This window comes from Bradyrhizobium sp. 4 (assembly GCF_023100905.1).
Lineage (GTDB): Bacteria > Pseudomonadota > Alphaproteobacteria > Rhizobiales > Xanthobacteraceae > Bradyrhizobium.
Window position 1 is genome coordinate 3,423,540 of record NZ_CP064686.1, and the last position, 55,246, is coordinate 3,478,785.

56 protein-coding genes and 1 pseudogene (2 of these 57 only partly in view) are annotated in these 55,246 nt (G+C 64.8%); 30 read left to right on the forward strand and 27 right to left on the reverse strand.

Annotation, left to right across the window (positions count from 1 at the left end; all coding sequences use genetic code 11):
- The 3 genes from IVB45_RS15700 to IVB45_RS15710 form a co-directional block, all read left to right on the forward strand.
- Positions 1-178: the 3' end of a branched-chain amino acid ABC transporter permease gene (locus IVB45_RS15700; RefSeq protein ID WP_007592084.1), read on the forward strand. 791 nt of this gene lie to the left of the window's left edge; only the last 178 of its 969 coding nucleotides appear in the window; the start codon falls outside the window, past its left edge; it ends in the stop codon at positions 176-178.
- A gap of 163 nt (positions 179-341) precedes the next feature.
- A complete protein-coding gene (locus IVB45_RS15705; protein WP_027517485.1) occupies positions 342-986 on the forward strand; it encodes a DUF47 domain-containing protein in 645 nt (214 codons plus the stop codon).
- Positions 987-1,002: 16 nt separating this feature from the next.
- Positions 1,003-2,010 carry an inorganic phosphate transporter gene (locus IVB45_RS15710; protein WP_027569633.1) on the forward strand — a complete coding sequence of 336 codons (1,008 nt, stop codon included), beginning with the start codon at positions 1,003-1,005 and terminating at the stop codon, positions 2,008-2,010.
- Here the strand turns inward: IVB45_RS15710 and sugE are convergent.
- The gene (sugE, locus tag IVB45_RS15715; protein WP_027569634.1) at positions 2,003-2,317 is read right to left on the reverse strand and encodes a quaternary ammonium compound efflux SMR transporter SugE; all 315 of its coding nucleotides are present in this window, start codon (positions 2,315-2,317) and stop codon (positions 2,003-2,005) included. The two genes, IVB45_RS15710 and sugE, sit on opposite strands and share 8 nt — an antisense overlap.
- Positions 2,318-2,480: 163 nt before the next feature.
- Here sugE and IVB45_RS15720 point away from each other — a divergent pair, with 163 nt between their 5' ends.
- The 8 genes from IVB45_RS15720 to IVB45_RS15755 all read left to right on the forward strand — a co-directional run bounded on the left by IVB45_RS15720 (position 2,481) and on the right by IVB45_RS15755 (position 11,315).
- Positions 2,481-4,100 carry a peptide chain release factor 3 gene (locus IVB45_RS15720; RefSeq protein WP_247360559.1) on the forward strand — a complete coding sequence of 540 codons (1,620 nt, stop codon included), beginning with the start codon at positions 2,481-2,483 and terminating at the stop codon, positions 4,098-4,100.
- A gap of 235 nt (positions 4,101-4,335) precedes the next feature.
- Positions 4,336-4,914 (forward strand): hypothetical protein, encoded by a 579-nt coding sequence (locus tag IVB45_RS15725; protein ID WP_247360698.1) that lies wholly within the window; start codon positions 4,336-4,338, stop codon positions 4,912-4,914.
- Positions 4,915-4,985: 71 nt separating this feature from the next.
- Positions 4,986-5,570, forward strand: a complete 585-nt coding sequence (locus IVB45_RS15730; protein ID WP_247360560.1) for an NnrU family protein — start codon at positions 4,986-4,988, stop codon at positions 5,568-5,570.
- 70 nt (positions 5,571-5,640) lie between these two features.
- A complete protein-coding gene (locus IVB45_RS15735) occupies positions 5,641-7,233 on the forward strand; it encodes a class I adenylate-forming enzyme family protein (RefSeq protein WP_247360561.1) in 1,593 nt (530 codons plus the stop codon).
- A 169-nt stretch (positions 7,234-7,402) separates the two neighbouring features.
- Entirely contained in the window at positions 7,403-8,056 is a 654-nt protein-coding gene (locus IVB45_RS15740) for a tetratricopeptide repeat protein (protein WP_247360562.1), read from the forward strand.
- 26 nt (positions 8,057-8,082) lie between these two features.
- Positions 8,083-8,631: a hypothetical protein gene (locus IVB45_RS15745; RefSeq protein WP_247360563.1), complete on the forward strand. Its 549-nt coding sequence runs from the start codon at positions 8,083-8,085 to the stop codon at positions 8,629-8,631.
- A gap of 48 nt (positions 8,632-8,679) precedes the next feature.
- Positions 8,680-10,062, forward strand: coding sequence for a ribosome biogenesis GTPase Der (der, locus tag IVB45_RS15750; protein WP_027569641.1), 1,383 nt, complete (start codon positions 8,680-8,682; stop codon positions 10,060-10,062).
- Positions 10,059-11,315: a TCR/Tet family MFS transporter gene (locus tag IVB45_RS15755; RefSeq protein ID WP_247360564.1), complete on the forward strand. Its 1,257-nt coding sequence runs from the start codon at positions 10,059-10,061 to the stop codon at positions 11,313-11,315. Before der ends, IVB45_RS15755 begins: the two co-directional genes overlap by 4 nt.
- A gap of 96 nt (positions 11,316-11,411) precedes the next feature.
- Here IVB45_RS15755 and IVB45_RS15760 read toward each other — a convergent pair whose 3' ends face one another.
- From IVB45_RS15760 to radA, 6 genes are all read right to left on the reverse strand, one after another.
- The gene (locus tag IVB45_RS15760) at positions 11,412-12,638 is read right to left on the reverse strand and encodes an ABC transporter substrate-binding protein (protein ID WP_027569643.1); all 1,227 of its coding nucleotides are present in this window, start codon (positions 12,636-12,638) and stop codon (positions 11,412-11,414) included.
- Between the two features lie 169 nt (positions 12,639-12,807).
- On the reverse strand, positions 12,808-13,956 hold the full coding sequence (locus tag IVB45_RS15765; RefSeq protein WP_247360565.1) for a hypothetical protein: 1,149 nt from the start codon (positions 13,954-13,956) through the stop codon (positions 12,808-12,810).
- Between the two features lie 78 nt (positions 13,957-14,034).
- Complete coding sequence (locus tag IVB45_RS15770) at positions 14,035-14,775, reverse strand: SDR family NAD(P)-dependent oxidoreductase (protein WP_247360566.1); 741 nt, start codon at positions 14,773-14,775, stop codon at positions 14,035-14,037.
- 165 nt (positions 14,776-14,940) lie between these two features.
- On the reverse strand, positions 14,941-16,446 hold the full coding sequence (purF, locus tag IVB45_RS15775) for an amidophosphoribosyltransferase (protein WP_007609288.1): 1,506 nt from the start codon (positions 16,444-16,446) through the stop codon (positions 14,941-14,943).
- Between the two features lie 27 nt (positions 16,447-16,473).
- On the reverse strand, positions 16,474-17,103 hold the full coding sequence (locus IVB45_RS15780) for a CvpA family protein (RefSeq protein ID WP_027569646.1): 630 nt from the start codon (positions 17,101-17,103) through the stop codon (positions 16,474-16,476).
- A 166-nt stretch (positions 17,104-17,269) separates the two neighbouring features.
- Complete coding sequence (gene radA, locus IVB45_RS15785; protein WP_247360567.1) at positions 17,270-18,715, reverse strand: DNA repair protein RadA; 1,446 nt, start codon at positions 18,713-18,715, stop codon at positions 17,270-17,272.
- A 217-nt stretch (positions 18,716-18,932) separates the two neighbouring features.
- On the opposite strand from radA, the gene IVB45_RS15790 reads away from it, so the two are divergent.
- Both IVB45_RS15790 and IVB45_RS15795 read left to right on the forward strand, forming a co-directional pair.
- Positions 18,933-20,090 carry an ABC transporter substrate-binding protein gene (locus IVB45_RS15790; RefSeq protein ID WP_247360568.1) on the forward strand — a complete coding sequence of 386 codons (1,158 nt, stop codon included), beginning with the start codon at positions 18,933-18,935 and terminating at the stop codon, positions 20,088-20,090.
- The gene (locus IVB45_RS15795) at positions 20,090-22,159 is read left to right on the forward strand and encodes an EAL domain-containing protein (protein ID WP_247360570.1); all 2,070 of its coding nucleotides are present in this window, start codon (positions 20,090-20,092) and stop codon (positions 22,157-22,159) included. Before IVB45_RS15790 ends, IVB45_RS15795 begins: the two co-directional genes overlap by 1 nt.
- An 11-nt stretch (positions 22,160-22,170) precedes the next feature.
- On the opposite strand, the gene IVB45_RS15800 is transcribed toward IVB45_RS15795, so the two are convergent.
- On the reverse strand, positions 22,171-22,896 hold the full coding sequence (locus IVB45_RS15800) for a sulfite exporter TauE/SafE family protein (RefSeq protein ID WP_007609293.1): 726 nt from the start codon (positions 22,894-22,896) through the stop codon (positions 22,171-22,173).
- A 189-nt stretch (positions 22,897-23,085) separates the two neighbouring features.
- Here IVB45_RS15800 and IVB45_RS15805 point away from each other — a divergent pair, with 189 nt between their 5' ends.
- From IVB45_RS15805 to IVB45_RS15820, 4 genes are all read left to right on the forward strand, one after another.
- Positions 23,086-23,952, forward strand: a complete 867-nt coding sequence (locus IVB45_RS15805; protein ID WP_247360573.1) for a L,D-transpeptidase — start codon at positions 23,086-23,088, stop codon at positions 23,950-23,952.
- 163 nt (positions 23,953-24,115) lie between these two features.
- A complete protein-coding gene (locus tag IVB45_RS15810; protein ID WP_247360575.1) occupies positions 24,116-24,811 on the forward strand; it encodes an alpha/beta hydrolase in 696 nt (231 codons plus the stop codon).
- A 307-nt stretch (positions 24,812-25,118) separates the two neighbouring features.
- On the forward strand, positions 25,119-25,487 hold the full coding sequence (locus IVB45_RS15815; protein WP_247360577.1) for a GFA family protein: 369 nt from the start codon (positions 25,119-25,121) through the stop codon (positions 25,485-25,487).
- A 97-nt stretch (positions 25,488-25,584) separates the two neighbouring features.
- Positions 25,585-26,400: a hypothetical protein gene (locus IVB45_RS15820; RefSeq protein WP_247360579.1), complete on the forward strand. Its 816-nt coding sequence runs from the start codon at positions 25,585-25,587 to the stop codon at positions 26,398-26,400.
- A gap of 1 nt (position 26,401) precedes the next feature.
- Here the strand turns inward: IVB45_RS15820 and IVB45_RS15825 are convergent, their stop codons facing one another.
- Positions 26,402-27,172, reverse strand: coding sequence for an exodeoxyribonuclease III (locus IVB45_RS15825; RefSeq protein WP_247360580.1), 771 nt, complete (start codon positions 27,170-27,172; stop codon positions 26,402-26,404).
- Positions 27,173-27,212: 40 nt separating this feature from the next.
- On the opposite strand from IVB45_RS15825, the gene IVB45_RS15830 reads away from it, so the two are divergent.
- Complete coding sequence (locus IVB45_RS15830) at positions 27,213-27,431, forward strand: hypothetical protein (RefSeq protein ID WP_027517508.1); 219 nt, start codon at positions 27,213-27,215, stop codon at positions 27,429-27,431.
- 12 nt (positions 27,432-27,443) lie between these two features.
- Here IVB45_RS15830 and alr read toward each other — a convergent pair whose 3' ends face one another.
- From alr to IVB45_RS15845, 3 genes are all read right to left on the reverse strand, one after another.
- Complete coding sequence (alr, locus tag IVB45_RS15835; protein ID WP_247360581.1) at positions 27,444-28,724, reverse strand: alanine racemase; 1,281 nt, start codon at positions 28,722-28,724, stop codon at positions 27,444-27,446.
- Between the two features lie 51 nt (positions 28,725-28,775).
- Complete coding sequence (locus tag IVB45_RS15840; protein ID WP_247360582.1) at positions 28,776-30,284, reverse strand: replicative DNA helicase; 1,509 nt, start codon at positions 30,282-30,284, stop codon at positions 28,776-28,778.
- 757 nt (positions 30,285-31,041) lie between these two features.
- Positions 31,042-32,292, reverse strand: coding sequence for a cyclopropane-fatty-acyl-phospholipid synthase family protein (locus IVB45_RS15845; RefSeq protein ID WP_247360583.1), 1,251 nt, complete (start codon positions 32,290-32,292; stop codon positions 31,042-31,044).
- Between the two features lie 280 nt (positions 32,293-32,572).
- Here IVB45_RS15845 and IVB45_RS15850 point away from each other — a divergent pair, with 280 nt between their 5' ends.
- A complete protein-coding gene (locus IVB45_RS15850; RefSeq protein ID WP_247360585.1) occupies positions 32,573-33,589 on the forward strand; it encodes a hypothetical protein in 1,017 nt (338 codons plus the stop codon).
- A gap of 42 nt (positions 33,590-33,631) precedes the next feature.
- Positions 33,632-33,913 (forward strand): annotated as a pseudogene (locus tag IVB45_RS15855) (PaaI family thioesterase); the annotation flags it as partial.
- Positions 33,914-33,951: 38 nt separating this feature from the next.
- Here IVB45_RS15855 and rplI read toward each other — a convergent pair.
- From rplI to rpsF, 4 genes are all read right to left on the reverse strand, one after another.
- Positions 33,952-34,557, reverse strand: a complete 606-nt coding sequence (gene rplI / locus IVB45_RS15860; protein ID WP_027569660.1) for a 50S ribosomal protein L9 — start codon at positions 34,555-34,557, stop codon at positions 33,952-33,954.
- A gap of 63 nt (positions 34,558-34,620) precedes the next feature.
- Positions 34,621-35,598: a DUF2232 domain-containing protein gene (locus tag IVB45_RS15865; RefSeq protein ID WP_247360586.1), complete on the reverse strand. Its 978-nt coding sequence runs from the start codon at positions 35,596-35,598 to the stop codon at positions 34,621-34,623.
- 129 nt (positions 35,599-35,727) lie between these two features.
- Positions 35,728-35,967, reverse strand: coding sequence for a 30S ribosomal protein S18 (gene rpsR, locus IVB45_RS15870; RefSeq protein WP_007592020.1), 240 nt, complete (start codon positions 35,965-35,967; stop codon positions 35,728-35,730).
- A 5-nt stretch (positions 35,968-35,972) separates the two neighbouring features.
- Entirely contained in the window at positions 35,973-36,494 is a 522-nt protein-coding gene (gene rpsF, locus IVB45_RS15875; RefSeq protein ID WP_027569662.1) for a 30S ribosomal protein S6, read from the reverse strand.
- Between the two features lie 357 nt (positions 36,495-36,851).
- Between rpsF and IVB45_RS15880 the strand changes: the two genes are divergently transcribed.
- The 9 genes from IVB45_RS15880 (at position 36,852) to gmk (ending at position 45,548) form a co-directional block, all read left to right on the forward strand.
- On the forward strand, positions 36,852-37,556 hold the full coding sequence (locus IVB45_RS15880) for a TetR/AcrR family transcriptional regulator C-terminal domain-containing protein (RefSeq protein ID WP_247360587.1): 705 nt from the start codon (positions 36,852-36,854) through the stop codon (positions 37,554-37,556).
- Positions 37,557-37,559: 3 nt separating this feature from the next.
- Positions 37,560-38,585 (forward strand): fatty acid desaturase family protein, encoded by a 1,026-nt coding sequence (locus tag IVB45_RS15885; protein WP_247360588.1) that lies wholly within the window; start codon positions 37,560-37,562, stop codon positions 38,583-38,585.
- 173 nt (positions 38,586-38,758) lie between these two features.
- Complete coding sequence (gene fabD / locus IVB45_RS15890) at positions 38,759-39,718, forward strand: ACP S-malonyltransferase (RefSeq protein ID WP_247360589.1); 960 nt, start codon at positions 38,759-38,761, stop codon at positions 39,716-39,718.
- A gap of 102 nt (positions 39,719-39,820) precedes the next feature.
- The gene (gene fabG / locus IVB45_RS15895) at positions 39,821-40,558 is read left to right on the forward strand and encodes a 3-oxoacyl-[acyl-carrier-protein] reductase (RefSeq protein ID WP_007592006.1); all 738 of its coding nucleotides are present in this window, start codon (positions 39,821-39,823) and stop codon (positions 40,556-40,558) included.
- Between the two features lie 307 nt (positions 40,559-40,865).
- A complete protein-coding gene (locus IVB45_RS15900) occupies positions 40,866-41,105 on the forward strand; it encodes an acyl carrier protein (RefSeq protein WP_006020277.1) in 240 nt (79 codons plus the stop codon).
- A 108-nt stretch (positions 41,106-41,213) separates the two neighbouring features.
- On the forward strand, positions 41,214-42,479 hold the full coding sequence (gene fabF, locus IVB45_RS15905) for a beta-ketoacyl-ACP synthase II (protein WP_247360590.1): 1,266 nt from the start codon (positions 41,214-41,216) through the stop codon (positions 42,477-42,479).
- Between the two features lie 125 nt (positions 42,480-42,604).
- Positions 42,605-43,879 carry an endolytic transglycosylase MltG gene (gene mltG, locus IVB45_RS15910; RefSeq protein WP_027517521.1) on the forward strand — a complete coding sequence of 425 codons (1,275 nt, stop codon included), beginning with the start codon at positions 42,605-42,607 and terminating at the stop codon, positions 43,877-43,879.
- A gap of 118 nt (positions 43,880-43,997) precedes the next feature.
- On the forward strand, positions 43,998-44,885 hold the full coding sequence (locus tag IVB45_RS15915) for a YicC/YloC family endoribonuclease (RefSeq protein ID WP_027569668.1): 888 nt from the start codon (positions 43,998-44,000) through the stop codon (positions 44,883-44,885).
- 3 nt (positions 44,886-44,888) lie between these two features.
- Complete coding sequence (gmk, locus tag IVB45_RS15920) at positions 44,889-45,548, forward strand: guanylate kinase (protein ID WP_247360591.1); 660 nt, start codon at positions 44,889-44,891, stop codon at positions 45,546-45,548.
- On the opposite strand, the gene IVB45_RS15925 is transcribed toward gmk, so the two are convergent.
- The 5 genes from IVB45_RS15925 to IVB45_RS15945 form a co-directional block, all read right to left on the reverse strand.
- Positions 45,481-46,686, reverse strand: a complete 1,206-nt coding sequence (locus IVB45_RS15925) for a hypothetical protein (protein ID WP_247360700.1) — start codon at positions 46,684-46,686, stop codon at positions 45,481-45,483. The genes gmk and IVB45_RS15925 overlap by 68 nt on opposite strands.
- A gap of 150 nt (positions 46,687-46,836) precedes the next feature.
- Complete coding sequence (locus tag IVB45_RS15930) at positions 46,837-47,337, reverse strand: hypothetical protein (protein WP_247360593.1); 501 nt, start codon at positions 47,335-47,337, stop codon at positions 46,837-46,839.
- A 27-nt stretch (positions 47,338-47,364) separates the two neighbouring features.
- The gene (locus IVB45_RS15935) at positions 47,365-48,711 is read right to left on the reverse strand and encodes a caspase family protein (RefSeq protein ID WP_247360595.1); all 1,347 of its coding nucleotides are present in this window, start codon (positions 48,709-48,711) and stop codon (positions 47,365-47,367) included.
- 668 nt (positions 48,712-49,379) lie between these two features.
- Positions 49,380-50,081: a Crp/Fnr family transcriptional regulator gene (locus IVB45_RS15940; protein ID WP_247360701.1), complete on the reverse strand. Its 702-nt coding sequence runs from the start codon at positions 50,079-50,081 to the stop codon at positions 49,380-49,382.
- Between the two features lie 17 nt (positions 50,082-50,098).
- The gene (locus IVB45_RS15945; protein ID WP_027569674.1) at positions 50,099-50,338 is read right to left on the reverse strand and encodes a hypothetical protein; all 240 of its coding nucleotides are present in this window, start codon (positions 50,336-50,338) and stop codon (positions 50,099-50,101) included.
- Between the two features lie 172 nt (positions 50,339-50,510).
- On the opposite strand from IVB45_RS15945, the gene IVB45_RS15950 reads away from it, so the two are divergent.
- Positions 50,511-51,248, forward strand: coding sequence for a Crp/Fnr family transcriptional regulator (locus tag IVB45_RS15950; RefSeq protein WP_027569675.1), 738 nt, complete (start codon positions 50,511-50,513; stop codon positions 51,246-51,248).
- Here the strand turns inward: IVB45_RS15950 and IVB45_RS15955 are convergent.
- The 6 genes from IVB45_RS15955 to pdxA form a co-directional block, all read right to left on the reverse strand.
- The gene (locus IVB45_RS15955) at positions 51,227-51,979 is read right to left on the reverse strand and encodes a Crp/Fnr family transcriptional regulator (RefSeq protein WP_247360597.1); all 753 of its coding nucleotides are present in this window, start codon (positions 51,977-51,979) and stop codon (positions 51,227-51,229) included. The genes IVB45_RS15950 and IVB45_RS15955 overlap by 22 nt on opposite strands.
- A 353-nt stretch (positions 51,980-52,332) precedes the next feature.
- On the reverse strand, positions 52,333-52,569 hold the full coding sequence (locus IVB45_RS15960) for a hypothetical protein (RefSeq protein ID WP_007609339.1): 237 nt from the start codon (positions 52,567-52,569) through the stop codon (positions 52,333-52,335).
- A gap of 73 nt (positions 52,570-52,642) precedes the next feature.
- Positions 52,643-52,804: a Flp family type IVb pilin gene (locus IVB45_RS15965; RefSeq protein WP_007609340.1), complete on the reverse strand. Its 162-nt coding sequence runs from the start codon at positions 52,802-52,804 to the stop codon at positions 52,643-52,645.
- A 167-nt stretch (positions 52,805-52,971) separates the two neighbouring features.
- Positions 52,972-54,030, reverse strand: coding sequence for an alcohol dehydrogenase (locus tag IVB45_RS15970; protein WP_247360599.1), 1,059 nt, complete (start codon positions 54,028-54,030; stop codon positions 52,972-52,974).
- Positions 54,031-54,046: 16 nt separating this feature from the next.
- Entirely contained in the window at positions 54,047-54,907 is an 861-nt protein-coding gene (gene rsmA, locus IVB45_RS15975; RefSeq protein WP_247360601.1) for a 16S rRNA (adenine(1518)-N(6)/adenine(1519)-N(6))-dimethyltransferase RsmA, read from the reverse strand.
- A protein-coding gene (gene pdxA, locus IVB45_RS15980; RefSeq protein WP_247286399.1) for a 4-hydroxythreonine-4-phosphate dehydrogenase PdxA crosses the window boundary here: on the reverse strand, positions 54,904-55,246 show its end. It continues 677 nt past the right edge of the window; only the last 343 of its 1,020 coding nucleotides appear in the window; its start codon lies off the right edge, out of view; its stop codon occupies positions 54,904-54,906. Before pdxA ends, rsmA begins: the two co-directional genes overlap by 4 nt.

Genomic DNA, 55,246 nt, shown 5'->3' on the forward strand with positions numbered 1-55,246 from the left:
CGGAACCGTGTTCGGTCCCGTGGTCGGTGCCTTCGTGATCATCGCCATGCAGCAATATCTGGCGGGGTTCGGCCAGTGGGTGACCGTGATCCAGGGCTCGATCTTCGTGATCTGCGTGCTCACCTTCCGCCGCGGCGTCATCGGCGAAATCGCGCATTACTTCCGGCGGTCGCTGTAAGTCATTGATATAATAGAAGATAGGCTGACGCGCGAAAGCGGTGGATGATCCGGCTCCACGGGCGTGAGGTGGCACGCGCGTGGATCGAAAATGGTCTATGACAGTTTCATGACGGCCCGCTCGGGCCAGGCCATTATCCAACCGAACCGGTAGTCTCTCTCCCATGATGCGATTGTTTCGCGCTTTCCTGCCCAAGGAAGAACGGTTCTTCGACCTGTTCGACCGCCACGCCCAGACCGTGATCCAGGGCTCGATCGCGCTCCAGAGCATGCTCAACGGGGGTGAGGAGACGCCGGTCTATTGCCAGCGCGTCAACCAGTTCGAGAACGATGCCGACAACATCACCCGTGAGGTGCTGACGGCGGTGCGCCGGACCTTCATCACCCCGTTCGACCGTGGCGACATCAAGAACCTGATCACCTCGATGGACGACGCCATCGACCAGATGCAGCAGACCGCCAAGGCCGTGATGCTGTTCGAGGTCCGCAGCTTCGAGCCGCCCATGCGGGAGATCGGCGGGCTTCTGATCGAATGCGCCAATCTGGTCGGCCGTGCGCTGCCGTTGATGCAGAAGATCGGCCAGAACGTGGCCATGCTGACCGCGATCACGGAAGAGCTGGGCAAGCTGGAAGGCCGCGTCGACGATCTCCATGATATCGGGCTGAAGGAACTGTTCCTCAAGCATCGCAACGGCAACGCGATGGATTTCATCGTCGGCGCGGAGATCTACGACCATCTCGAGAAGGTCGCCGACCGCTTCGACGACGTCGCGAACGAGATCAACAGCATCGTCATCGAGCAAGTTTAGGGCAGGGGACCGCGCCGTGGATGTTGCGTTGGGTCTTCCCGTCCTGGTCGGACTGATCGCCGTCGCGCTGCTGTTCGACTTCCTGAACGGCCTGCACGACGCCGCCAATTCGATCGCGACCATCGTCTCGACCCGCGTGCTGCGGCCGCAATACGCGGTGTTCTGGGCCGCCTTCTTCAATTTCGTCGCCTTCATGGTGTTCGGGCTGCACGTCGCCCAGACCATCGGCACCGGCATCATCGATCCCGCGATCGTGGATGCCCAGGTGATCTTCGCTGCGCTGGTCGGCGCCATCGTCTGGAACCTGGTGACATGGGCGCTCGGCATCCCATCGTCCTCGTCGCACGCATTGATCGGAGGCTTGTTTGGTGCCGGCGTGGCCAAAGCGGGCCTTTCGGCGGTGGTCTGGAGCGGATTGTCCAAGACGGTGATCGCCATCGTGCTGTCTCCGCTCGTCGGCTTTCTGCTCGCGATGGTGCTGGTTGCGATCGTCTCCTGGGCCTCGGTGCGCTCCACGCCCTTTGCCGTGGATCGCGCCTTCCGCATCCTGCAATTCGCCTCCGCCTCGCTCTATTCGCTCGGCCACGGCGGCAACGACGCGCAGAAGACCATGGGCATCATCGCCGTGCTGCTCTATTCGCAGGGCCAGCTCGGCGGCGAATTCTTCGTCCCCTTCTGGGTGGTGCTTTCGTGCCAGGCCGCAATGGCGATGGGGACGCTGATGGGCGGCTGGCGCATCGTTCGGACCATGGGCCTGCGCATCACCAAGCTAACCCCGATGCAGGGCTTTTGCGCCGAGACCGGCGGTGCCGCGACCCTGTTCATGGCGACCTTCCTCGGCGTTCCCGTCTCGACCACCCACACCATCACCGGCGCCATCGTCGGTGTCGGCGCCGCCCGGCGCCTCTCGGCGGTGCGCTGGAACGTCGCCAGTTCGATCGTCTATGCCTGGGTGATCACGATGCCGGCCTCGGCCATCGTCGCCGCGCTCTCCTGGTGGGCGGTCAAGATCTTCGTCAGGTAACCAGCTTCAGCCCGACAATCCCGGCGACGATCAGCCCGATGCTGGCGAGGCGGAACGCGGTGGCCGGCTCGCCGAACAGGATGATCCCGAGTGTCGCGGTACCGACCGCGCCGATACCGGTCCAGACGGCATAAGCGGTTCCAATCGGCAGCGATTTGAGGGCGAGCCCGAGCAGGATGATGCTGCCGGCCATGGCGCCGAGCGTGAGAACCGACGGAACGAGCTTGGTGAACCCCTCGGTATATTTGAGGCCGATCGCCCAGGAGATCTCCAGCAGACCGGCGACGAACAGGATGCTCCAGGCCATGACGACCCTCCATTCAAGGCAGGGTCGTCCCCGCGACTGGTGTGCTGATGGAAAGGGAAGGTCGTCCCTCCCAACTCAAGCCCGATATGGGGCTGGCCGGAAGGCTCCGCAATCACCAGATGAGGCTTGATCAGGCTCATTTTCCCTGCCAAACGCTGCCGCAATGTCCGACATCGCCACCACAGCCGAATCGACGGCCCGTTCCTCGCTTGCCGCTGAAGTGTCGCGGCGGCGGACTTTTGCCATCATCTCGCATCCGGACGCCGGCAAGACCACGCTGACCGAAAAGCTGCTGCTGTTCGGCGGCGCCATCAATCTGGCCGGCCAGGTCAAGGCCAAGGGCGAGCGGCGCAACACGCGTTCGGACTGGATGAAGATCGAGCGCGAGCGCGGCATCTCGGTCGTGACATCGGTTATGACCTTCGAGTTCGAAGGTCTGGTGTTCAACCTGCTGGACACTCCGGGCCACGAGGACTTTTCGGAAGACACCTATCGCACGCTCACGGCGGTCGATTCCGCCGTCATGGTGATCGACGCCGCCAAGGGCATCGAGGCGCGCACCCGAAAGCTGTTCGAGGTCTGTCGTCTTCGCGACATCCCGATCATCACCTTCATCAACAAGATGGACCGCGAGAGTCGCGACGTCTTCGAGCTCCTGGACGAGATCGAGAAGACGCTGGCGCTCGATACCACGCCGATGACCTGGCCTGTCGGCCGCGGCCGTGAGTTCCTCGGCACCTATGACGTCGTCAATGGCGGCGTGCGTCTGCTCGAAGGCGGCGGCGCCAAGACCGGCGCGGCGCAGCAGATCGAGATCGCCGAGCTCGCCAAGCTCAACGCCAATCTCGACGTGTCGGCGGTCAAGGACGAGCTCGAGCTCGTCACCGCGGCTTCAAAACCGTTCGAGCTCGAAGCGTTTCGCGAGGGCCATCTGACGCCGGTTTATTTCGGCAGCGCGCTCCGCAATTTCGGCGTCGGCGACCTGCTGCAAGGGCTCGGCAAGTTCGCGCCCGAGCCGCGCGCGCAGGAGAGCGACCAGCGCAAGGTCGAAGCCACCGACCCGCGCATGAGCGCCTTCGTGTTCAAGATCCAGGCCAATATGGATCCCAACCACCGCGACCGCATCGCCTTCGCGCGGCTGTGCTCCGGCAAGCTGAGCCGCGGCATGAAGGCGAAGCTCGTGCGCACCGGCAAGAGCATGCCGCTGTCGAGCCCACAATTTTTCTTCGCGCAGGACCGTTCGGTTGCGGACGAGGCCTATGCCGGCGACGTCGTCGGCATTCCCAATCACGGCACGCTGCGCATCGGCGATACGCTGACCGACGGTGAGGATTTCAACTTCGTCGGCGTGCCGAGCTTCGCGCCGGAAATCGTTCGCCGCGTGCGCCTTACGGATGCGATGAAAGCGAAGAAGCTGAAGGAAGCGCTTCAGCAGATGTCGGAAGAGGGCGTGGTGCAGGTGTTCCGTCCCCGCGACGGCGCGCCTGCGTTGGTTGGCGTCGTCGGCGCACTGCAGCTCGACGTGCTCAAGGCCCGGCTGGATGCGGAATATTCGCTGCCGGTCGAATTCGAGGTCAGCGAGTTCCAGCTTGCACGCTGGGTCTCCTCGGAGGACCGCAAGAAGCTCGATACCTTCATCGCTGCCAATACCTCGAGCATCGCCGACGATGTCGACGGTGATCCCGTCTATCTGGCGCGGAACGAGTTCTATCTCGGCTACACAAGGGAACGGGCCGAGGGCATCGAGTTCACCAACGTCAAGGACGTCAAGAAGAAGGGGTAGGGCGCAGCTCCGTCGCTCTGCAGCCACTCCCCCCTTCCGCTGTCATGCCCCGCGAAAGCGGGCCATCCAGTACGCCGCAGCCTCTCGGCTCAATCACAAACGCCTCGGAGTACTGGGTCGCCCGTTCAAGCCGGGCGACGACACCGTCCTTGGACGCGCGCATGTGAACAGCCGCAGGCTTGACGTTGCCGGCGGCAATGCCACGTTCACCCATGTGGCCTTGCGAGTTCACTTCATGTGGCGCGGCATCCTTGTTTTCCTCCTGCTGGCGATCTCGACGATCGCCGCCGATGCGCGGCCCCGGCAAATCAACCCAATTCCGTTTTCGCACGAGCCGTGCAGCGTGCTCGATGGCAGGCCCTGCACGCCGTCCTATTGCAGCCCGCTCGAGCCTGGTCCCTGTATTCCCGAGATCGACTATCCCTACGGCCAGAACCTCCAGCTCACGATCCAAAGCGTGCCGTCAGAGGCCGATCGCGCCAAATACCAAAAGCCGGATCACGATCTCGATACGATCGGCGATCTCTTCGCCGAGCTGCGCAGCTGCTGGTCGCCGCCAACGGACAATGCGCGCGCGGGCATGCAGATCGCCGTGCGTTTCAGCTTCAACAAATCGGGCGGCCTGATCGGCCCGCCGCGCCTGACCTTTGCGACGGCGGGCGTGCCCGCCGAGACGAGAATCACCTATCTCAATGCGATCAATTCATCGTTGAACGCCTGCCTGCCGCTGAAATTCACCGGCGGTCTTGGCGGTGCCATCGCCGGGCGGCCGATCGCGATCCGGTATGTCGACAATCGCGAGATCCACAAGTAGCGCATTAGTTGCGACCCGCCGCCAATCGATGATACGCCATGGGCTGGGGCGTTGGTTGAGGGGAGAATCTCGTGGGTCTGCTGGTTATGATCCTTGGGCTTGCGCTGTTTTTCGCGGCGCATGTGTTCACGACGAAACGCGAGGCGCGCGCGCAGGCCATCGCGAGACTGGGTGAGGGGACCTACAAGATCCTCTATTCGCTTGCCTCGCTCGCGGGGCTCGCACTGATCATCTGGGGCTTCGCGCATTATCGCGCGACCGGCTGGATCGACGTCTGGTATCCGCCGAAGGCGCTGCAGCACATCACGCTCGCGCTGATGTTGCCCGCGGTCATCCTGGTGGTCGCATCCTACTTGCGCGGCCGCATCTATGCGACGCTGAAGCATCCGATGCTGGCCGGCATCAAGCTGTGGGCGGCGGCGCATCTTTTGGCCAATGGCGATCTCGGCTCCATCATCCTGTTCGGCTCCTTCCTGGGCTGGGCGGTGTATGATCGCATCACGCTGAAGCGTCGGACCGATGGTGGCGGTCCGCCGATTCCGGTCGGCGGCGTCACCAACGATCTGATCGCGGTCGTGGTTGGAATCGTCGCTTATCTGGCGCTGGCGTTTGCGTTCCATCCTGTCGTCATCGGCGTTCCCGTGATGGGCGGCTAGCCGATCAGCACAAGACAGGACCGCATGCCATGCGCGGAAGATAACGAGAGCAACAAGCCAAGGCATTTCGATGGACTGGTCGCATTCTCAGATCCCGCCAATGCGGTTCGAGGCGCGCTTCGGCGATCGGATCGTGCCGGCATTTTGCGATCGGCCGTCGAGCCTGTGGGCGATGATCGCGGACGCCTGCGCCCGCAATCCCGACGGCGAAGCGCTGATCTCAGGCCATGTCCGGCTGAACTGGCGGCAGGCCGTCGAGCAGGCTGCGCGGATTGCGGCGGGATTTCGCAAGCTCGGATTGCAGCGCGGCGATCGTGTCGCGATCCTGCTCGGCAACCGCGTCGAATTCCCGCTGCTGCTGTTTGCTGCCGCGCATGAAGGGCTCGTCACGGTGCTGCTCAGCACGCGCCAGCAGAAGCCGGAAATCGCCTATGTGCTCGCCGACTGTGGTGCCAAAATCCTGATCCACGAGGCGGCGCTCGCGGCGCGTCTGCCGGACGCGCGGGATGTGCCCGAACTGGTCCATCGCATCGCCGTCGACGACGATCCGGCTTTGTCGCGTTTCGCGGTGCTGGCAGACAACGCGCCGGCCGCGGCGCCGGTCGAGACCAGCGAGGAGGACACCGCGATGATCCTCTACACCTCCGGCACGACAGGCAAGCCGAAGGGCGCGATGCTGGCCCATTGCAACATCGTCCATTCCTCGATGATCTTCGTGTCCTGCCTGCAATTGACGGCTGCCGAACGTTCGATTGCGGCAGTGCCGCTCGGCCACGTCACCGGCGTCGTCGCCAACATCACGACGATGATCTGCTGCGGTGGCGCGCTGATCATCATGCCGGAGTTCAAGGCCGGCGAATATCTCAAGCTCGCCGCGCGCGAGCGCGTCACCTACACGGTGATGGTGCCGGCGATGTACAATCTCTGCCTGCTCCAGCCTGATTTCGCCAGTTACGATCTGTCGAGCTGGCGCATCGGCGGCTTTGGCGGCGCACCGATGCCGGTTGCCACCATCGAAAAGCTCAAGGCGATCATTCCCGGCCTCGAGCTGGCGAATTGCTATGGCGCGACCGAGACCACGTCGCCGTCCACGATCATGCCGGGCAGGTTGACCGCAAGCCATATCGACAGCGTCGGCCTGCCGTGTCCGGGTGCGCGCATCCTGGCGATGGACGCGGACGGGCGTGAGCTGCCGCCCGGGGAGATCGGCGAGCTCTGGATCCAGAGTGCCTCCGTGATCAAGGGCTACTGGAACAATCCAAAAGCCACGGCCGAAAGCTTCACCAGCGGGTTCTGGCATTCCGGCGATCTCGGCTCGGTTGACGCGGAGGGATTTGTCCGGGTGTTCGACCGGCAGAAGGACATGATCAACCGCGGCGGCCTCAAGATCTATTCGGCCGAGGTCGAATCCGTGCTGGCCGGCCATCCCGCCGTGGTCGAGAGCGCGATCGTCGCCAAGGCCTGCCCGGTGCTGGGCGAACGCGTTCACGCCGTGGTGGTCACGCGCGCACCAGTGGACAGCGAAGCCTTGCGCGCCTGGTGCGCGGAACGGCTGTCCGACTACAATGTCCCGGAGACCATGGTGATCACCGCGGAGCCGCTGCCGCGCAATGCCAATGGCAAGGTGCTGAAGCGGCAGCTGCGGGAGCTGTTGGGAACCTAACCCCGGGAGATGATCTCTCCGGGCTGTCTCGGGTGGTTAACGCCTTGATCGGGCTCGCTTTGCCTTGCCACCGCCATATCGTTAGGGTACCCCGCCGCCACGTGGGGGACGGGATTCCTGACGCGAACGCATTGGCGCGCGCACCCGGACGGGCATGGGATTAGCATAAGTGTCTGAATTATTTGACGAAGTCGACGAGGAAGTACGTCGCGAACAGCTCAAGAAGCTGTGGGACAAGTATTCGATTTTGTTCATCGCCCTGATGGTGCTGATCGTCGCCGCCGTGGGCGGCTGGCGCGCTTACCAGTATGTGGAGGCCAAGAAAGCCGCCGAGGCCGGTGCTGCCTTCGAGAAGGCTGCAGAGCTGTCCGAGCAGGACAAGCATGCGGAGGCCGAGGCGGCCTTCACCGAGCTCGCAGCGAAGGCTCCATCGGGCTATCGCACCCTGGCGCGGCTGCGTGCTGCGGCCGAGGCGGCGGCCCGCGATCCCAAGGCGGGCGCCAAGCTCTATGACGACATCGCCGCCGACCGCAGCGTAGGCGGCGAGTGGCAGGATCTGGCGAAGATCCGCGCGGCCGGTCTCCTGCTCGACAGCGCCGGCTATGCGGACATGCAGCAGCGGCTGGAAGCCTCCACCGCGCCCAAATCGACCTTCCGTCATACCGCCCGCGAGATGCTGGCGCTGTCGGCCTGGCGCAACAACGACATGACTGCGGCCCGCAAATGGCTGGACGCGATTGCCGAGGACGGCGAAACGCCGCCCGGCCTGCGCTCACGCGCCGAGGCGCTGCAGGCCCTGCTGCCGCCCGTAGCGAAGAGCTGAGCCGAGAGCTGAGACGAGATCCCGATATGCGCCGCACGCCACGCTTGATCGCAGCCGCCGTCCTGATCGCCTTCACGGGCGTGCTGGGCGGTTGCTCCAGCTTCGATCCGAGCGACATGCTCGACTTCCTCGATACCAAGAAGAAGCTGCCGGGCGACCGCAAGCCGGTGTTCCCGGAAGGCGTGCCCGGCCTCGAGCAGGGTGTGCCCAAGGATATGTACAAGGGCGCGCAGCAACAGCCCGATCCGAACGGCCCCGCCGTCGCGGCTCTGCCCACCGAGCCTGCGCCCGAGCCGAAGCCGGCGAAGGGTGCCAAGGCGAAAAAGACCAGGCAGCCGGCCAGTGCGGCCGTCGCGCCGGCTGGGGCGCCCGCCGGCGAAGTCGATGGCGAGGCCCAGCCCGAGGCCGCGCCGCCCGCGGCCACTCCGCCGCCCAGGCAGAAGATCGTGCGCAAGCGCACCACCGCGCCGCCGCCCGATCAGCCCGTCCAGCAGGCGCAACCGACCCAGACCACCCAGCAGCAAACGCAGGGCGCCTTCCCGGCACCGATGCCGAGCGGCAGCTTCTCGCGCTAATTTTTCATTTCATTGACAGGCGCGGCTCCGGCAGCGCACGAATGACCCATGTCCTTTAAGATTGCCATTATCGGCCGGCCGAATGTCGGCAAGTCGACGCTGTTCAACCGCTTGGTCGGGCAGAAGCTCGCGCTTGTCGATGATCTGCCGGGCGTCACCCGCGATCGCCGCGAGGGCGAGGCCAGGCTCGGCGATCTCGACTTCACGATCATCGACACCGCCGGCCTCGATGAAGGCGCCAAGGGCTCGCTGACCGCCCGCATGCAGGAGCAGACGGAGGCCGCGATCGCACAGGCCGACGCGCTGTTCTTCGTGATCGATGCCCGCATGGGCCTCACGCCCAACGATCGCGCCTTCGCCGATTTCGCCCGCAAGGCCAACAAGCCGGTGCTGCTCGTCGCCAACAAGAGCGAAGGCAAGCATGGCGATGCCGGCGCGATGGAGGCTTTCGCGCTCGGCCTCGGCGATCCCATCCAGATCTCGGCCGAGCACGGCGAGGGCATGGGTGAGCTCTACGACGCTCTGCGACCGCTGATGCCGGAGCCGGTGGAGGAGGATGAGTTCGAAGACGACGAACCGCTGACGGAGGAAGAGGCCGCCACGCGCCCGATCCGGGTCGCGATCGTCGGCCGGCCCAACGCCGGCAAGTCGACGATGATCAATCATCTGCTCGGCGAGGAGCGTCTGCTGACGAGCCCGGAGGCCGGCACCACGCGCGATTCCATCGCGGTCGAGATCAACTGGAAGGGCCGCGAGTTTCGCGTGTTCGACACCGCAGGTCTGCGCCGGCGCTCCCGGATCGAGGAGAAGCTCGAAAAGCTCTCGGTCGCCGACGCACTGCGCGCGGTGCGCTTTGCCGAAGTCGTCGTGATGATGATGGACGCGCAGAACCGTTTCGAGGAGCAGGATCTTCGCATCGCCGACCTGATCGAGCGCGAGGGTCGCGCCGTCGTGCTCGCCGTCAACAAATGGGACCTGATGGAGAGCAAGGGCGGCGGCGCGATCTCGAACCTGCGCCGCGATGCCGATCACTTGCTGCCGCAGATCAAGGGCGTGCCGATCGTCGCCGTCTCCGGCTTGATGGGCGAGGGCATCGATCGATTGATGCAGGCGATCCAGGATGCCTATGCGCTTTGGAACAGGCGTGTGTCGACCGCGGCGCTGAACCGCTGGTTCGAGGAGGCGGTCCAGGCCAATCCGCCGCCGGCCGTGTCCGGACGACGACTCAAGCTGAACTACATCACGCAGACCAAGGCCCGCCCGCCGAGCTTCGTGCTGTTCTGCTCGCGTGCGGATGCGGTGCCGCAGTCCTATCTGCGCTACCTCACCAATTCGCTGCGTGAGGCCTTCGAGCTGCCGGGCACTCCGGTGCGCATCACCTTGCGCGAGAAGGCCAATCCGTTCGCCCACAAGCGCAAGCGGCCGTCGTGAGCAACGACGCCGGCGAGGCGATGGCGCAGGGCGCAGCGCCAGTCCGGCGCGGTGCGGTCGCCTTCATCTTCGTCACGATCCTGCTCGACATGCTCGCGCTCGGCGTGATCATGCCGATCCTGCCGAAACTGATCGAGAGCTTCGTCGATAACGACACGGCGCATGCGGCCCGCATCTTCGGGCTGTTCGGCACCGCCTGGGCGCTGATGCAGTTCGTGTTCTCGCCGGTGCTTGGCGCGCTGTCGGATCGCTTCGGGCGGCGGCCGGTGGTGCTGCTGTCGAATTTCGGGCTCGCGGCCGATTATGTGCTGATGGCGCTGGCGCCGTCGCTGGTCTGGTTGTTCGTCGGCCGCGTCATCTCGGGCATCACCTCGGCCAGCATCTCGACCGCCTTTGCCTATATTGCAGACATCACGCCGCCGGAGCGGCGCGCTGCGGTGTTCGGCAGGATTGGCGCTGCGTTCGGCGCCGGATTCGTGCTGGGCCCGGCGTTGGGCGGCCTGCTCGGCGATATCGATCCGCGCCTGCCGTTCTGGGCCTCGGCCGCCCTGAGCTTTGCCAATGCGCTCTATGGGCTCTTCGTCCTGCCGGAATCGCTGGCGCCGGACAAGCGCGCACCGTTCCGCTGGAGGAGCGCCAATCCGCTCGGCGCGCTCCGCCTGCTGCGTTCCAACGCGGTGCTCGCTGCGTTGTCAGTCGTCAACTTCATCGCGCAGGTCGCGCATGTCGTGCTGCCCTCGACCTTCGTGCTCTACGCGACCTATCGCTACGGCTGGGATTCGAAGACCGTGGGATTGACGCTGGCGATGGTCGGCGTCTGCGCCATGGTGGTGCAGGGGCTCGCGATCGGCCCGATCGTGCGTGTGCTCGGCGAGCGCAATGCGTTGTTGATGGGCCTGTGCTGTGGCGCGATCGGCTTCGTGATCTTCGGCGCGGCGCCGACCGGGCCGCTGTTCTGGATCGGCATTCCCGTGATGTCGCTGTGGGGCATTTCGGGCGCTGCCATGCAATCGCTGATGACGCGGCTGGTCGCGCCTGATCAGCAGGGCCAGTTGCAGGGCGCGACCGCGAGCGTGCAGAGCGTGTCGCAGCTCGTCGGCCCGTTCCTGTTCACGCTGACGTTTTCATACTTCATCGGCGCCAGCGCGCCGTGGCAGCTGCCCGGCGCGCCGTTCCTGCTCGCGGCGGTGCTGATGGTGGCGTGCGTGGCGATTGCTGTGCGGGCGCTGGGCGCGGCGAAGACGGTTGCGTAGGGTGGGCAAAGCGAAGCGTGCCCACCGCCTTCTTCGGTTGTGGAGAGATGGTGGGCACGGCGCTTTCGCGCCTTGCCCCCTCCGACACCAATGCCTTTACTTCTTCACCAGCGGGCACTCGCTGTCCTTGAGCGGCTTGGCCGCGTCTTCCGCCGCGATCGTGGCGATCTGCTTGTAGTAGTCCCACGGTCCCTTCGATTCTTCGGGCTTCTTCACCTCGAACAGATAGGCCGGGATGAGACGACGCCCGTCCTCGCGCAGGGGACCCTTGCCGAACAGCGGATCGTCGGTCGGAAGCTCCTTCATCTTGGCAACGACCTTCGCGCCGTCATGCGGATTGCTGCCGAGCGCGTCCATCGCCTTGAGATAATGCAGCACCATCGCGTAATTGCCGGCCTGCGTCATCGAGGGCATCGCATTCTTGTTGGCCAGCGCCGAGAAGCGCTTCGACCAGGCGCGGGTCTGGTCGTTCATGTCCCAGTAGAAAGATTCCGTGAAGGTCAGGCCTTGGGCGGTCTTCAGACCCAGCGAATGCACGTCGTTGATGAACAGCAGCAGCGCCGCAAGCTTCTGCCCGCCCTGCACAATGCCGAACTCGGCGGCCTGCTTGATCGAGTTCGTGGTGTCGCCGCCGGCATTGGCAAGGCCAACGACCTTGGCCTTGGACGATTGAGCCTGCAGCAGGAAGGACGAGAAGTCCGCGGTATTGATCGGATGCTTGACGCTGCCGAGCACCTTGCCGCCGTTCGCGGTCACGACAGCGGTGGTGTCGCGTTCGAGCGCATGGCCGAAGGCATAATCTGCGGTCAGGAAGAACCAGCTGTCGCCGCCGGCCTTGGTCAGCGCCTTGCCGGTGCCGTTGGCCAACATGTAGGTGTCGTAGGTATACGAGACCGTGTTCGGCGTGCAGGCCTTGCCGGTCAGGTCGGCCGAGGCCGCGCCGGAATTGAGCAGCACCGCATTCTTTTCCTTGACCAGGTTGCTGACCGCCAGGGCGACACCGGAATTCGGCGTGTCCGCAATCGCATCGATCTTGTCGTTGTCGATCCACTGCCGAGCAATGTTGACGCCGACGTCCGGCTTGTTCTGATGGTCGCCGCTGATGACGTCGATCTTCCAGCCCTTCTTGAGCAGGCCGGAATCCTCGACCGCCATCTTGATCGCGACCACGGAGTTCGGGCCGCCGATATCGGCATAGAGGCTGGACATGTCGTTGAGCACGCCGATCTTGACGGTCTTGTCCTGGGCGAAGGCGGATGTGGCAAAACCGAAGGCGGCACAGGCCAGAAGGGCCGCAGAGCGGCGCGCGAACGTCGTCGTCATAAAAGATTTCCTCCATTGTCAAACATGCGGACGGCTCTCTTGAACGGAGCCTTGTTCCGGCTGATGGCTCTACCGTGTCCCACGGCCGGCGGCAATGCGCCTAAAGCCGGATGACGCTGCGTCGCAGCGTCATCCCTCCGTTAACTTTTGGGCAAAATGCGTCGAGACGCTATTTCAGCGCGTCCGATGTCAGCTTGAATTTCTGGACGCGCTTTCCGGTGTCGACCTCGGCGGTATAGACGTTACCCTTGGCGTCGATCGCCATGGCATGCACCCAGTGGAATTGTCCGGCATTGCGGCCGTTGTGGCCGAAGCTGCCGACCACGCTGCCGTCCTCGCGCCTGATCACCCTGATCTCGTTGTTTTCGCCGTCGGCGCTGAGCAGCCAGGTCTGCTTCGGATCGGGCCAGATCGCGATGTCCCACACCGCGCCGTTGCCGAGCGTGTTCTTCTCGAAGAAGAACTCCTTCACGAAGGTGCCGTCCTTCTTGAACACCTGGATGCGGTTGTTGATGCGGTCGCAGACGTAGACGAGACCGTCATTGGCGAGTTTCACGCAATGGACGGGATTGCCGAACTGCTGGGACACCGGCGCCTTGGGATCGTACGCCGCCTGCTTGGTGTCGTCGGGCTTGTTGCCGTAGGCGCCCCAGTGCCGCTTGTAGGCGAGGGTGGTTGCGTCGAACACGATGACGCGGCGATTGCCGTAGCCGTCGGCGACGTAGATCTCGTTGGCGGCCTTGTCGATCGCGGTCTCGGCGGGCTTGCCGAGCTGCGTCGTGTCGTTGCTGCCGAGGCTCGGCGCGATCTTGCCGATCTGGGCGACGAACTTGCCGTCGAGCGTGAATTTCAGGATGGCGTTGTCGTTGTCGGCATTGCCGCCGACCCAGACGAAGCCGCGCTCGTCGACCTCGATGCCGTGCTCGCGGCCGACCCATTCATAGCCTTCGCCCGCGCCGCCCCATGATCGCAGCAGATTGCCGTCGCTGTCGAATTCGAGCACGGGCGGCGCCGAGACGCAGCATTTCGAGCGCGGCGGGGTGAGGCTTGCGCCTTTCTCGTCGTCGGTGAGCGAGCGCGGTCGATGGATCACCCAGATGTGGCCTTGCCAGTCGACGGTGATGCCGCCGACCTGGCCGAGGATCCAGTTGTTCGGCAACGGCTTTGGCCAGGACGCATCGACCACGAAGGTCGGGACATCGCCGGCGGTCGCCGCGCCCGGAAGCGCGAACGCCACGGCGGCGATCAGGACGGAGAGGACGCGAGAGACATTTGCGAGCGCACGCGTAGAGCCTGCGCGATTCCGCCATGGTGCCATGGCAACCTCCCTTTTTTGGCCTGCAGCTTGCTGCCGCTTGAGCGCGGGCAGTCAATCGCGGGGAGGCCGTCAAGTCAATCAGGCCGGAGAGCGGAAGCTCATCAGGCTGCGGGTCTTGTAGTCGTAGAACTTGCCGGTCTCGGTCCAATCAGGCGCGCACATCGGCACGATCAATTCGGCGACCCGCTCGGCCGTATCGAGCGTCGCCGGGTCTTCGCCCGGCATCAGCGTGGCGCGCATCCGGGTGCGGACCGGGCCCGGATTGAACAGATTGACGCGCAGCTTGGTGTTCGCGGTCTCCTGCGCCCAGGCGCGCGCCAGCGTTTCCAGCGCCGCCTTGGAGGCGGCGTAGGGGCTGACATAAGCGGTCGCCTTGTTGGCCGCGCCGGAAGTGATGAACACGGCGCGGCCGGCGTCGGATTGCTTGAGCAGCGGCTCCATGCAGCGGATCAGCTGGAAGTTCGCGGAGACGTTGACCGCCATCACGTCGGTGAAGGCCTTCAGCTCGATATGGCCGATCGGTGAGGAGGGCCCAAGCACGCCGGCATTGCCGACGAGGATGTCGAGCTTACCGTAGCGCTCATGCAGGCCGGCACCGAGGCGCGCGATGCCGTCGGAATCGGTGAGGTTGAGCGGCACCAGCGTGGCGCTGCCGCCGTCCTTGCGGATCTCGTCGTCGAGCTCTTCCAGCCCGCCCTGCGTGCGCGCCACGGCGACGATATGCGCGCCGGCCTTGGCCAGCGCTTTTGCCGTGGCGAAGCCGATGCCGCGCGAGGCGCCGGTGACGAGAGCGATGCGGTCGGCGAGCGGATTTGTCATTGAAAGGTTCTATCCAGCGTCGTCCTGGCGAAAGCCAGGACCCATACGCCGTGACGGCGATGATTGGGTGAAGATGGTCAGGCCATCCTCTTCAAACCACAAAGACCTGTGGTTATTGGGTCCCGGCCCCCGTGCGCAATTGCGCACTAGGCCGGGACGACGAGTTTAGCTCGCCTCCGCCAGCAACGACAATTGCCGCGGCTGCTGCTCGGTCTGGGTCTGGTCGGTGAGGTGGGTCGGATAGGCCCCGGTGAAGCAATGATCCGAGAATTTCGGATTGGCGGGGTCGCGGCCCGGCTCGCCCATGGCGCGGTACATGCCGTCGATCGACAGGAAGGCGAGCGAGTCGGCGCCGATGATTTCGCGCATCTCCTCCAGCGAATGTGTCGCCGCAAGAAGACCGCCGCGATCCGGCAGGTCGATTCCGTAATAATCGGGATAGAGGATCGGCGGCGAGGCGAGGCGGAAGTGCACTTCCTTGGCGCCGGCATCGCGCATCATGCGCACGATCTTCTTCGAGGTGGTGCCGCGCACCAGTGAATCGTCGATCAGGATGATGCGCTTGCCTTCGATCGCGGCGCGGTTGGCCGAATGCTTCATGCGCACCCCGGATTCGCGGATCGCCTGCGTCGGCTGGATGAAGGTGCGGCCGACATAATGGTTGCGGATGATGCCGAGTTCGAACGGGATGCCGGAATGCTGGCTGTAGCCGACCGCGGCGGGCACGCCGGAATCCGGCACCGGCACCACGACGTCGACCGGCACGTGGCTCTCTCGCGCAAGCTGCGCACCGAAGGCCTTGCGCACTTCGTAGACCGAGCGTCCGTGGACGATGGAATCCGGACGGGAGAAGTAGATGTATTCGAAGATGCAGGGACGCGGCGCGATCGGCGGGAACGGCTTGTGGATGTCCTGCCCGTTCTCGTCGAACACGATGACCTCGCCGGGCTCGATGTCGCGGACGAAGCGTGCGCCGATGATGTCGAGGGCGCAGGTCTCGGAGGTCAGGATCGGGCAACCATCGAGTTCGCCGAGCACCAGCGGACGGATGCCGCGCGGATCGCGCGCGCCGACCAGCTTCTTGTTGGTCAGCGACACCAGCGCATAGGCGCCCTCGATCTCGCGCAGCGCGTCGATATAGCGTTCGATGAAGCGGCTGCGCCTGGAGCGCGCGACCAAATGCAGGATCACCTCGGTGTCGGTGGTCGACTGCATCATCGCGCCGTTCTTCACGAGCTCGCGGCGCAGCGTCAGGCCGTTGGTGAGATTGCCGTTGTGGGCGACCGCAAGGCCGCCGGCATTCAATTCGGCGAACAGCGGCTGCACGTTGCGCAGGATGGTCGCGCCGGTGGTGGAATAACGGACATGGCCGACCGCCATTGTGCCGGGCAGGCGGTCGATCACCTCGCGGCGGGAGAAGGTGTCGCCGACGAGGCCGAGGCGGCGTTCCGAATGAAAGCGGCCGCCGTCATAGGAGACGATGCCGGCGGCTTCCTGACCGCGGTGCTGAAGGGCGTGGAGGCCGAGCGCCGTGATGGCGGCGGCATCTGGGTGGCCGTAGATGCCGAAGACGCCGCATTCCTCGCGCAGCGTATCCCCCTCCAGATCGTCTTGAAGTTCCAGCGCGGCCGGGCCGAGATCAAGTAGGGCGTCCTGGTCAGGATTTCGCATCTCGTCCGAGCCTCTCGTTAGGGCTTATCAACGCGCCGCGGGTTTCTCGATCAGCTTTTTAAGGCTGTCACGAGCCGGTTTGCTGTATCCGTCGGCACTGCCCGAAGGCTGCTGCTCGGAATCAGTTTGCTCTTCATCTGGTTTGTTTTTCTTGAATCTCTTCAAGATGGTGTTCTCGGGGTCGTCAGGCAAGAGGGCCATCAGCCAATCGCCGGTTCCCTGCAGCACCACGCGGGATTTGGCCCCTGTGACCCAATCCGGGCGCTGCTTGTCCGGCACCAGCCAGGTGAAGAACAGGAAGGCGACCACGACGATCAAAAGCCCGCGCGCCAGCCCGAACAGAAAGCCGAGGGTGCGGTCCAGCGCGCCGATGCGCGAATCCAGGATCATGTCGGAGATCCGGACCGTGATCACGGAGACCACGACCAGGGTGCCTACGAACACGCCGGCGACCACGACCACGCTCGCGACGGTATCGTTGTTGAAATAGGTCTTTGCGGTCGGCAGCAGCTTCGAGAACGAATAAAGGGTGACGATCGCCGCCGTGCCCCAGGCCGCGATCGACAGGATTTCGCGCATGAAGCCGCGAACCATGGCGAGCAGGCCCGAAATCAGCATCACACCGAGCAGGATCAGGTCGAGGATGGTTACTGGCATCGGCTGGTCTGGTCCGCTCGTACTTCAAGGTGCTCAGCGAATCGGTGTTTGGCCGCCGCCCCTAAGTGAGGGCCAGACGACGTTCCCGGCAAGGCCGCAACCACGCAATCCCATGCTGCTTTTGTGACGGCTGTATAGCGGCGAGGGCGGGGGACGTCACCACCGGCTAACCCTCTCCACGGCGGAATCTTGCCGGTGTGGCATTTTTCTCTGCCGGTGCGCTCGAGTCGCCCCGCCGGGAGCCGCGGGCGGCGATCTCGGCGACCAGGGTCGTCAGGCTGTTGATCGCGTTCAGCGACAGGCCGGCATCGCCGGCGGCTTCGCCCCGGGCCGATTCGGGCAGCACGGCGCGCTGAAAGCCGAGTTTTGCCGCTTCTTTCAGCCGGGCCGGGGTCTGCGCCACCGGGCGCACCACGCCGGAGAGCGAGATCTCACCGAAATAGACCGCATCGGTGGGTAACTGCGCATTAACCAGCGAGGACACCAACGCAGCCGCGGCGGCCAGATCAGCCGCGGGCTCGTGGATGCGCAGGCCGCCCGCGACGTTCAGATAGACGTCGTGGCCGGACAGCTTGACCCCGCAATGGGCTTCCAGCACCGCCAGCACCATCGACAGCCGGCTCGGATCCCAGCCGACCACGGCCCGGCGCGGCGTGCCGAGCGAGGTCGGCGCCACCAGCGCCTGCAATTCGACCAGAACGGGCCTTGTGCCCTCGATGCCCGCGAAGACTGCGGTGCCGGGCGTGCCGAGATCGCGCTCGGACAAAAACAGCTCGGAGGGATTGGTGACTTCGCGCAGGCCAAGCCCGGTCATCTCGAACACGCCGATCTCGTCGGTCGGCCCGAAACGATTCTTCACGGCACGCAGGATGCGGAATTGCTGCGAGCCTTCGCCCTCGAACGACAGCACCGCATCGACCATGTGCTCGACCACGCGAGGGCCGGCGATCTGACCGTCCTTGGTGACATGGCCGACCAGGATGATGGCCGCGCCGGTCCTTTTGGCAAAACGAATCAGGGCCTGTGCCGAGGCGCGCACCTGGGTGACCGTGCCAGGCGCCGATTCCACCGTGTCGGTCCACATCGTCTGGATCGAATCGATCACGATCAGCCGGGGCACCGCGCCCTCGGACAGCGTCGACACGATGTCTTCGACCGACGTCTCGGCGGCGAGCTGCACCGGCGCATCCGACAGCCCGAGCCGCTCCGCGCGCAACCGCACCTGTGCGACCGCCTCTTCGCCGGAGATGTAGACGACGCGGTGACCGGCGCGCGCGAGCAGGCTTGTGGCCTGCGTCAGCAGCGTCGACTTGCCGATGCCGGGATCGCCGCCGACCAGAAGCACCGAGCCGCGCACGAAGCCGCCGCCGGTGACGCGATCGAGTTCCGTCATGCCCGAGGATAGACGCGGGGCGTCCTGGGTTTTTCCGGACAGCCTCTCCAGCGCGAACGTCCGCCCCTTGCGTTTGGAGCGGATCGACACCGGCACGCTGCCGGTCGTGTCCTCCTCCGCGAGCGTATTCCACTCGCCGCAGGACTCGCACTTGCCCTGCCAGCGGTTATAGGCCGCGCCGCAGTTCTGGCAGACGAAGGAAAGCGTGTTCTTGGCCATGGGGACAGCGAGTCCGGGGACAGCGAGTCGGGGGTTTCAGGTTTGCTGATAGCACGGAATGACGGGTCGAGAGCGTGAGTCCGAGCGGACCGCATATCGCAGTTCGGCACGCCTGATACACCCTTTGTTAGCTCTGTGCCGCCGCAACAGGCCGGACTTTGCCAAATGTTAGCGGACGCGGGTCCAGTTTCGGAACCAATACGGGATGGCGAAACGAATGACCGGACTTTTGCGGATATTGCTGGCTTTCGGCATCACCTGCGGCGTTCTGATGCCGGCTGGCGGCGCTGTTGCGGCCGATGCGAAGCGTCTCAACGTCGTCTTCGTCAACCCGGGCAAGACCGGCGAGGTCTATTGGGACATGGTTTCGCTGACCATGCAGGCCGCCGGCCGCAAGCTCGGCGCGCATGTCGAGGTGCTGACCAGCGAGCGCAATTACCGCACCATGCAGGAGCTCGGGTTCGGCGTGGTCGCACGCAGCGACAAGCCCGACTTTCTCATTCTCTCGAACGAGGAATCGGCCGCCGTCCCGATCATGGAGGCAGCCGAGGCCGCTGGGATCAGGACGCTGCTGCTCTCGAACACGCTGATCGGTGACGATGCGGCGCGTCTTGGACCGCCGCGTCAAGAGCTCAAGACCTGGCTCGGCGACATCACGACGGATCTTCAGACCGCGGGCGCGCGGATGGCCAATGCCCTGATCGACGCGGCGCGTGCCGAGAAATGGCAGAGCCCGGACGGCAAGATCCACATTCTCGGCATCGGCGGCGACGAGATCACGCCGGCCTCGATCGCCCGCAACGCGGGCCTCAAGCTCGCGGTGGACGCCGCGCCGGACGTCGTGGTGGATCGGATGCTGTTCGCCAACTGGACGCGGTCGGAGGCCGAGCATGTCACCACGAATTATCTGAGCTGGGCCGCGCGCAAAGACATCCGGCCCGCAGGCATATGGGCCGGAAACGATCCGATGGCGCTGGGAGCGCTTCGCGCGGTGATCGCTGGCGGCCTCACGCCCGGGCGGAACATCCAATTGGTCGGCCTCAACTGGTCGGAGGATGCGCTGCGCGAGATCAAGGCGGGCCGCCTGCTTCTGACCGACGGCGGGCATTTCCTGCTCGGCGGCTGGTCGATCGTTCTGTTGCGCGACTACGCCGACGGCTGCGATTTTGCGGACGTATCACCCCGTGTCGAGGTCAAGACGTCCGCGATCACGCGTGACAACCTCGCTGCGGTCGACGACCTCATCACCACGCGCGCCTTCGATCGGATCGATTTCGCACGTTTCAGGGCCCAAACAGGGCACTGCGGCCAGTACGACTTTTCCATCGATGCGCTGATCTCGTCGCTGACGCCTCTGGAAGGCGCTGCCGACTGATGCGAAACGTTGACGACATGACCGATCCGGATCGCAAGCAGCAGGCGGCGCCGCCGCGCTTGCGCTCGGTCGTCCGCGCGATGATCTGGGCGACAGTACCTGTTCTGTTGCTGGTTCAATTGCTCGCCTCCGCCGGCGTCGAGGCCTCGAGCTTCTGGTCGCAGATCAGGCAGCTCGACGCGCGCATCGCCCGCCTCGCGGAGAGCCGTGCCGAGCTGATCGCCGAACCGCTCTGGAAGATGCGCTACGATCAGGTCACGAGCGTGCTCAACGAGATCATGCACGACGAGAGCATCGCCGCGGCGGCCGTTTACGACGATACCGGAATCGCGATTGCCCGCGTGGTGGCGCGCCCGGTGGGACAGGCGGTCGCGGAGATCTCGCGTCCGATCAACTACAGCAACGGCAACATGGCGGTCCAGGCCGGCCGCATCGCGATCGTATATTCGCATGCGGCGCTCTACGCGGACACGGGCAGCCGTCTGGTGCTGCTGCTGGTCGTCGGCCTGTTGGCAACGTTTGCGACCCTGATCGCCATGCGGATCTCCGCCAACCTCTTCATCGGCAGGCCGCTGGCGGCGATGATGTCCGCGATCCAGCGCAGCAAGCAGGACGGCCGCGCCTATCCGGCGGAGGTCAAATCCTCGAACGAGTTCGGTCAGCTCGCGCATGCCTTCAACGCCATGCAGCACACGACGTCGGGTGCGCTCGACCGGCTCGGCCACATGGCCGCGCACGATCCGCTCACGGGGCTGCCCAATCGCCGTTCGCTCTCAGAGCACCTCGTGACCCTGAGTCACGATGCCGGCTCACCGGACGCGCTGATCGCACTCTGCTTCATCGATCTCGACGACTTCAAGGGCATCAACGACACCTTTGGCCATGACTCCGGCGACAAGTTCCTGGTGCACATTTCCGAGCGCCTTCGTGGTGCGGTCGAACCGCAAGATTGGGTAGCTCGGCTCGGCGGCGATGAATTCGTCGTCATTCGACCCGAGGTCAGCAACGAGGAGACCGCGCAGAGGTTTTCGCGCCACTTGCTGGATGCGATTTCCGAGCCGATCCGACTTCACGACAAGCAAGTCGTGCCGCGTGCCAGCATCGGCCTTGCCGTGCGCCGTGCCGGAGATCCCGAGCTTTCGCACCTGCCGGCGCTCGCCGACATCGCGCTCTACCATGCCAAGAGCAAGGCGCCCGGCACGGTCGCGGTGCTGGACGAAGCGCTTCAGCGCGACTATCGCCGCCGCCGGGAGCTCGAACTTGCCATTCCCACAGGCTTCGACAAAGGGCAATTCGAGGTCTGGTATCAAAGTCAGGTCGATCTCGAAAGCCACGACATCGTTGGCCTGGAAGCGCTAATCCGCTGGCGCCATCCGGAACATGGCGTGATCGGTCCGGGCGAATTCTTGCCGCTGATCGAGCGCAGCGGCAACAATGCGCGGCTGACGCGCTATGTGCTCACCGACGCCTGCCGCGCGCTGCAACATCTGGCTTCGGCCGGCAGGCCGCATATCCGGATTGCGATCAATCTGCCGCCGTCCGAGCTCGCCGACCATTCGTTCGCCGCCGAGCTGCGCGCGACCTGCGCGCGCTTCGACGTGGCGGCATCATTGCTGGAGCTCGAGATCACCGAGGGGTCGCTGATCAACAACATGGCCAGCGCATCCGAGACGCTGCACCGCCTGCGGCGCCTGGGTGCCACCATCGCGCTCGACGATTTCGGCACGGGCTACAGCTCGCTCGCCCATCTCAGGCGGTTTCCGCTGGACAAGGTCAAGATCGACAAGGCCTTCATCAGCGAGATCCCCGATAGTGCGGAAGACAAGGCGATTGTTGGCGTCATCGCGTCGCTCGCCGGCACGCTGGGCCTCACTTTGGTGGCCGAAGGCATCGAGCGCGCCGAGCAGGCCCAAGCCATGCGCGAGATGGGCGTGAGGTTCGGCCAGGGCTTTCTCTATCATCGGCCGCAGCCACTCGAGGCCGTGTTGCTATGGCTCGAGGGACGGCCGGCCCACCAGAGCCGCGTCATCGAGGATAGCCCGTCGATCGCGCCCGAATTTGCGGTCTGAGCGCAGCGCGGCTACGGCTGCGCCGCATTCCACAGCATGGAGAGGCCGGCGGCGATCATGATCGCGTCCATCACGACGCGGAACATCTCCGGCTTCAGGCGCAGCACGAAGCGTTTGGCGATGAAGGCGCCCGCCATCAACGAAGATCCAGCGATCAGGCCTTTGACGAACACGTCGCCGGTCAGCGCGCCGAACCGTTCGAAGGTCACGGATTTCGCGGCATAGAGCCCGAGCGAAGAAGCCGCTTCGGTCGCGAGGAAGGCGCCCCGGGACAAGCCGTAGAACAGGAACAGCGGGACGCTGAGCGGGCCGGTCGAGACGACGATGCCGGTGAGATAACCGATGACAGCCCCGCCGATCGCCAGATGCCAGAGATTGGCCTTGAGATCGTGCCGCGCCAGCCAGTGTCGCACCGGCACCATCGCGATCAGGAAGACCCCGATGGCGAGATCGACGGCGTGAGAGGGCAGGGCCAACAGCGTCCGCGCGCCGAGCACGGCGGCCGGAATGCCTGTCACCGAATAAGCCGCGCAGGCCCGCCAGTCGACCTCGCGCCACCAGGCCAGGATTCGTGAGAAGTTGGCCATGACGGCGGCCACTGCCATGATCGGCACCGCCTCCTTTGGCCCATAGGCATAGACAAGCACCGGCATCAGCATGATCGACGAGCCCGTGCCGACGATGCCGGAAATGGTGCCTGCGATGAGGCCGACGATGAGGACGAAGAGAAAAGCCAAAACGGTCTCCACGAATCGGGAGTTTAGCCGCGGCCAGGGGCGCAGGCGATCTGCGAGGCGAGGGAACCCTGTCTTGCCGAGAGCCCGGCGTTAACCATCGCCGACGGTTCCAGTCTGAGCGAAATCGCTTCGAAGTTTCTTAAATCTTACTGGGTACCTCTCTTGGGCATAGTGATCTGGGGGAAGAGTATGGGTAAGCGGGCCAAACGCGGAAAGGCGGAGACCTTCGCGATCCCGATGGCCGCGAGAGTTGCAATTGGCGCTGTGGCCGTTGGCGCGTTGGGGTACGGTTTGCTGTCCCGGCCGGCGAACGTGCAACCGGCACGAAAGCCGCCCGCGCACGAAGCCCAAGCGTCGTCAACTCCGGTCTACGTCGCAACGCCGGTTCATGCATCAGCTCCGGCTCCGACGCCGGCTCCGCTTCCGGCCCCGGCGCCTCTGGTCGAGCCGCCCAAAGCGGCCGACGTTCCCGGAGCATTGGTTCGGCAGGTGGTCGACTACGCCAGCCGCCAGACGCCGGGCACCGTGATCATCGATACCAAGAACACATTCCTCTATTTCGTTCTGAACGACGCGCAGGCACTGCGCTACGGCATCGGTGTTGGCCGCGAAGGTTTCACATGGTCCGGCGAGCAGACTGTGGCGCGTAAGGCAGAATGGCCGGATTGGCATCCGCCTGCGGAGATGGTCTCGCGTCAGCCCTACCTACCGCGGTTCATGGCAGGTGGCCCCGGCAACCCGCTCGGCGCGCGGGCGATGTATCTGGGCGAGACCGAATATCGAATTCACGGCACCAACAAGCCCGATACGATAGGGAAGCGGGTCTCGTCCGGCTGTATCCGACTGACCAATGAGGACGTCGTTGACCTCTATGATCGCGTGAAAGTCGGCGCCAAAGTGATCGTGCTTCCGACAACCGTTGCCCGTCGACCACCCCAGGGAGCGCCGGCCGACGCCGCTTTCCGATTACCGGACCCGGCATCGCCGTCGAACCGGCCCTCGGCAAGCAACGCGCAGATGCCGTCATCCGGACCGAAGATCGCCGAGGCCCAGTAACTCGTCCTTCGTCCTCATCCTGCAACGGAGGACAAGGAGGCAATTCAAGTCGCCCAATCGAGCTATTTTCAAAAGACCAAACCACCCGTGCCATTTCGGAAGACGCGCCTTGCCGCCTCGCTATCCTGTCGCTCTTCAATTGTGATCAGGAAGGCAAGTTCCCATGAACGGCAAACCAACGATCGTTTTCTGCCACGGCATTTGGGCCGATGGCTCGTGCTTCAGTAAGGTCATCCCTGCATTGCAGGCCGATGGGCACGAGGTGATTGCCGTTCAATATGGTTTGGACTCTTACGAGGAGGATCTGGCGACGGTTAAGCGCACGCTCAATCGTGTCGGCAGCCCGGTCCTCCTCGTCGGTCATTCTTACGGCGGGGCAACGATTACAGGCGCAGGCACGGATGAGCGCGTGGTTGGGCTGGTGTACATTGCAGCGGTGGCTCCGGATGTTGGCGAAACCGTACAGGATCAGCTCGACAAATATCCGTCGGACATTTTCTCTCGCGTCGAGGTGGCGGATGGGCGTGCCTGGATGCTTCCGAGCGGCACCGAGTTCTTCGCAGGTGACCTCTCCGAGGCAGACCAGAAGCTGGTTTGGGCCACACATTATGCGCCCGTCTACGACCTGTTCCAGCAGCAAAAGCTCAGCGCGGACAAGGTCGCGTGGAGATCGAAGCCAAGCTGGTACGTGCTGGCCACGAAAGACCACACTGTGCATCCCGATCTGCAACGTTGGGTCTCGAAGCGCATGGGAGCGACAGTGACCGAGGTCGCGAGCAGTCACGTCCCAATGCTGTCCCAGCCTGGCGTGGTGATCGACGTCATACGCAAGGCCGTGGCCGCCGTTCAAAAAGGCTGATCGCCGTCACTGCGCTGAATGCGAAGGAGAGGTCGCTCGTGGGCGATCTCTCCTGTTCACTGTCCAGTGGGCGATGACTGCTTCCGGAGACATCCCGCCGGTATTTTGCCCGGTTCGGAGCATGCGTAACCCATTGATTCCCCAGCGGTCGGCTACTGTGCATGGGGTTGTTTTTCATGTTTTTGTCGAGTTGGCGCGGCAAGTCGGGGTTCGCAGCACACCCGTCAACGCCGGCTGCGCGCTGCTGACAGCATGTTGGCAGCAGGGTCCGGCTACGACCATCTCCTGACAAAATGGAGAGCGGGTCATGCCGATCGAGGGAAGCTGTCATTGCGGTGAGACGGTGTTCGAGGTGACGGAGGCGCCCTCGAGCGTGACCCGCTGCACCTGCTCGCTCTGCGCCAAGCGCGGCGCGTTGTGGGCCTATTACACGCCGGCGCAGTTTCGGCTGCTGTCGCCCGCGGAGAACGTCGCGACCTATCTCTGGGGCAGCCGCACGGTCAAACACCATTTCTGCGCAAGCTGCGGCTGCGGTACTTATTCGGAGTCGCCCGACTGGTCGACCGGCAAGCCCGATTTCGACAATCCCAGGGTCGGCGTCAACGCGCGCCTGTTCGACGAGTTCGATCTCGAGGCCGTGCCGGTGACTATGATCGACGGCAAGAATCTGTGGTGAGCATGCGCTCTCACGCATGTCTGCTGCTCGTCCGTGCTCTTGAGACACTCTTGAAAAGCTGATCTGTTTCCGCCCGACAGAAAAGGGGAGGAAGCCAATGATGCGTCTTTTCGCGCGAGTGATGCTCGCGATGTGTCTGGCCGTTGTAGCCGGCTTCAATGCGCAGGCGCAGACCAAGCCCAAGGTCACGACATCAGGACCGGATTTCCCCAAGGCCGCGCTGTTCGTCGGCAACAGCTTCTTCTACTACAACAACGGCATGCCCGGGCATCTCTCCTTCATGGAGCGGGCTGCGTATCCCGAAAACAAGGCGGCCTATCGCAACACCATGGCAACGATCGGCGGCTCCGGCCTCGATTGGCACGACATGGACAATCTGCTGCGGCCGGGCGGCCTTGGCGCCTATTCGTTCGACGAGCAGAACAACGTCGTCTTCAACAAGCCGGGCCGGCAGTACGACGCCGTCGTGATGATGGATTGCAGCCAGTGCCCGATCCATCCGCAATTGAAGGACGCGTTCGCGACCTTCGCGAAGAAGGACAGCGAGATCGTCCGCGCCCACGGCATGCGGCCGGTCCTGTTCATGTCCTGGGCCTACGCCGACAAGCCTGAGATGACGGAAGCGTTGGCCGAGGCCTACACGATTGCAGGCAACGCCAATGATGCGCTGGTGATCCCCGCAGGTCTCGCCTTCGCGCGCGTGCGCAAGCTGCAGCCCGAGCTCAATCTGTATGCGCCGGACAAGCGGCACCCGAGCCCCGCAGGCACGTATCTGGCGACCTGCGTGACGTTCGCCGCGCTGACGGGCCGCTCGCCGGTCGGCAATTCCTACACGATGGGACTGGACGCACCGACGGTGGAGCTGCTGCAAAAAGCAGCGTGGGACACGGTGCAGGAATATTACGGGCGCTGACCTAGCGCAGCACGACCCAGGCCGGTGCGTGATCGCTCGCGCCTTCCTCGCCGCGAACCTTCTTGTCCACGCCGGCTTTTGCCAGGCGTGAGGCGAGGGCAGGGCTGAGCAGGAGATGGTCGAGCCGCAGGCCCGCATCACGCGGCCAGCGGTTTCGCTTGTAATCCCAGAAGGTGTAGATGCGCTTTTCCGGGTGCAGTTCGCGGATCGCGTCACACCAGCCTTGTGCCACCAGCGAGGCAAAGGCCGCACGGCTCTTCGGCTGGATCAAGGCATCCTTGTCCCACGAACGCGTCGGATAGATGTCGATCTCATCAGGCGCAACGTTGTAGTCGCCGGCGAGCACCACGGGCAGATTCTGCTTGATCAACGTTTTGGCGTGGCGCTTGAGCCGCGCGAACCAGTCGAGTTTGTAGTCGAATTTCGGTCCCGGCTGCGGATTGCCGTTCGGCAGGTAGATGCTGGTGACGATGACACCGCGTACCGCGGCCTCGATGTAGCGGGCTTCGTGATCGCCGGGCTTTCCCGGCAAGCGATCGCGGGTGAGAACGGGCTCGGCATTGCGGGCCAGAATGGCGACGCCGTTCCAGGTCTTCTGTCCACACCACACTGCGCCGTAACCGGCCTTTTCGATCGCGGCCGCCGGAAATTCGCCATCACTTGCCTTCAACTCCTGAAGTGCGACGACGTCGGGCTTCGCCGTTCGCATCCATGCCAACAGATTGGGCAGGCGGCGATTGATGTTGTTGATGTTGAACGTCGCGATCTTCATGTAGAGCTACCGGCTCCTGCCTTCCGTTACCGGAGAAACAATGTCCAAGTTGAGCTTTGCCGTTATCGCCGTCGCCGTTGCGTTCTCCGGGGGCGTCTCGGCACAATCATCCGATCCGCGCGGCGCGTGCAAGGCGGACTATGACAAATTCTGCGCCGGCATTGCGCCGGGCGGCGGCATCGTCGCCTGCCTCAACGCCAAGCGCGACAAACTCAGCGCAACCTGCAAGACGGCGCTGGACAGCAGGAAAAAGAAGTAAGCGGCGCGCTGCTCAGCCCGGCAGCGGCGGTGGGCTAGCGGGCGGCTCGACCGGCGGCGGAGCGGCCGTCTGCTGCTCGACCGCCTGTGCGGGCGCCGGCCTGGCCAGCGGCTCCACCACATTCCCGCCCTTGTAGATGCGGGCGTAGCGGCGGCCGAGGCTGGTCAGCACCTCGTAGCCGATCGTTCCGAAATGATGCGCGAGTTCGTCGACGGTAATGCCCTCGCCGAGCAGCGTCACCATGTGGCCGCGCCGCGCCGCGTTCGGCGGCAGATCGGTGATGTCGATCGCGATCAGGTCCATCGAGACGCGGCCGGCGACCGGACAGCGCTTGCCGGCGACGATGACCTCAGCGCCGCGGGTGCCGTCGTTGGAGCTTGCGGCGCGGAAATAGCCGTCGGCATAGCCGACCGCGATGATCGCGAGTTTCGTCGGCCGCCGTGCGGTCCAGGTGCCGCCATAGCCGACGCTCTCGCCGCGCTCGATATTGCGGATCTGCACGATGCGGGCCTTGAGATCGACCACCGGCTGCATCGGATTGTCGGCCTCCGGCGTCGGGTTGACGCCGTAGAGCGCGGCGCCCGGCCGCACCATGTCGAACTGGAAGGGCGCGCCGAGGAAGACGCCGGACGAATTGGCGAGCGCCGCCGGCACGCCGGAGAATTCGCTGGCGATGCCGCGGAAGGCCGCGAGTTGCTTGGCGTTCACCGGGCTGTTGAGCTGCTCGGCCGAAACCAGATGGCTCATCACCAGCGTGATGCCGTGATCGCCGGCGTTGATGCGGGGGATGATGGCCTGTGCTTCCGCAAGCGTCAGGCCGAGCCGATTCATGCCGGTGTCGATGTGGATGGCGGCGCCACCGGTCCAGCCGGTCCGGCGGCAGAACACGTCCCATTCGGCGAGCTCGTTGAGATCGCCGATCACGGGGCGGCAGTTGATCTGGGCGTAGTGCTCGCCGGTGTTCTGGAAATAGCCGCCGAGCACGTAGATAGCAGGCTCCGGCACCGCCGCGCGCACCTTGCGCGCTTCCTCGATGGTAGCGACGAAGAAGGTCTTGCAGCCGGCCTTGTTCAGGGCACGCGCGACCTGCTCGGCGCCGCAGCCATAGGCGTCGGCCTTGATCACCGCCGAGCATTCGGCCGGCACCGCGGTCTTCTCGAGCTTGCGCCAATTGGCGATGATGGCGTCGAGATCGACGGTGAGCACGCCGCCGAAGGTCGCGAGCGCGGCAGCCTGATTGGCCTCCGCGGAGAGAAGGCCGGATTGCGGGATGATTTTCGGGTCGGACGCCATTGTCATGGCGCCGTTTTACGCAAGAGGCCGGTCCGGTTCAACCCAGGGAACTCAGTAGTCGTTGCCGCTGCGGTCCGGCACCTGGCTGTCCGGCGCGAGGTCGCCGAACCGCGTGATCGACGCTTCGAAGGCCAGATCGACGGTGCCGGTCGGTCCGTGGCGCTGCTTGCCGATGATGACTTCGGCCTTGCCATGCGCAAGATCCATGTCCAGGCGCCATTTTTCGTGCTCGGGTGTGCCCGGGCGCGGCTCCTTGTTTCCGAGGTAATATTCCTCGCGGTAGACGAACAGCACGACGTCGGCGTCCTGCTCGATCGAGCCCGATTCGCGCAAATCCGAGAGCTGCGGCCGCTTGTCGTCACGCGACTCGACCTGGCGCGAGAGCTGCGAGAGCGCAATCACGGGCACGCTGAGTTCCTTGGCGAGCGCTTTCAGGCTAGTCGTGATCTCGGTGATTTCCTGCACGCGGTTTTCGCTGCGCTTGCCCGAACCCGACAAGAGCTGGATGTAGTCGATGACGATGAGGTCGAGGCCCTTCTGCCGCTTCAGCCGGCGGGCGCGCGCCATCAGCTGGGCAATGGAGAGACCGCCGGTCTCGTCGACATAGAAGGGCAGCGACTGCAGCTCGATCGAGACCTCGCGGATCTTCTCGAAATCGGCCTCCGAGATGCCGCCGCGGCGGATCGAGGAGGAGGGGATGCCGGTGCGCTCGGCCACGATACGCGTGGCGAGCTGGTCGGCCGACATTTCGCAGGAGAAGAAGCCGATGACGCCGCCATGGGCGGCCTTCATGGTGCCGTCGGCCTGGAGTTCTGGAACGTAGGCGCGGGCGACGTTGTAGGCGATGTTGGTTGCAAGCGAGGTCTTGCCCATGCCGGGACGGCCGGCGACGATGATGAGGTCGGAGTGCTGCAACCCACCCATCTTGGTGTCGAGGTCGCGCAGGCCGGTCGAGATGCCCGACAGCTTTCCGTCGCGCTGGAACGCTTTCGCGGCCAGATCGACCGCAAGCGTCAGCGCCTGCGAAAATTTCTGGAAGCCACCGTCATAGCGACCGGATTCGGCGAGTTCGTAGAGGCGGCGCTCGGCGTCCTCAATCTGCGCCCGCGGCGCGAAGTCGACCGGGGCATCATAGGCGACATTGACCATGTCCTCGCCGATGCCGATCAGGTCGCGTCGCAATGCCAGATCGTAGATGGTGCGCCCATAATCCTGCGCATTGATGATCGTGGTCGCTTCGGCAGCGAGGCGCGCCAGATATTGCCCGATGGTCATGCCGCCGATGTCGGTGTCGGCGGGCAGGAAGGTCTTCAGCGTGACGGGCGTCGCGATCTTGCCCATCCGGATCAGGCTCGAGGCGGTCTCGAAGATGGTCTGGTGCAGCGGCTCGAAGTAATGCTTCGGCTCCAGGAAGTCGGAGACGCGGTAAAACGCGTCGTTGTTGACCAGGATCGCGCCCAGCAGGCTCTGTTCCGCCTCGATATTATGCGGCGCGCTCCGATAAGCGGGAGTTCCGGCTTCGGGCGCGAGTTTGAGAACGTTCGAATCAGTCAGGGCCATGGTCGAGCGATAGCAATTTTCTGGGGCGGATGCGGGGCCGGGATAAAGCGCCGCCTCAGACCAAAGCGGAAGCAAAAGCTCGCCGCTATCAACCGATCATTAAAATGGTGGATGATTGGCCGCCGCAGCCCGCGCCGCGCTTGACGGATTTTCCTGGAACCATGCCGGGACCTGAAAGCCGTCGCTACCGCGCCACGGAAAACGCTCGTTGAAGTGAACCTAATGGGTTGGCGGGCAGACGTATCGAGACGCGCGCGAAATGACGCACGCTGGGCGCTTTCGGCTCGGTTCAGACCAGCAGGAGGTAAACCAGTGCAACCAGAGCCGCCCCGACGCCGGTAGCGATCAGGGCGTAATCGGTGCGGAGGTCGTCCTGCACGTCGAATGAGGTTTGGGTCTCTTTGCTCATGGCGACGGTCTAAGCCAGGGCCGACGAGACTTATGTGAAGCAGATCACATCTCCCCGGATTCTTTCGGGGTTACAGCCGGAACAGGCATGTGGGCGGGGGGTTGTCTCCCGGTCTGCCACCAGGGAACGAGGCAAGCGATGCGGCCAGAACGGCAGCCCCGGAATTGGCGAAGCGAAGCAGGCAGCCGACTTTGGCTGTCGGGGCTGATCGCGGCCATGGAGCATGCTGAGCGGCCTGAAGTGCGTCGGGAACCGGTCGCCCCCGAAATCCTGAAGGCACTACGGATGCAATTGGCCTTAACGGCCTCTTTCCGGTCTGCTCCGATTTCGACCCTGCGCCACTAGGACTTATTCACCAGCCAGCTTCAGTCTCGGCTTGGCGCCGGCTTCGACGGCCCGCAGCCGGGCTTCTTCACGCGCGATGTAGTTGCGCGTCATCGGCACGACGCCCTGACGCCGGGTGAGTTGAATCTGGAAGTTCATCATATCCTGCTTGCGGAACGTCATCTCGCTGGCTGCCAGGTAAAATTCCCACATCAGCGCGAAGCGCTCGTCATACAGCTGCACGGCTTCTTCGCGCCGCGCCATGAAGCGCTCGCGCCATGCCTTCAGCGTTTCGGCGTAATGCAGGCGCAGTATCTCGATGTCGCAGATCAGCAGGCCGGCCCGCTCCATCGCCGGCAGCACCTCCGAGAGAGCAGGGATGTAGCCGCCGGGAAATATGTATTTGGCGATCCACGGATTAGTGGAGTCCGGGCCCTGCGAACGGCCGATCGAGTGCAGCAACATGACGCCGTCCTTGTCCAGCAGCTCGGCGCAGCGCTGGAAGTAGGTGTCGTAGAAGCGCGCGCCGACATGCTCCAACATGCCGACTGAGACGATGCGGTCGAACGGGCCGGCGATGTCGCGATAGTCCTGAAGCAGGAATTTGGCGGATCTGGTCAGGCCCTTTTCGGCTGCGCGCGCATTGGCGATCTGCAACTGCTCGGTCGATAACGTGACGCCAGTGACGTCAGCACCTGCGATCTCGGCGAGATAGAGCCCAAGTCCGCCCCAGCCCGAGCCGATGTCGAGGACGCGCTGGCCGTCCTTGACGAGCAGCTTTGCGGCAACGTGCCGTTTCTTGGCGAGCTGCGCATCGTCGAGCGTGCTCTCCGGCGTCTCGAAATAGGCGCAGCTGTATTGCTTGTCGGCGTCGAGAAAGAGCGAATAGAGCCTTGCATCGAGATCGTAATGGTGTGCGACGTTGCTGCGGGAGCGCGGGCGCGGATTGAACTGCTTCAGGTGCCGCACCAGATAGCGCAGGTGCCACCAGGGTTTTGCCCAGTGCGGCAATAGCTCGGGTTGATCGAGCAGGATCGCGAGGGCATCAGCTACGGTGCCGTGCTCGACGACGAACTCGCCGTCCATGTAGGCCTCGCCAAGCCCGAGCTCGGGATTGACGAGGATCCTTCGTTCTGCGTCCACGGTGACGAAGCGGACTGCGACCGGTTCGCCCGAGCCGTCGCCGACGGTGAACTTCGCGCCCTTCGCCGTGGTCACCGTCATCGACCCGCGGCGGATGAATTGAGACAGGAATTGACGCAGCAATCGATCCATCGGTACCCATCCTCTCGAGCGGACCCGAAGAGATGCGACTACCCGGCCTTTCACACCCTACGCCCGGGCATCTCGGCGGTTCCTATGCGTTTGCATCTAGATCTAGGGAGGTGTCCCGGGCCCGCTATTGCGCTGTGCTCAAAGCGGATATTCCCAAACCGCTTAATCACATCCTTGCGCGCGGAGGCTGCTTCCATTCGCGGCTCAATCGGATAAAAGGTGACCCGCCGCGGCGCCGCCTGCCGGCTGCACCTCTCGGAATTCAATGGAGATGATGGGAATGTCGAGCCGAGCGCTCAGCCTCGCGACGATCTTGCTTCTGATCGGCTTCGGCGCGACCGATACCGTTCTCGCGCAGGCGACGAACCTCGAGGCCGGCAAGGCCCCATCCCAGCTTTTCGCGCAGACCTGCAATGCATGTCACAAGAGCCCGCGCGGCCTGTTGAAAACGGTGGCGCCGGGCTCGCTGCCGGGCTTCCTGCGCCAGCATTACACGACCAGCTCCGACATGGCCGGCGTGCTCGCCTCCTACCTCGTCTCCAACGGAGCCACCGACACCCGCTACCAGGCCAAGGACGGCAAGGACAAGAAGGACGGCGCCAAGGACAAGGACAAGGAAGCCAATACCAATCCCGCGCAGTCCCCCGAACGTCAGGGCCGCCGGCAACGTTCCCAGGAGTCCGCCAAGCCGGAAGGCGAGGGTGCCGCTCCCGCGGTCGAGGGCGCGCGTCAGAAACGCGCCGCGCGGCCGGCCGAAGAAGGAACGAAGGAAGGCGCGAAGCCCGAGGACCAGGCTGCCCCCGAAGGGCGCAAGGCCAAGCGTCTCGGCAAGCGTGGCAAGCCGGGAAGTGATGAGGCACCGAAGGTCGATGCCGCGGCGCCCACGGCAGACGACAAGAAGTCCGAGCCGAAGGTCGAGTCCAAGCCCGAGACAAAGCCTGAGACTGCGAAGGGGGATTCCGGCGAGGCTAAATCCGAAGGCAGCAAATCTGAAGGCAGCAAGCCGTCCGAGAAGCCCGCCGAGGCCAAGCCGGAAAGTGCCAAGGTTGAGCCGCGCGGCAGCGAGGCTCCGGCGTTGCGGCCCGATCCAGTGCCGCAGGTGACGCCGGCGGCACCATCCGCCGCGAAGCCCGCCGAGCCAGCTGCGCCCAAGGCGGCGGAAGACGCCGCCCCCAAGCCCACCGCAAGGGCCGAACCGCCAGCGAAGTCGCAGGAGCCCGCGCCGCCCGCAACCGCTGCGGCCCCACCGCCGCCAGCCGAATCGTCCGGTCCGCCGACGCCGCCGATTTCCCGATAAACGACCATATATTTCGACATGCGAAGGCCGCGCGCTCGCGCGGCCTTCGTCGTCTTGACCGCAACACGATCGATCGCAGCCGCGATCTCGCGCGGCCAGCCGGCGTTGACGGCCGAATACAAGCTCAATCTGTTGTCGCCCGCGGCTGGCAAGAAACTGATCTGCCGGGCGAGGGTGATCAAGCCGGGGCGTCAGGTCTCCGTGGTCGCAGCCGACGCTTTCTGCGTCACCGACGGCATCGAGAAGCAACCGGCAACCGCGCTCGCGTCGATCGCGATGCTGAGCGAGGACGTTGGCGCCAAAACGAAAAGCCCGGCCGCCTGAGGCGACCGGGCTTCGAAAGCCTTGCGCGAATGCGAGGCTTACTTCTCGGTCTCTTCCGCAGCCGGCGCCGGCTCGGCGTCGTCCTGCTGGGCTTCCGGGTCGAAGAACTCGCCGGCAGCTGCGATCGCTTCGGCCGCAGCATCCCGGTCTTCGTTCCGGCTCGAGATGTCCTCGCCGCGGTTGATGCGCTCGGCCTCGTCCTGGCTGCGCGCCACGGTGACACTGATCTCGATCTCGACCTCGGGGTGGATGGCGACCGTGATGGTGTGCTTGCCGATGGTCTTGATCGGCGCGTCGAGCTGAACCTGCGGGCGGGACAGTGAAACACCGTCGGCTTCGAACGCCACGACGATGTCGCGCACGTTGACCGAGCCGAACAGCTGGCCGGCTTCCGAAGCCTGACGGATCACGATGATGTTCTTGCCCTGGATCTTCTCGGCGATCTTGGACGCCTCGCCCTTGGACTCAAGGTTGCGAGCCTCGAGCTCGGCCTTCATGCCGTCGTACTTGGCACGGTTGTCGGCGGTGGCGCGCAGCGCCTTGCCGCGCTTGAGCAGGAAATTGCGGGCATAGCCGTCGCGAACCTTCACGACTTCGCCCATGTGACCGAGCTTGTTGACGCGTTCCAGCAAAATGACTTCCATATTCGTTCTCCTTTGATGTGTTGAGTGAGTTGGAATTTCGAACTTGAACTTTCGGATTTGAACTCAAGAGGTCGGCAGCGGCGGTGGCTGGCGCGTACGAAGGAAGCGTTCGCGGAGGCCGAACACGGCATCCGCGAGGCCGAGGATCACCATCGCCATGACGGGCCATCCGAACACGACCACGACGGCGTAGGTAGAGCCGAGCCAGAAGGTGCGGCTCTTCAGCGCCAGCGTCAGCGTGTGCAGCACGGCAAAGCCGGTCAGCGCATATCCCATCATCAGCGCCGCCGCCGCGATCTGCGCCACGATCGCAAGCAGCCCGCCGGTGAAGCAGAAGGCGAGCGCGATGCAGAGCGCCACGAGCGTCATCGGCGGCAGCTCCGCCGTCATCAGGTCCGGCCAGGGGCGTCGCAGCCGGCCCGACGTCGCCGTCACCTTGGTGCTGAGCCAGAGGTTGAGGGTCAGCGTCATCATCGCGACGATGGTGGCGGCGGCCGGCACGATCCGCACCAGTGCGTCGACGAATTGGTCGGTCTCGCCGGAGGTCTGCGGGTCGGCGGCGCGGAGGAGGCGCATCAGGCCACGGCGTAGCGTGCCGGTGATGGTCTCGGCGTCGGTGCCGAGCGTGAGCAGGGCGGCGAGCGTGGTCAGTGTGGCGAAGCCCGCGATCCACAGCAGGATGCGGCCGACCGGATACCACTCGAGCACTGGCTCAGTGGGCGGCTCGGCGGCGGGCTTCGGCGCGGCGGGTCCGACCTGCCGGCTGAGCAGGACGAGATGGCCGAGCCACCAGGCCGGCAATGCGACGGTGACGGCGAAGGCAATGCAGTAGGGCAGGCCGAACAGCGCGCCGAGGCCAACCGCGGCGGCGATGCCGCCGAGGCTCGCGCAAAGCGGTCCCCAGCCGATCGAAGCGACCATCAGCGGCAGCGGTGCGAGATAGAACAGGACGAGCGAGATCAGCGCGCCCGAAGCGATCGAGGCGAACATCAGGGCCGACGCAGCGCCGGCGATCAGGGCTATCAGTCCAAAGGCCATCATCAGCTGTCCCGCTCCCTTCGAGCGGTTAGAGGCATCTCGCCCCAACCATCGGCGACCGGACGACCCGGAAGCCTTATGAGAAACTAGGTAGCTCGGCCGGCGGCGATGTCGCCGCCGGCCGAATTCGTCTTAGCGAATGACGTAGGGCAGCAGGCCCAAGAACCGCGCGCGCTTGATGGCGCGGGCAAGCTCACGCTGCTTCTTCGCGGACACCGCGGTGATGCGGCTCGGCACGATCTTGCCGCGCTCGGAGACGTAACGCATCAGCAGCTTGGAGTCCTTGTAGTCGATCTTCGGAGCATTCGCGCCCGTGAACGGGCAGCTCTTGCGGCGACGGAAAAACGGGCGGCGTGCACCAGCTTCAGCCATTGTTCTTACTCCCCATCCGTCGTGGTGGTGGTGGTCGTGGTGGTTTCAGCGTCTTCGCGCGGACGGCGCGGACCGCGGTCACCGCGGAAGCCGCCACCTTCACGATCGCCACCACGGAAACCACCCTCGCGGTCGCCACGGAAGCCACCGCCTTCGCGATCGCCACGGAATCCGCCGCCACGGTCGTCACGCTCGCGGTCACGGTCGGCCTTGCGCATCATCGCGGACGGGCCTTCCTCGAGCTCCTCGACGCGGACGCTGAGATAGCGGATCACGTCTTCGCTGATGCGCTCCTGGCGCTCGATCTCGGCGATCGCCGCGGACGGTGCATCGATGTTGAGCAGCACGAAATGCGCCTTGCGGTTCTTGTTCATGCGGTAGGTGAGGGAGCGTACGCCCCAATTCTCGGTCTTGGTGACCTTGCCGCCGAGACCTTCGACGATGCCGGTCATTTGCGCAGTCAGCTCTTCGACCTGCTGCGTGCTCGCGTCTTGGCGCGCGAGAAAAACATGCTCATAGAGAGCCATGGAAGTCCTTTCCTCATGTTGGCGCATCGCCCGGCGTCAAGCCCTTAAGAGGCCTTCGGAAAGGACTCTGGGATTAAGCTCAGAAGGCGGAAACACGGGACGACGGGCCGACTGGCCCTGCCACACCAAAATCACGAATGATTTGCTGAGACCGTCCGTTCAGCTCCCGGCCGGGGTCTGCGGATGGGCGCGTTATACGGATTTCGGCTGACTTGGCAAGGTTTCTGGCAAGGTTGCAGGCGGCGTTTTGGCGCGGATGGTCTCGATGCGGGCGGCTGGATCCACCGCGCACCACCGTACCGGCTTGATTTGTTTGTTTGTATATCATACAAACAGATCTGACGGGAGCGAACCCCAATGGCAGAAAAGTCGGCCCAGGAGCCGCTCGAGGCGGCAGGCGACCCCAAACACGCCACCCGCGCCACGCGGTCGGCCGGCCGCAAAATGCGCTCGCTGCTGCTGGATGCCGCGAGCCCGCTGTTTCGGGAGCGGGGGCTGTCGGGCACGGCGATCACCGACATCGCAGCCGCTGCGAACGCGTTCCCGAGCCAGATCACCTATTACTTCCGCACCAAGGAGGCGCTGTTCGTCGAATGCGCCTGCCGCGAGCTGCTGTACCTGGCGCGAGCGACCGAGCAGGCGGCGCTGAAGGCGCGCACGCCGCGGGACTATACCCACGCGCTGGCCGAGACCGTCACGGCGAGCGATTCGGTGACCTTCTTCGCCGAGGCGCTGACGCTGACGCGGCGGCGCCAGGATCTCGCCCCGCTGGTCGAGCGCACCATCGAGCGCCTGCACAGTGAGGGTGCGCGAGCCTATGCGAGCCAGGTCGCGCGGCACGGCTGGCGCTCCCTGCGCGCGCCCGATGAGAGTTCGCGGCGGTTCTGGGCCGTCGCCATCGGCGTCATCCTCGAGGGCTACGCGATGGGCCGTTCGCCCGAGGCGCTGTGCGCCGAGATGCTGCGCGTACTGGGTGAACAGGCGAAATTCAATAGTGACACGACGCGCCTGCGCCTTGTCGACGCGCGCGACGCATCGAGCAATTCGAATGAGGAGAGTTAGGCCATGACTGCGCTTCGCATGCGTGCCCGCGATTTCCTGACCGACGACCAACTTGCCGACGTGCGCCAGCGCGTGACCTGGAAAGGCGTCGCGCTGATCGCGCACGCCTGGGCGCTCATCATCGCGGCAATCGCCTTGGTCGCGTGGTGGCCCAATCCGATCACTTATCTCTTCGCCGTCGCCATCATCGGCTCGCGCCAGCTCGGGCTCGCGATCCTCATGCATGACGGCGCGCATGGCTGCCTGTCCGCCGACGAGAAAACCAATCTGACCATGAGCCAGTGGTTCTGCGCCTATCCTCTGTTTGCGGAGACGCGCAGCTATCGGCGCTATCACCTTCAGCATCATGCGCGCACGCAGCAGGAGGACGATCCCGATCTCGTGCTGTCGGCGCCATTTCCGATCACGAAGCTGAGCTATCGCCGCAAGTTCATTCGCGACATGACCGGGCAGACCGGCTACCAGCAGCGCAAGGCGCAGTTGCTCAATGCGCTGGGGCCGAAGGACTGGCCGTTGCGGCAGCGCGCGGCGCATTTTTGGGAGCAGCTCGGCCCGCAATGTCTGGTCAATGGCGCGATGTTCGCAGCGCTCACGGCGGCCGGCGTGTGGTGGGCCTATCCGCTGCTATGGCTGGTGCCGCTCCTGACCTGGATGATGGTGATCACCCGTATCCGCAACATCGCCGAGCACGCAGTCGTGCCCGACAGCAGCGATCCCTTGCGCAATACCCGCACCACCTACGCCAATTTCTTCGAGCGTCTGTTCATCGCGCCGTATTACGTGAACTACCACCTCGAACATCATCTCTTGTTCTATGTGCCCTGCTATAATCTGCCGAAGGTGCATCGCCTGCTGAGCCAGAGCCGGCATGCGGGCCGCATGGAGGTGCAGCCGAGTTACGCGGCCGTGCTGCGGCTTGCGACCGCGAAGCCGAACCGCGATGATCGCCCGGGGCAACTGGTCAACAGCGCGCGCCGCGCGCAGGCGGGGTCAGAGGTCGACGCCAACCAGACGGCCGGCGGATTTTAGGGACCCGCCTCATCAGTTGAAGGGCGATCGAAGTTCCTATCTTGGCTTGACATGCCAGCCCCGGACAGTGTCTACGGCCCCCTTTGGAGCATGATCCGGAACCATGGCCTGCGGCCGTGCGTAATCGGCTGCCGGTTCTCGCAGAGATCACGCCCGACAAGCAGGGAGCGCCGATGACGGCAGCATTCACATTTCCGGGGCAGGGTTCCCAGGCGGTCGGCATGGGCAAGGCGCTGGCGGATGCCTTTCCGGTGGCGCGCGCCGTGTTCGACGAGGTCGATGCCGCGCTGGGGGAGAAGCTGACGGCGACCATCTGGGATGGTCCGGCCGAAACCCTCCAGCTCACTCAAAACGCTCAGCCGGCCCTGATGGCGGTGTCTGTCGCCACCCTGCGCGTGCTGGAGGCCGAAGCCGGGTTTTCCGTGGAGCGGGATGCCGCCTTCGTCGCCGGCCACTCGCTCGGTGAATATTCGGCGCTGGCCGCGGCCGGCAGCCTGACGATTTCCGACACCGCGCGGCTGCTTCGCATCCGCGGTCTCGCAATGCAAAAAGCCGTGCCGGTCGGCGTCGGTGCGATGGCCGCTCTGCTCGGCCTGGACTACGAGGCAGCCGTGGCGGTGGCGGACGAGGCCGCGCAGGGGCAGGTCTGCCAGGCAGCCAATGACAATGGGGGCGGGCAAGTGGTCGTCTCCGGCGACAAGGCCGCGGTCGATCGCGCCGTCGAGATCGCCAAAACCAAGGGCGCCAAGCGCGCAATGTTGCTGCCGGTGTCCGCACCGTTCCATTGCAAGCTGATGCAGCCGGCTGCCGACGCGATGGCGGAGGCGCTGGCCAAGGTCACGATCAAGGCCCCGGCGGCCCCGCTGGTGTCGAACGTCCTGGCGAGCGCGATCACCGATCCTGACGAGATCCGCCGCCGCCTGGTCGAGCAGGTCACGGGCACTGTGCGCTGGCGCGAGTCGGTGGCCTATATGGCGGGGCAGGGCGTCACCCGTTTCTTCGAGATCGGTGCCGGCAAGGTGCTGACCGGTCTCGTCAAGCGTATTGCGGACGGTGCCATTGGCGTTGCTGTCGGTGGTCCCAACGACATTGCTGCCGCCAAGGATGCATTGGCCGCTGCGAAGCAGGCCTGAGGCGCGATGATTCGTCGTCGCGATCGAGTTCTTTAGTTGACGCACGATCCTTTCGGAGAACCGCTGCGCATTTTTCCGGATCGTGCTTTGGAGGAGTTATCGATGTTCGATCTGACTGGCAAAAAGGCGCTCGTCACCGGTGCAACCGGCGGCATCGGCGGCGCGATCGCGCAGGCGCTGCACGCGCAGGGCGCCACCGTCGCGATATCGGGGACGCGCAAGGAAGTGCTGGATGAGCTTGCCGGCAAGCTCGGCGAGCGCACCCATGTGCTGCCCTGCAATCTCTCCAAAGCCGACGAGGTCGAGGCGCTGGTGCCCGCTGCGGAGGCGGCGATGGGACAGGTCGACATCCTCGTCGCCAATGCCGGCATCACGCGCGACAATCTCTTCGTGCAGCTCCGTGACGAGGACTGGGAGGAGGTCATCAACATCAATTTGACTTCGACCTTCCGGCTTGCCCGAGCGGCCACCAAATTGATGATGCGCAAGCGCTTCGGCCGCATCATCGCCATCACCTCGGTGGTCGGCGTCACCGGCAACCCGGGGCAGGGCAATTATACCGCGTCGAAGGCGGGCCTGATCGGGATGATCAAGACGTTGGGTGCCGAATACGCCAAGCGCGGCGTCACCGCGAATTGTATCGCTCCCGGCTTCATCAAGACGCCGATGACCGATGCGCTCAACGACAAGCAGCGCGAAACGATTCTGACCAAGGTTCCGGCCAATCGCCTGGGCACGCCCGAGGACATCGCGGCGGCCGCCGTCTACCTGAGTTCGAACGAAGCGGCCTATGTCACCGGCCAAACCATCCACGTCAACGGCGGCATGGCCATGATCTGACGCTCCATGCCGCACCGCCCCCTGGCGGCGCGGAATGCGGCAAACGGCCGTTTCCGGAGCGAAATGAGGCTTGTAGTCAACGCAATTGAAGTATGATAACCGGACCTTCAACGGATGGGCAAAGAACGCCATTGCAGGTTTTTGAAACCCTGTATATTGGCGATGCGGAGCCTTGGCCGTCATTCGCCGGGCCTGCATCGGTTAGGATGGGGCCAAATCAAAGTTCGTAAGCGAAGGCAGTCAACGACCACGACGGCTCGTATCGTCCCGGGGGTCGGGTCTACAGGGAACAACACGAGGTTATGCAATGAGTGAGATTGGCGAGCGGGTTAAGAAGATCGTGGTCGAACACCTTGGTGTTGAACCCGAGAAGGTTGTCGATGCTGCGAGCTTCATCGACGACCTCGGCGCCGACAGTCTGGACACCGTCGAGCTGGTGATGGCGTTCGAAGAGGAATTCGGTTGCGAGATTCCGGACGATGCCGCGGAAACGATTCTCACCGTCGGCGACGCCACCAAGTTTCTCGAGAAGAACGCGAAGAGCTAAGGCTCTTCATTTTCGCGGGGACAACATTGAAACCGGACGGACCGCCCAACAGCGGTCAGCCGGTTTCTTGTTATTGGCCGTGAATGTTTCGATGCGGAGTTTTCGGATATGAGGCGGGTTGTCGTCACGGGTCTTGGCATGGTTTCGCCACTCGGCTGCGGTGTCGAGCCGACCTGGAAACGCATCCTCGACGGCCAAAGTGGCGCACGCAAAATCGAGAGCTTCGATGTCTCCGATCTTCAGACCAAGATCGGCTGCACGGTCGTGCGCGGCGACGGCACCAACGACACTTTCAATCCCGATATCTGGATGGAGCCGAAGGACCAGCGCAAGGTCGACGACTTCATCATCTTCGGCATGGCCGCAGCCGGCCAGGCGCTCGACGATGCCAACTGGCATCCCGAGACCGAAGAGGACAAATGCGCCACCGGCACCATGATTGGGTCCGGCATCGGTGGCCTCAACGGCATTGCAGAAACTGCGATCCTGCTGAAGGAACGCGGGCCGCGCCGGGTCTCGCCGTTCTTCATTCCGGGCCGCCTGATCAATCTCGCCTCCGGCTATGTCTCGATCAAGCATGGGCTGAAGGGGCCGAACCATTCTGTGGTCACGGCCTGCTCGACCGGCGCTCACGCGGTCGGCGATGCCGCCCGCCTGATCGCGCTCGGCGATGCCGACGTCATGGTTGCGGGCGGCGCGGAATCGCCGATCGGCCGCATCGGCATTGCCGGCTTCAACGCCGCGCGTGCGCTCTCGACAGCCTTCAACGAAACGCCCGAGAAGGCCTCGCGCCCCTACGACAAGGACCGCGACGGCTTCGTGATGGGCGAGGGCGCCGGCGTTCTGGTCCTGGAAGAGCTCGAACACGCCAAACGCCGCGGCGCCAAGATCTATGCCGAAGTGATCGGCTACGGTCTCTCGGGCGATGCCTACCACATCACCTCGCCGTCACCCGACGGCGACGGCGGCTTCCGCAGCATGGCGGCGGCGCTCAAGCGAGCCGGCCTTACCGCGTCCGATCTCGACTACATCAACGCGCATGGCACCTCGACGCCGCTCGGGGACGAGATCGAGCTCGGTGCAGTCGAACGTCTGCTCGGCAATGCCGCTTCCAAGGTCGCGATGTCCTCGACCAAGTCGTCGACCGGTCATCTCCTGGGTGCGGCCGGCGCGATCGAGGCGATCTTCGCCATTCTCGCGATTCGCGATAATGTCGTGCCGCCGACCATCAACCTGGACAATCCGTCGGTCGAGACTGCGATCGATCTCGTGCCGCACAAGGCGAAGCAGCGCGAGGTCAACGTCGCGTTGTCGAATTCTTTCGGTTTTGGCGGTACCAACGCGTCGGTGATCTTCCGGCGTCCGGTCCAATAGTTTGTGTTTGCGACGAATCCACCGTTTTGCCGTATTCGGCGATAGTCATACAAGTGGGCGCGTGTACTTGGCCAGACAAGCGATTGTCGGGTCGCATTTGAACCGGCAGGATTCAGGTTGCTTCGATGAGTGAAAGGCCGCCCATTTCGCCCCGGAGTCCGCGGGCAGCGCTCGAGCCCGAGCAGGTCCCGCCGCCGCCGAAGCGATCGGACCGCGCGCGCAATCCCTTCGTGATTGTCGGCAACGCCATCATCACCCTCCTGCTGATTGCGATGATCGGTGCGGGCGGCGTGTACTATTACGGCCGACAGGTGCTCGAGGCGCCGGGACCGCTGAAGGAAGACAAGATCGTCAACATCCCGCAGCGCGCCGGCAAGCGAGACATCGCCGAGACGCTGAACCGGGAAGGCGTGACCGACGTCAATCCGTGGGCGTTCATTGCCAGCGTCGCTGCGTTGAAGGCGAGTTCGGACCTCAAGCCCGGTGAATACTCGTTCCAGAAGAACGCGTCCTTGCGCGACGTCATTGCCACCATCGTCGAGGGCAAGGTGGTGCAGCATGCCGTGACGATTCCGGAGGGCCTGACCTCCGAGCAGATCGTGGCGCGCCTGTCCGACAACGACATCTTCACCGGCAGCGTGCGTGAGCTGCCGCGCGAAGGCACGCTGCTGCCCGAGACCTACAAGTTCCCGCGCGGCACCCCGCGCGATCAGGTGATCCAGCGCATGCAGCAGGCGCACAAGCGCGTGCTGACCGAGATCTGGGAGCGCCGCAATCAGGACATTCCGGTCAAGAGTCCGGAGCAACTGGTGACGCTGGCCTCGATCGTGGAGAAGGAGACCGGCAAGCCGGACGAGCGCAGCCGCGTCGCCGCGGTGTTCGTCAATCGCCTGAAGCAGAGGATCAAGCTGCAGTCCGATCCCACGATCATCTATGGCCTCGTCGGCGGCAAGGGCACGCTCGGCCGTCCGATCAAGCGCAGCGAGATCACGCAGCCCTCGCCCTACAACACCTACGTCATCGAGGGTCTGCCGCCGGGCCCGATCTCAAATCCCGGCCGCGCCTCGCTCGAGGCCGCCGCCAACCCGGCCCGCACCCGTGACCTCTATTTCGTCGCGGACGGCACCGGCGGGCATTCCTTCACCGAGACCTACGACGCGCACCAGAAGAACGTCGCCAAGCTGCGCGCGATGGAAAAGCAGATCCAGAACGACACGGTCGAGCCGGCCGAGGACGCGCAGGCGCCGGCCGCCGCCGCGCCCGGTGCCGCCGATACGCCGACGGCGACCACGCCGGCGCGCCCCAACCAGCAGAAAAAGCCGCCGGCCGCTCGCCCCGCGGGTCCGCCGCCGGCCCGCCAAGGCGCGGTGCAGGCCTCGCCCCCGGTGGTGCAGCGCTAGGCCTGCGCGCAGACCTGCCCCGCGGGACTTTGCGGATTACACTTTCCTGCAAAATAGTCTTAAGATTCGCGTGGCTTGATGGCCGCGCGAATCCCGTGCTTCTGGAGAAATTGACCTGATGGCGTTGTCGTCCATGACCGGCTTTGCCCGAAGCCACGGCGCGAGCGGGCCGTATACGTTCGAATGGGAATTGAAGTCGGTCAACGCCAAGGGCTTTGACTTGCGGGTGCGGCTGCCGCAGGGGTTCGACGAACTCGAGGCTCATGCCAAGAAGCGCGCCGCCGAGCTGCTCTCGCGAGGCACCGTCTACGCCAATCTGACTGTCAAGCGCGCCAATGCGGCCACCAGCGTCCGCGTCAACGAGGACGTGCTCAACGCCGTCCTCAAGGCCGCCGCCGTGATCGCCGGCAAGGTCGATGCGGTCGCGCCGAGCGTCGACGGGCTTTTGGCCATCAAGGGTGTCATTGAGGTCGCCGAGCCCGAGGGCGACGAAGAGGAGGACAAGGCCGCGCGCGCCGCCGCCGCGGACGCCTTCGACAAGGCGCTCGCCGAACTCGTCGAGATGCGCAAGCGTGAGGGGACCTCGCTCGGGCAGATTCTGATCCAGCGCGTGGATGAGGTCGAGCAGTTGGCGAAGAAGGCGGAGGCCGCGCCCGGCCGCAAGCCCGAGGCGATCAAGTCGAGGCTCGCCGAGCAGATCGCGAGCCTCCTCGACACCTCCGACCGTTTCGATTCCGACCGCCTGATGCAGGAAGCGATCCTGATTGCGACCAGGGCCGACATCCGCGAGGAGCTCGACCGCATCGCCTCGCACATCGCGCAGGCGCGCGAGCTGATCGGCAAGGGCGGCCCGGTCGGACGCAAGCTCGACTTCCTGGCGCAGGAATTTCACCGCGAGGTCAACACCTGTTGCTCGAAGTCGAACGACATCGAGCTGACCAATACGGGCCTCGCCATGAAGAACGTGGTCGAGCAGTTCCGCGAGCAGGTCCAGAATCTGGAGTGATCGATGACGATTGGCGGTCACGGAACTGATGGTGTCGAGCGGCGCGGATTGATGTTCGTGCTGTCCTCGCCGTCGGGCGCGGGCAAGACGACGCTGTCGCGTATGTTGATTGCAGAGACGCCAGGTCTCCAGATGTCAATTTCGGCGACAACGCGGCCGATGCGGCCGGGCGAAGTCGACGGGAAGGATTATTTCTTCGTCGATCAGAAACGCTTCGAGACGATGGTGGAGAAAGGCGAGCTGCTGGAGTGGGCGCACGTATTCGGCAATCGCTACGGTACGCCGCGCGCTCCGGTCGAGGCGGCGCTTGCGTCGGGGAATGACGTGTTGTTCGACATCGACTGGCAAGGGACACAGCAGCTTCGCGATGGCTCGGGTAAGGATGTCGTCAGCGTATTCATTTTGCCGCCTTCGGTTGCCGCCCTCGAGCAGCGGCTGCATACGCGCGCACAGGATTCGGATGAGGTCATCCGCGGCCGTATGAAAAAAGCAGGCGACGAAATGAGCCATTTCGACGCCTACGATTACATCGTGGTCAATGACAACATCGGTATCGCCTTCGAAGCTGTGCGGTCCATCCTCCGGGCCGAGCAGCTCAAGCGCGAACGGCAGGTCGGTCTTGAAGGCTTCGTTCGGGCGCTACGGAACCAGCTTGAGAAATAGCTGATTCCGTCAGCCGCGGCGCGTCCTTCGCGAGCCGTTCCAGCATCGTCGTGATCACGTCGATGTCGATGGCGTCCTCGACTCCCGCATCGTCATCGCGACCGGCCAGCTCTTCGTCATCGACCTCGTTGGCCGCGAGCCGCGGCGCCGCCTCAATCTGGAATTCTCCGTTGAAGATATCGGCGTCGTCGAGCTCCGCGGTATCTTGGTGCGCTTGCGGGACGCGCTTGTCGATCACATCAATCTCGCGATCGATCGCGGCGAGCTGCGCGGTCTTGAGCTGGGCTGCCTGCGGACGCACGGCGTCGAAATCCACCGGGCGCGGCTGCCGAGCGTGCGGCGCGCCGGCCGACGCTGCGTTGAGCCAGGGCGCACGGCCATCGTCGCGATCGTGCGGCTCAAAATTGTCCCAGTTGACGCGGCGCTGGTCGGCGGCCTGGACGCGGATGCGTCCACCGGCGAAGCGGTAGACGACGCTGGCGAGGATGCCGGCAAGCGCCAACGCGCCGCCGATCACGAGCAGCAGCATCTGGAGCGAGCCGGTCTGCTTGTCGGCGGTGCTGTCGGCCGCGGCCAGAGCCATCGGAGCAGGGGACTTCGCCGGCTTCGTGGTCGTCGGCTGCGCAGCGGCCGCCACAGGTGCAGGCGATGGCTGCTCTGTGGGCGCGGCGGACGCCGTGGTGGCGTCGGGCCAGCGCCCCGCGACAGCGGGCTGCTGAGCGTTGACGTCAGCGGAGGGGCTCGTGGCCTGTTGCGTCGGCGCCGGTCCCGCCTGTGCAGGCGTCTTCACAGCGGCGATGCTCTGCGGCGTCAGATATTCGGCGCGCGCGTCCTGGACCGAGTGCTGCTGCGGCACGGCTGAATCCGCTGCAAGCGTATCCGGCGCAGCCTGGGCGGTTTGAGTGGCCTTGCCGCCTTCGGCGCGCAGATACCAGCACTGCCGCTTGGTCGCGCGCTCGAGGCGATAATGCCAATGCTGGCCCTGCGGCGCGGCGCCCTTTGGCGAGCCAAGGCAGTCGCTCGCGGCATTTGCCGTGCTCGGTGGCGTCGAGGCATTCTGCGATACGGCGGCAAGTGGCGCGCCGGCAATGATGCTGCCTACGAGGGCAGATAAGAATTTTGCGGTGCGGTTGCCCATCCTGGTCTCCCGATTACGCATGACGCAACTCGTTACCTTCCCTTTGTCGTCAAAGACTTGGGTGGTAATGAGCCGCAAATCCGGAGAGGATGTGGCTTGAATCGGGCCTGCGCGGCGTTCGTTCCGCCGCGGGATCAGACTTTTTCGCCGCTATTGCTTGCTTGAAGTCCAGGTTCCGCCGCAGCCGTCCGAGCGGCGGAATGATCCGGACCCGCTGCGGCCACCGAGGCGGCCGGAGCCGGTGAAGGTCACGCCATCGCCTTGACCGAACGTGCTGACCGCGCCGGTTGCGCTGACGGTACCCGTGACGCCTTGGCCTATGACCTTGCCTGAGGAGACCACGACCGCGCCGGACGTGGTTCCACCGCAGCCGACGCTGACGACCATCCAGGCGCCGTCGAAACTCCCGCCACCGCCGCCACCACCTCCACCGCCGCGTCGCGAGGAGCTGCGCGGCTCCTCGGCCGGCTTGCTGCGACGCGCCGAGGGCGCCGGCTCGGCGGAACGGTCCGATCGCGAGCCGGACAGCGATTTCTCGTCATTGCCGATCGAGCCGCCGGCGCTGCCGGATTGTGCGACGGCGGACGGTGGAGCGATGGTGGCGGACAGGAAGAAGGCGAGGGCAATCGCGGGGATGATGGCATTGCGCATGCGTAAAAATCCAAAATGAAAATCGTATCAGCGGCCGGAGCCGTCGGCACAGACGGAACCGATAATGCGGCAAGCTTTGCCAGCCTTGCCGCATTCGTCAAGCGCGGCGTCTTTCGCGCGCTGCACGCTGTCGCGCTGGACCAGCGACCAGGATTTGTCGGAGATCGCGAACGCGCCGCAACGGTTGCCATAGAAGGACAGCTCGATCGGACATTTGGCGCCGGCGCAATTGCCGCGCGCATCCGCCACCGCCGCGCGCCGCGAGGCGTGGTTCCAGGATATGCCCCATTTGCTGCCGTCGGGGCCGTAGACGATCGAGCCCCATGGCTTCAGGTCCTCCATCTTGCGCATCCGCAGCAGCAGGCCTTCGGTGGCTTCGCCCGTCGGCGCCATGGAAATCCGCTGCTGGAGCTTTGTGATCGCGCGGGTCATTCCGTCAGGGTTGTCAGGATCGAAATTGAGCTCGTAGAGCCGCTCGCTTAGTTCGCTCAGCAGGGCGGCATCGCGCAACGGGACGCGGTCCGGATCGGCGCGCAGCCGATCCGCCGGCAACGGATCGGGCTGCATCGCTGCGACCTGCGGCGGGGCGGTTTGCGTCGGGGGTACGAAATAGAAGGTGCCGTCGATCGGCGAGGACGACACCCAGGGCTGCTGCGCGCCGGAGGTGGCGCGCTTCACCGCGAGGCCGACCTGGTTGAAGGTCTGGAACACGTCGAGGCCCGCGGTCCGGACCGTCGCGGCCAATGCTTTTGTGTAGGGGCTGTGGCCGTCGCTGCCGTCCTGGGCGACGTTGCCGGGTTGCGTTGCGTAGGAGATCAGCGTGCCCTCGGGCGCGCGCATCTGCGCGAGACCGCCATCGGAGGCGCGCAGGCCGCGCGAGCCGAAGGGGTTGTTGCGGCAGGCGTCCAGGATCACGAGGTTGAGGCGCGTGCCCGATCCCTGCATCTGGCGCAGCACGAGGTTGACGTCGGTCATCTGGAAGTCGACGTCGGCCTCGCGCGTCGGATTGGCGCCGACCGGCACGAGATAGTTGGCGCCCGAGACCTGCACGCCGTGGCCGGCATAATAGAACAGCGCGACGTCGGCGCCCTGCACCTGCCGGCCAAAGCTCTGCACCGCCAGGTCCATCGCGCCCTTGTCGAGATCGAGCTGGGCGCGGCCTCCGACCAGCGTGAAGCCGAGCAAGCCAAGCGTCTCCGCCATCAGGCTCGCGTCCTTGGATGGATTGTCGAGCGGCGTGATGTTCTTGTAGGCGGAGTTGCCGACCACGAGCGCGATGCGCTTCTCGGCCGATGCAGGTAGCGTGGCGACGACGAGCAGGGCTGCGACCAGCGTCGCCAGCCTCGGGACGCGACTGAAAATCCTCGCGCGCATCAAAATTCCCCAAAATAATGGCGTCAGTCTAGCAGTCCCACGCGCCGGCGAAAAGCGGTGCGGCATTTGTACAGGCCGTCATGCCCGGGCTTGTGCCGGGCATCCACGTCCTTCGTGCTGCGCGGCAAGGCGTGGATGGCCGGGACAAGCCCGGCCATGACGCGGATAGACTGCGTTATGTATTCGCAGGCGAGGCGCATGCTTGCACGTTCCCGCGGCAGATTCTGCCCGAGCCTTGCCGCCGTTCATCGCCCAATGGAGGCCAAAGGGCGCAGGGAAGGCCGGGCGCCGGCGGCACCCGTTGGTCCATGCGCTACAGGAATGCAGACGAGGTGGACCGATGGGGTGGCCGATCGCCCGGCCTTCCCTGCGTGGATGGTTTTAACGGTGTCCTTTGCTCTCCCCGGGAGCGATGCACTATTGCCTCCGGTCGCGGTGCAGGCCTTGTGCGGCGAGAGGGCTTGGGGCAGGACCGCGGCCTCCTCGTCATTGCGAGCGAAGCGAAGCAATCCAGAATCTTTCCGCGGCGGCATTCTGGATTGCTTCGCTGCGCTCGCAATGACTGCGTGGAGACCGCGTGCGCTATCCTTCCGTCTCGTGTCCCGGACGCAGGCCGACCGGGCTTGCTCGTTGGAGCGCCGGCGCGTCCCCCGAGTTGCCTGCCTCGCTCACGTCAGATAATCCGGCGTGAAATCCGCGAGGGCGCGGAGTTCGTCGGGTTGCAACAGCTCGATCTCGCTTCCCTCCCAGGCAATCAATCGGCGCCCTCTCAGCTCCTGGATGGTGCGGTTGACGTGGACGATCGACAATCCGCAGGCATCGGCGAGATGCCGCTGCGTCATCGGCATCTGGAAGCGGCGGTTCTTGACGAGGCCCACGACCTCCAGCCTTGCGGCGAGCTCACAGATCAGATGCGCTACTTTCGGCAGTGCCGCCTGTGCACCGAGGCGCGCGATCCATTGTCGCGAGATCGCCGCATCGATCAGCGTCTCGCGCCAGAACGCGCGGGTCAGGTGAATGGAGCCGTCGAGCAGCTGCTTGAGTTGGCTGTGTGCGACGTAGCCGACGATGGTGGGGCCAAGACCGACGAGGTCCGCATCCATCGGCGAGACCAGCAGCGTGTGCAGGCACGGCATGTCGCCCGGAACGTGGAAGGCGAGGATTTGGCTGCGATCGCCGACGATGCGAGCCTGGTAGAGAAAGCCGCTGACGACGAAAACGCAGCGAGAGGCATCTTCACCCTGGCGCAGCACGATCTCGCCGTCCGAAACCTGACGGAGCGTGGACGGCAGGCCAGCGATCTGGCGGCGTTCGTCTTCTGAGAGGCCTTCAATCGCCTGGAGATGAGCGATGAACTTCGGGTGCGGCATGGACAAGAGGAGGTGTTTCACTCGTCACGCGGCATCGCCGGGTCGAGCAGGCGTTGGGAGAGTTTTGCGATGGTCCAATCGGAGACGGGAACCGCCTGGAACTCGCGGATGGCGCGCGCAAGCTCCTGATCCGACATCGGCTGCGCCGGCTCCTTCAACCTGCCCTGCAGGAAGGCATGGCTGATACTGTCCAGGTGCTCGCCCGAATCCGGTGCGAACAGGTGGCGAATGCGCTTCAGGATCGTCGTAGAGCTCATGCGAATGGCGGGTGCAGTCCGCGATCGAGGGACGGTGGGCTGCGACCAAGTAATGTCGCAGACCGGTAGCAACCTGTGCTTCCGACCAGCGTTCTAGTCCGCTGGATATGGGACAGATGTATCATTTGATCGAAGCGGCAGGATTTTTGGCGGGATACGTGGAACGGGACACATGGAAAAAGCCCATGACGTGCTGATCCGGAACCTGGGCGAGCACACCGCGCTCGCACAGGAAGATGTCGCTGAAATTCGCGGGCTGACCTTTGTGCAGCGCGAGTTCGCGCCGAACGAGGATTTCATCCGTCAGGGTGACGAACCCGAGCATTCGGCGCTGGTCGTCTCCGGCATGATCGCGCGCTACCATCTGCTCGACAGCGGCCGGCGGCAATATCTCGCGTTCCATCTGTCCGGCGACTTGCCGGACTCCCAGGGCTTGTTCATCGACCAGATGGACCATGGCCTCTGCGCCCTCGGGCCCGCCTCGGTGGCCTTCATCCCGCATCGCGAATTGTTCATTGCCTTCCGGCGACGACCGACCTTCGCGCTCTCGGTCTGGCGCGAGACGCTGCTCGATGCGGCTATTTTTCGCGAGGCCATCACCAACAACAGCGCCCGGCCGATGCACACGCGCATGGCACACCTGTTCTGCGAGCTGTTCTACCGCGCGCGGGCCGCGCAACTCGTTCGCGGCAATCGCTGCCGCCTGCCGATCAGCCTGGCGCAGCTCGGCGAGACGCTGGGCATGGCGATCGCGACGGTGAACCGGACGCTCGCCGACCTCAGGCGGAGCGGGACCATGGACTTGCGCGACAGCGAGCTGATCGTGCTGAAATGGCGCGAACTGCAGCGGCTCGGAGGCTTCAGTCCGACCTATCTGCATCTCAAGCGTCAGTCGCCGCCGCGCGCGTGAGGCCGCAATGTGTCAGCCGCTGGCAGATGCCGTGCGCCGAGCACTTCGTCGAAATGCTTCTTCACCCAATCGTTGCAACGGCAGGCTCTGGCTTCGAGCGCCGGCGCGTCGAGGATCAGGATGGCGCCACGGCGTGTCGCGAGGATCCGCCTCGCCTTGAACATCTGGATGACGCGGCTGGCATAGCTGCGGGAGACGCCGAGCATGCCGGCAAGCTGCTCGTGGGTGAGGGGGATCTCGGGGCCGCCGACGTGCTCCTGCGCCGAGAGGATCCACTTGGCGGCGCGCTGCTCGATCGAATGCGCGGCATTGCAGGCCGCGGTCTGGAGCAGCTGCGCGAACTGGCAGTCGGCGTAGCGCGAGAACACCTGCTGGAGCGTGGCCGACCTCTGCTGGGCCTGCTCGAGCGCGCGCGGCGGCAGCCGCATCAGGGTGCCGCCCAGCTTCACGACGATGCGCGAATAGGCCAGCGAGGCGCTGCGGCCGGCGGCAATGCCGACCGCGCCCTCGCGCCCGACCAGCAGGCTTTCGACCTCGCGATCGTCCTCGACCGGCACCGCGAACGACACGAGTGTCGAGCGGCAGGGAAAATGCACCGCCGCGACCTCGTCGCCCGCGTGATGCAGGATGTGGCCCGCCTCGAGTTCGACCGGCTGGAGGTGCGGCGCAAGCAGTTCGAAATCCGGGCGGCTGAGCCGCTGGAGAAGATCGTTCTGGGGCCGACCGGTCACATGTGCTGCTCTGGCCGGGAATCGGCACCGGCCAGAACCCTAACTTTCCGCGACGGAGCCGACGGTTCCAAAGTGCACACAAGGCGTTTTCCAAGCGCTGAAAAATTGGCCTCCGGTCTGCGGAATTACGGAAATCGCTGGCGAGGCGCATGTTACGCGAGGCAAATGGCGCTGCCGAACCCGGCGGCCTTCAACTTCACGAACTCTGTGCAGGAGTGCACACAACAGGGGCGCGGATCGGCGTAGCGTCCCCGATGCGGAGCGCCGCAGCCCGTGCGCTCTGTCCGACGGACCGCCGGCCTATACCTCAAACGCCGCCGGGCCGGCGGGCCCGAGGGCGGCGAGGATGTTCGTCACCCGAAGCGTGCTTCGCAATCATGCGCGGGCCGGCTTTTTTCCGCGTGGGCGCGATAGGCATCGATCGCCCTGTTGGCGAGCATCAGTTGCCGGCGTTCACCGGTCCTGAGCTGGGCCTCGATGGCGTCGAGCAGGACGTTCGCCGTCTCGTCCGGAGAGCCGAGCTCTCCGCTCTGCTCCAGGAAGCTCCAGGCGATGAAGAATGCGTTCTCGACGGTGCAGCGAATGGACATGGCTGCCAACGCGGCGCGGCCGTTGCCGTTCCGCGGGACAGACGAATGCCGTGTATTAACGAGCGTGCCCGCGCTACTTCAGCGAGCTGCTGATCGAGGTGAACTTTTTGTTCAGCGTCGCGCCGAGATTGTTGACGACGGCGATGATCGCGAGCGCGATGCCGGCGGCGATCAGGCCGTACTCGATCGCGGTGGCGCCGGACTCGTCGGCGAGGAAGCGGCGGATGGTCTGCATGGTCTTGCCAGAATTCCAAAAGAGAGTTGGCGAGGACCATAATCCGCAGGGAGCGGGTTCCCCAATTCGGAACCCCGCCTTGCGTCAATTTCGAGTTAATCTCCGTCCACGAAGCGGGCGGCGAGAAATGGATTCCGCCGCCCTGCGTTCGTCGATCTTCTACGGCGCTAGTTCTTGAGCACGATGCGGCCGACGACCTTGCCGGCGCGAAGCTCGTCGATCCAGGTCTGGACGTCGCCCATCGGCTCCTCGCGCATCGGTGTCGGCTTGATCTTGCCGGCGCGGGCGAGCGCCATCAGCTCGTGAGCCTCGGTGAGCGTGCCGACCATGAAGCCCTCGATCGTCATGCGCTTGTAGACCCATTGCACCATCGGCAGCGTGAACTGGCCGCCCATCAGGCCGGAGACCACGATCTTGCCGCCGCGCGCGGCGACCCCGACCGCGAAAGCCATGGACTTCTCATTGCCCGCGAAATCGACGATCTCGTCGAAGCCGCCATCGGTCTCCTTGAGGATGCGCTTGATCACGTCGGGCTCGGCCGGATCGTAGGCCACCGCCGCGCCGTTCTTCAGCGCGGTCTCGCGCGCGGCACCGCTGAGATCGGCGACCGTGATCGGCTGCTTGAACATGGCCGCCGCGAAGGAAAGGCCCATCATGCCAACGCCGCCGAGGCCGATCAGCAGGAGGTTGCGCTGGCGCGGTCGGTCGACCAGGCGCTTGAGCGCGCCATAGGCGGTGACGCCGGAGCACATCAGGGTCGCGGCCTGGTTGACGGGCAGGGGATCGTAGTCGAGCAGATATTTCGCGTCGGGCACCAGCACGTGGGTGGCGAAGCCGCCGTCGATGGAGACGCCGAGAAAGCGCTGCCTGGCGCAGAGGTTCTCGTCGCCATTGGCGCAGTCGCGGCACTGGCCGCAACCGATCCACGGAAACACCGCCTTCTTGCTGCCGACGAGACCGGCGAACACGTCGGGGCCGACTTCATCGACTACGCCCGCGATCTCGTGGCCGAGCGTGAAGGGCAGCGTCATGCCGCGCGTGGTGTCGAGCTTCTTGCCGCCGCCAAGATCGGCGTAGCCGTCCTGGATGTGCAGATCGGAGTGGCAGAGGCCGCAGCGCTCGATGCGCACCAGCACCTCGCCTCCTTGCGGCTTCGGCGTGTCGACGATGGTCTCGCACAGCGGCGCATCGAACTTGACAAGGGACTGCCGACGCATCAACGCCATATTTCTTCCTCCGAAATTATCTCTCTGTTTCGCTGCGTATATTGGCCAATTCACGGGCCATGGCAACAAAGCCGGAAATCGGAACGGTCTCCGCGCGCCGCGTCGCGTCGACGCCCGCAGCTGCGGCCAGCCGCGCGGGATCGGCGCCGAGCGCCTTCAGGCTTTGCCGCAGCATCTTGCGGCGCTGGCCGAAGGCGGCGGCGGCGACCTGTTCGAGCAGCTTGCGATCGCAGGCGAGAGGCGTTTCGCGCGGGATCAGTCGCACGACGGAAGAGGTGACCTTCGGCGGCGGCACGAAGGCGGACGGCCCAATGTCGAACAGGATCTTGGTCTCGCAGCGCCAGTTGGCGAGCACGCCGAGCCGGCCATAGGCCTCGTCGTCCTCGCGCGCCACGATGCGCTCGCCGACCTCGCGCTGGAACATCAGGACCATCATGTCGTACCAGGGCGGCCAGGGCTCGGTGGTGAGCCAGCCGACGAGAAGGTGGGTCGCGATGTTGTAGGGCAGGTTGGCGACGATTTTTGCTCGTTCGCCCGACAGCAGCGGGCGCGGGTCGAAGGTCATGGCGTCGCCATGCACGATCTCGAGACGGCCGGGATAGCGCGCGGAAATATCCTGCAAGGCAGGGATCGCGCGCTCGTCATGCTCGATGGCGATGACGCGTCTGGCGCCGAGCGCGAGCAAGGCGCGCGTCAATCCGCCCGGGCCGGGGCCGATCTCGATGATGGTAGAGTCCTCGAGCGGAGCCGCCGCACGCGCGATGCGCGCGGTGAGATTGAGGTCGAGGAGGAAGTTCTGGCCGAGCGATTTGCGGGCCGACAAAGCGTGCTGGCGAATGACCTCGCGAAGCGGCGGGAGGTCGTCGATCGCGCTCATCGGGTTTTCGCAGCCGCCATCCGGCTCGCAAGCCTCAACGCGGCGATCAGGCTTGCCGGATTGGCCTTGCCGGTCCCGGCGATGTCGAAGGCGGTGCCGTGGTCGGGCGAGGTGCGGATGAAGGGCAGGCCGAGCGTGACGTTGACCGCGTCGTCGAACGCCACCGTCTTGATCGGGATCAGCGCCTGGTCGTGGTACATGCAGACGGCGCAGTCGTAGCTGTTTCGCGCGGCTTCGTGGAACATGGTGTCGGCGGGGAGCGGTCCCTTCGCCTCGATGCCGTCGCTGCGCAACGTCTTGATCGCCGGCGCGATCACGGTCTGCTCCTCGTGGCCGAGC

What these genes read in the sequence shown, in the direction of transcription:
- IVB45_RS15705 (WP_027517485.1), top strand. Translation starts at nt 342, where the DNA reads ATGATGCGATTGTTTCGCGCTTTCCTGCCCAAGGAAGAACGGTTCTTC.
- sugE (WP_027569634.1), bottom strand. Translation starts at nt 2,317, where the DNA reads ATGGCCTGGAGCATCCTGTTCGTCGCCGGTCTGCTGGAGATCTCCTGG.
- IVB45_RS15720 (WP_247360559.1), top strand. Translation starts at nt 2,481, where the DNA reads ATGTCCGACATCGCCACCACAGCCGAATCGACGGCCCGTTCCTCGCTT.
- IVB45_RS15725 (WP_247360698.1), top strand. Translation starts at nt 4,336, where the DNA reads ATGTGGCGCGGCATCCTTGTTTTCCTCCTGCTGGCGATCTCGACGATC.
- IVB45_RS15735 (WP_247360561.1), top strand. Translation starts at nt 5,641, where the DNA reads ATGGACTGGTCGCATTCTCAGATCCCGCCAATGCGGTTCGAGGCGCGC.
- IVB45_RS15745 (WP_247360563.1), top strand. Translation starts at nt 8,083, where the DNA reads ATGCGCCGCACGCCACGCTTGATCGCAGCCGCCGTCCTGATCGCCTTC.
- der (WP_027569641.1), top strand. Translation starts at nt 8,680, where the DNA reads ATGTCCTTTAAGATTGCCATTATCGGCCGGCCGAATGTCGGCAAGTCG.
- IVB45_RS15760 (WP_027569643.1), bottom strand. Translation starts at nt 12,638, where the DNA reads ATGACGACGACGTTCGCGCGCCGCTCTGCGGCCCTTCTGGCCTGTGCC.
- IVB45_RS15765 (WP_247360565.1), bottom strand. Translation starts at nt 13,956, where the DNA reads ATGGCACCATGGCGGAATCGCGCAGGCTCTACGCGTGCGCTCGCAAAT.
- IVB45_RS15770 (WP_247360566.1), bottom strand. Translation starts at nt 14,775, where the DNA reads ATGACAAATCCGCTCGCCGACCGCATCGCTCTCGTCACCGGCGCCTCG.
- purF (WP_007609288.1), bottom strand. Translation starts at nt 16,446, where the DNA reads ATGCGAAATCCTGACCAGGACGCCCTACTTGATCTCGGCCCGGCCGCG.
- IVB45_RS15780 (WP_027569646.1), bottom strand. Translation starts at nt 17,103, where the DNA reads ATGCCAGTAACCATCCTCGACCTGATCCTGCTCGGTGTGATGCTGATT.
- radA (WP_247360567.1), bottom strand. Translation starts at nt 18,715, where the DNA reads ATGGCCAAGAACACGCTTTCCTTCGTCTGCCAGAACTGCGGCGCGGCC.
- IVB45_RS15790 (WP_247360568.1), top strand. Translation starts at nt 18,933, where the DNA reads ATGACCGGACTTTTGCGGATATTGCTGGCTTTCGGCATCACCTGCGGC.
- IVB45_RS15795 (WP_247360570.1), top strand. Translation starts at nt 20,090, where the DNA reads ATGCGAAACGTTGACGACATGACCGATCCGGATCGCAAGCAGCAGGCG.
- IVB45_RS15805 (WP_247360573.1), top strand. Translation starts at nt 23,086, where the DNA reads ATGGGTAAGCGGGCCAAACGCGGAAAGGCGGAGACCTTCGCGATCCCG.
- IVB45_RS15810 (WP_247360575.1), top strand. Translation starts at nt 24,116, where the DNA reads ATGAACGGCAAACCAACGATCGTTTTCTGCCACGGCATTTGGGCCGAT.
- IVB45_RS15815 (WP_247360577.1), top strand. Translation starts at nt 25,119, where the DNA reads ATGCCGATCGAGGGAAGCTGTCATTGCGGTGAGACGGTGTTCGAGGTG.
- IVB45_RS15820 (WP_247360579.1), top strand. Translation starts at nt 25,585, where the DNA reads ATGATGCGTCTTTTCGCGCGAGTGATGCTCGCGATGTGTCTGGCCGTT.
- IVB45_RS15825 (WP_247360580.1), bottom strand. Translation starts at nt 27,172, where the DNA reads ATGAAGATCGCGACGTTCAACATCAACAACATCAATCGCCGCCTGCCC.
- IVB45_RS15830 (WP_027517508.1), top strand. Translation starts at nt 27,213, where the DNA reads ATGTCCAAGTTGAGCTTTGCCGTTATCGCCGTCGCCGTTGCGTTCTCC.
- alr (WP_247360581.1), bottom strand. Translation starts at nt 28,724, where the DNA reads ATGGCGTCCGACCCGAAAATCATCCCGCAATCCGGCCTTCTCTCCGCG.
- IVB45_RS15840 (WP_247360582.1), bottom strand. Translation starts at nt 30,284, where the DNA reads ATGGCCCTGACTGATTCGAACGTTCTCAAACTCGCGCCCGAAGCCGGA.
- IVB45_RS15845 (WP_247360583.1), bottom strand. Translation starts at nt 32,292, where the DNA reads ATGGATCGATTGCTGCGTCAATTCCTGTCTCAATTCATCCGCCGCGGG.
- IVB45_RS15850 (WP_247360585.1), top strand. Translation starts at nt 32,573, where the DNA reads ATGTCGAGCCGAGCGCTCAGCCTCGCGACGATCTTGCTTCTGATCGGC.
- rplI (WP_027569660.1), bottom strand. Translation starts at nt 34,557, where the DNA reads ATGGAAGTCATTTTGCTGGAACGCGTCAACAAGCTCGGTCACATGGGC.
- IVB45_RS15865 (WP_247360586.1), bottom strand. Translation starts at nt 35,598, where the DNA reads ATGATGGCCTTTGGACTGATAGCCCTGATCGCCGGCGCTGCGTCGGCC.
- rpsR (WP_007592020.1), bottom strand. Translation starts at nt 35,967, where the DNA reads ATGGCTGAAGCTGGTGCACGCCGCCCGTTTTTCCGTCGCCGCAAGAGC.
- rpsF (WP_027569662.1), bottom strand. Translation starts at nt 36,494, where the DNA reads ATGGCTCTCTATGAGCATGTTTTTCTCGCGCGCCAAGACGCGAGCACG.
- IVB45_RS15880 (WP_247360587.1), top strand. Translation starts at nt 36,852, where the DNA reads ATGGCAGAAAAGTCGGCCCAGGAGCCGCTCGAGGCGGCAGGCGACCCC.
- IVB45_RS15885 (WP_247360588.1), top strand. Translation starts at nt 37,560, where the DNA reads ATGACTGCGCTTCGCATGCGTGCCCGCGATTTCCTGACCGACGACCAA.
- fabD (WP_247360589.1), top strand. Translation starts at nt 38,759, where the DNA reads ATGACGGCAGCATTCACATTTCCGGGGCAGGGTTCCCAGGCGGTCGGC.
- fabG (WP_007592006.1), top strand. Translation starts at nt 39,821, where the DNA reads ATGTTCGATCTGACTGGCAAAAAGGCGCTCGTCACCGGTGCAACCGGC.
- IVB45_RS15900 (WP_006020277.1), top strand. Translation starts at nt 40,866, where the DNA reads ATGAGTGAGATTGGCGAGCGGGTTAAGAAGATCGTGGTCGAACACCTT.
- fabF (WP_247360590.1), top strand. Translation starts at nt 41,214, where the DNA reads ATGAGGCGGGTTGTCGTCACGGGTCTTGGCATGGTTTCGCCACTCGGC.
- mltG (WP_027517521.1), top strand. Translation starts at nt 42,605, where the DNA reads ATGAGTGAAAGGCCGCCCATTTCGCCCCGGAGTCCGCGGGCAGCGCTC.
- IVB45_RS15915 (WP_027569668.1), top strand. Translation starts at nt 43,998, where the DNA reads ATGGCGTTGTCGTCCATGACCGGCTTTGCCCGAAGCCACGGCGCGAGC.
- gmk (WP_247360591.1), top strand. Translation starts at nt 44,889, where the DNA reads ATGACGATTGGCGGTCACGGAACTGATGGTGTCGAGCGGCGCGGATTG.
- IVB45_RS15925 (WP_247360700.1), bottom strand. Translation starts at nt 46,686, where the DNA reads ATGGGCAACCGCACCGCAAAATTCTTATCTGCCCTCGTAGGCAGCATC.
- IVB45_RS15930 (WP_247360593.1), bottom strand. Translation starts at nt 47,337, where the DNA reads ATGCGCAATGCCATCATCCCCGCGATTGCCCTCGCCTTCTTCCTGTCC.
- IVB45_RS15935 (WP_247360595.1), bottom strand. Translation starts at nt 48,711, where the DNA reads ATGCGCGCGAGGATTTTCAGTCGCGTCCCGAGGCTGGCGACGCTGGTC.
- IVB45_RS15940 (WP_247360701.1), bottom strand. Translation starts at nt 50,081, where the DNA reads ATGCCGCACCCGAAGTTCATCGCTCATCTCCAGGCGATTGAAGGCCTC.
- IVB45_RS15945 (WP_027569674.1), bottom strand. Translation starts at nt 50,338, where the DNA reads ATGAGCTCTACGACGATCCTGAAGCGCATTCGCCACCTGTTCGCACCG.
- IVB45_RS15950 (WP_027569675.1), top strand. Translation starts at nt 50,511, where the DNA reads ATGGAAAAAGCCCATGACGTGCTGATCCGGAACCTGGGCGAGCACACC.
- IVB45_RS15960 (WP_007609339.1), bottom strand. Translation starts at nt 52,569, where the DNA reads ATGTCCATTCGCTGCACCGTCGAGAACGCATTCTTCATCGCCTGGAGC.
- IVB45_RS15965 (WP_007609340.1), bottom strand. Translation starts at nt 52,804, where the DNA reads ATGCAGACCATCCGCCGCTTCCTCGCCGACGAGTCCGGCGCCACCGCG.
- IVB45_RS15970 (WP_247360599.1), bottom strand. Translation starts at nt 54,030, where the DNA reads ATGGCGTTGATGCGTCGGCAGTCCCTTGTCAAGTTCGATGCGCCGCTG.
- rsmA (WP_247360601.1), bottom strand. Translation starts at nt 54,907, where the DNA reads ATGAGCGCGATCGACGACCTCCCGCCGCTTCGCGAGGTCATTCGCCAG.